53 protein-coding genes and 1 pseudogene (1 of these 54 running past the window's edge) are annotated in these 57,671 nt (G+C 34.2%); 48 read left to right on the forward strand and 6 right to left on the reverse strand.

Going from position 1 to position 57,671, the window contains the following annotated elements; all coding sequences use genetic code 11:
* Positions 1-185 precede the first annotated feature (185 nt).
* The 6 genes from ylxM (at position 186) to rplS (ending at position 4,083) form a co-directional block, all read left to right on the forward strand.
* Positions 186-527 carry a YlxM family DNA-binding protein gene (gene ylxM / locus FD18_RS02495; protein ID WP_057718395.1) on the forward strand — a complete coding sequence of 114 codons (342 nt, stop codon included), beginning with the start codon at positions 186-188 and terminating at the stop codon, positions 525-527.
* Position 528: 1 nt separating this feature from the next.
* Positions 529-1,959, forward strand: a complete 1,431-nt coding sequence (gene ffh / locus FD18_RS02500) for a signal recognition particle protein (RefSeq protein ID WP_057718396.1) — start codon at positions 529-531, stop codon at positions 1,957-1,959.
* A gap of 85 nt (positions 1,960-2,044) precedes the next feature.
* Positions 2,045-2,317 carry a 30S ribosomal protein S16 gene (gene rpsP / locus FD18_RS02505; RefSeq protein ID WP_003647505.1) on the forward strand — a complete coding sequence of 91 codons (273 nt, stop codon included), beginning with the start codon at positions 2,045-2,047 and terminating at the stop codon, positions 2,315-2,317.
* 68 nt (positions 2,318-2,385) lie between these two features.
* Positions 2,386-2,907, forward strand: coding sequence for a ribosome maturation factor RimM (rimM, locus tag FD18_RS02510; protein WP_057718397.1), 522 nt, complete (start codon positions 2,386-2,388; stop codon positions 2,905-2,907).
* The gene (gene trmD / locus FD18_RS02515; protein WP_057718398.1) at positions 2,897-3,619 is read left to right on the forward strand and encodes a tRNA (guanosine(37)-N1)-methyltransferase TrmD; all 723 of its coding nucleotides are present in this window, start codon (positions 2,897-2,899) and stop codon (positions 3,617-3,619) included. The genes rimM and trmD overlap by 11 nt, the downstream gene beginning before the upstream one ends.
* A gap of 113 nt (positions 3,620-3,732) precedes the next feature.
* The gene (rplS, locus tag FD18_RS02520; protein ID WP_057718399.1) at positions 3,733-4,083 is read left to right on the forward strand and encodes a 50S ribosomal protein L19; all 351 of its coding nucleotides are present in this window, start codon (positions 3,733-3,735) and stop codon (positions 4,081-4,083) included.
* Between the two features lie 95 nt (positions 4,084-4,178).
* On the opposite strand, the gene lepB is transcribed toward rplS, so the two are convergent.
* Positions 4,179-4,820 (reverse strand): signal peptidase I, encoded by a 642-nt coding sequence (gene lepB, locus FD18_RS02525; protein WP_057718400.1) that lies wholly within the window; start codon positions 4,818-4,820, stop codon positions 4,179-4,181.
* A gap of 179 nt (positions 4,821-4,999) precedes the next feature.
* Here lepB and FD18_RS02530 point away from each other — a divergent pair, with 179 nt between their 5' ends.
* The gene (locus tag FD18_RS02530; RefSeq protein ID WP_057718459.1) at positions 5,000-5,431 is read left to right on the forward strand and encodes a bis(5'-nucleosyl)-tetraphosphatase; all 432 of its coding nucleotides are present in this window, start codon (positions 5,000-5,002) and stop codon (positions 5,429-5,431) included.
* The gene (locus FD18_RS02535) at positions 5,415-6,062 is read left to right on the forward strand and encodes a uracil-DNA glycosylase (RefSeq protein ID WP_057718460.1); all 648 of its coding nucleotides are present in this window, start codon (positions 5,415-5,417) and stop codon (positions 6,060-6,062) included. Before FD18_RS02530 ends, FD18_RS02535 begins: the two co-directional genes overlap by 17 nt.
* A gap of 31 nt (positions 6,063-6,093) precedes the next feature.
* Here the strand turns inward: FD18_RS02535 and lexA are convergent, their stop codons facing one another.
* Positions 6,094-6,717: a transcriptional repressor LexA gene (gene lexA / locus FD18_RS02540; RefSeq protein WP_057718401.1), complete on the reverse strand. Its 624-nt coding sequence runs from the start codon at positions 6,715-6,717 to the stop codon at positions 6,094-6,096.
* A 137-nt stretch (positions 6,718-6,854) separates the two neighbouring features.
* Between lexA and FD18_RS02545 the strand changes: the two genes are divergently transcribed.
* The 4 genes from FD18_RS02545 (at position 6,855) to FD18_RS02560 (ending at position 11,022) form a co-directional block, all read left to right on the forward strand.
* Entirely contained in the window at positions 6,855-7,103 is a 249-nt protein-coding gene (locus tag FD18_RS02545) for a DUF896 domain-containing protein (RefSeq protein WP_004897112.1), read from the forward strand.
* Positions 7,104-7,175: 72 nt separating this feature from the next.
* Positions 7,176-7,397 carry a YneF family protein gene (locus tag FD18_RS02550; protein WP_057718402.1) on the forward strand — a complete coding sequence of 74 codons (222 nt, stop codon included), beginning with the start codon at positions 7,176-7,178 and terminating at the stop codon, positions 7,395-7,397.
* Between the two features lie 75 nt (positions 7,398-7,472).
* Positions 7,473-9,236, forward strand: coding sequence for an ABC transporter ATP-binding protein (locus FD18_RS02555; RefSeq protein WP_057718403.1), 1,764 nt, complete (start codon positions 7,473-7,475; stop codon positions 9,234-9,236).
* On the forward strand, positions 9,229-11,022 hold the full coding sequence (locus tag FD18_RS02560) for an ABC transporter ATP-binding protein (protein WP_057718404.1): 1,794 nt from the start codon (positions 9,229-9,231) through the stop codon (positions 11,020-11,022). The genes FD18_RS02555 and FD18_RS02560 overlap by 8 nt, the downstream gene beginning before the upstream one ends.
* A 54-nt stretch (positions 11,023-11,076) precedes the next feature.
* Here FD18_RS02560 and FD18_RS02565 read toward each other — a convergent pair whose 3' ends face one another.
* Entirely contained in the window at positions 11,077-12,258 is a 1,182-nt protein-coding gene (locus tag FD18_RS02565) for an SAM-dependent methyltransferase (RefSeq protein WP_057718405.1), read from the reverse strand.
* Between the two features lie 67 nt (positions 12,259-12,325).
* A complete protein-coding gene (locus tag FD18_RS02570) occupies positions 12,326-12,940 on the reverse strand; it encodes a lysophospholipid acyltransferase family protein (protein ID WP_057718406.1) in 615 nt (204 codons plus the stop codon).
* A gap of 68 nt (positions 12,941-13,008) precedes the next feature.
* Between FD18_RS02570 and FD18_RS02575 the strand changes: the two genes are divergently transcribed.
* From FD18_RS02575 to yjeM, 28 genes are all read left to right on the forward strand, one after another.
* On the forward strand, positions 13,009-14,031 hold the full coding sequence (locus tag FD18_RS02575; protein ID WP_057718407.1) for a GIY-YIG nuclease family protein: 1,023 nt from the start codon (positions 13,009-13,011) through the stop codon (positions 14,029-14,031).
* A 153-nt stretch (positions 14,032-14,184) separates the two neighbouring features.
* The gene (gene rpsB, locus FD18_RS02580; RefSeq protein ID WP_057718408.1) at positions 14,185-14,967 is read left to right on the forward strand and encodes a 30S ribosomal protein S2; all 783 of its coding nucleotides are present in this window, start codon (positions 14,185-14,187) and stop codon (positions 14,965-14,967) included.
* Between the two features lie 37 nt (positions 14,968-15,004).
* Positions 15,005-16,030, forward strand: a complete 1,026-nt coding sequence (tsf, locus tag FD18_RS02585; RefSeq protein WP_057718409.1) for a translation elongation factor Ts — start codon at positions 15,005-15,007, stop codon at positions 16,028-16,030.
* A 109-nt stretch (positions 16,031-16,139) separates the two neighbouring features.
* A complete protein-coding gene (pyrH, locus tag FD18_RS02590; RefSeq protein WP_057718410.1) occupies positions 16,140-16,865 on the forward strand; it encodes a UMP kinase in 726 nt (241 codons plus the stop codon).
* Complete coding sequence (frr, locus tag FD18_RS02595; protein WP_057718411.1) at positions 16,865-17,422, forward strand: ribosome recycling factor; 558 nt, start codon at positions 16,865-16,867, stop codon at positions 17,420-17,422. The genes pyrH and frr overlap by 1 nt, the downstream gene beginning before the upstream one ends.
* A gap of 19 nt (positions 17,423-17,441) precedes the next feature.
* The gene (locus FD18_RS02600; RefSeq protein ID WP_057718412.1) at positions 17,442-18,161 is read left to right on the forward strand and encodes an isoprenyl transferase; all 720 of its coding nucleotides are present in this window, start codon (positions 17,442-17,444) and stop codon (positions 18,159-18,161) included.
* A gap of 26 nt (positions 18,162-18,187) precedes the next feature.
* Entirely contained in the window at positions 18,188-18,979 is a 792-nt protein-coding gene (locus tag FD18_RS02605) for a phosphatidate cytidylyltransferase (RefSeq protein WP_057718413.1), read from the forward strand.
* A gap of 12 nt (positions 18,980-18,991) precedes the next feature.
* Positions 18,992-20,248 carry an RIP metalloprotease RseP gene (gene rseP / locus FD18_RS02610; RefSeq protein WP_057718414.1) on the forward strand — a complete coding sequence of 419 codons (1,257 nt, stop codon included), beginning with the start codon at positions 18,992-18,994 and terminating at the stop codon, positions 20,246-20,248.
* A gap of 15 nt (positions 20,249-20,263) precedes the next feature.
* On the forward strand, positions 20,264-21,961 hold the full coding sequence (locus tag FD18_RS02615; RefSeq protein ID WP_057718415.1) for a proline--tRNA ligase: 1,698 nt from the start codon (positions 20,264-20,266) through the stop codon (positions 21,959-21,961).
* Between the two features lie 5 nt (positions 21,962-21,966).
* Positions 21,967-26,265, forward strand: a complete 4,299-nt coding sequence (locus FD18_RS02620) for a PolC-type DNA polymerase III (protein WP_057718416.1) — start codon at positions 21,967-21,969, stop codon at positions 26,263-26,265.
* A 107-nt stretch (positions 26,266-26,372) separates the two neighbouring features.
* Positions 26,373-26,849 (forward strand): ribosome maturation factor RimP, encoded by a 477-nt coding sequence (gene rimP / locus FD18_RS02625; protein ID WP_057718417.1) that lies wholly within the window; start codon positions 26,373-26,375, stop codon positions 26,847-26,849.
* Between the two features lie 19 nt (positions 26,850-26,868).
* The gene (nusA, locus tag FD18_RS02630) at positions 26,869-28,089 is read left to right on the forward strand and encodes a transcription termination factor NusA (protein WP_057718462.1); all 1,221 of its coding nucleotides are present in this window, start codon (positions 26,869-26,871) and stop codon (positions 28,087-28,089) included.
* Between the two features lie 10 nt (positions 28,090-28,099).
* The gene (rnpM, locus tag FD18_RS02635; protein WP_057718418.1) at positions 28,100-28,396 is read left to right on the forward strand and encodes an RNase P modulator RnpM; all 297 of its coding nucleotides are present in this window, start codon (positions 28,100-28,102) and stop codon (positions 28,394-28,396) included.
* Positions 28,397-28,398: 2 nt separating this feature from the next.
* A complete protein-coding gene (locus FD18_RS02640; protein ID WP_057718419.1) occupies positions 28,399-28,710 on the forward strand; it encodes a L7Ae/L30e/S12e/Gadd45 family ribosomal protein in 312 nt (103 codons plus the stop codon).
* A 4-nt stretch (positions 28,711-28,714) separates the two neighbouring features.
* The gene (gene infB, locus FD18_RS02645) at positions 28,715-31,360 is read left to right on the forward strand and encodes a translation initiation factor IF-2 (protein WP_057718420.1); all 2,646 of its coding nucleotides are present in this window, start codon (positions 28,715-28,717) and stop codon (positions 31,358-31,360) included.
* Positions 31,361-31,390: 30 nt separating this feature from the next.
* Positions 31,391-31,762: a ribosome-binding factor A gene (locus tag FD18_RS02650; protein ID WP_057718421.1), complete on the forward strand. Its 372-nt coding sequence runs from the start codon at positions 31,391-31,393 to the stop codon at positions 31,760-31,762.
* Between the two features lie 41 nt (positions 31,763-31,803).
* Entirely contained in the window at positions 31,804-32,697 is an 894-nt protein-coding gene (truB, locus tag FD18_RS02655; RefSeq protein ID WP_057718422.1) for a tRNA pseudouridine(55) synthase TruB, read from the forward strand.
* A gap of 12 nt (positions 32,698-32,709) precedes the next feature.
* Positions 32,710-33,648 (forward strand): riboflavin biosynthesis protein RibF, encoded by a 939-nt coding sequence (gene ribF, locus FD18_RS02660; RefSeq protein WP_057718423.1) that lies wholly within the window; start codon positions 32,710-32,712, stop codon positions 33,646-33,648.
* A 254-nt stretch (positions 33,649-33,902) separates the two neighbouring features.
* Positions 33,903-35,420 (forward strand): ribosomal protection-like ABC-F family protein, encoded by a 1,518-nt coding sequence (gene abc-f / locus FD18_RS02665; RefSeq protein ID WP_057718424.1) that lies wholly within the window; start codon positions 33,903-33,905, stop codon positions 35,418-35,420.
* 373 nt (positions 35,421-35,793) lie between these two features.
* Positions 35,794-36,852: a heat-inducible transcriptional repressor HrcA gene (gene hrcA, locus FD18_RS02670; protein ID WP_057718425.1), complete on the forward strand. Its 1,059-nt coding sequence runs from the start codon at positions 35,794-35,796 to the stop codon at positions 36,850-36,852.
* Positions 36,853-36,863: 11 nt separating this feature from the next.
* Positions 36,864-37,442 (forward strand): nucleotide exchange factor GrpE, encoded by a 579-nt coding sequence (gene grpE, locus FD18_RS02675; protein WP_057718426.1) that lies wholly within the window; start codon positions 36,864-36,866, stop codon positions 37,440-37,442.
* A gap of 17 nt (positions 37,443-37,459) precedes the next feature.
* Positions 37,460-39,331, forward strand: coding sequence for a molecular chaperone DnaK (gene dnaK, locus FD18_RS02680; protein ID WP_057718427.1), 1,872 nt, complete (start codon positions 37,460-37,462; stop codon positions 39,329-39,331).
* A gap of 79 nt (positions 39,332-39,410) precedes the next feature.
* A complete protein-coding gene (gene dnaJ, locus FD18_RS02685; RefSeq protein ID WP_057718428.1) occupies positions 39,411-40,577 on the forward strand; it encodes a molecular chaperone DnaJ in 1,167 nt (388 codons plus the stop codon).
* 139 nt (positions 40,578-40,716) lie between these two features.
* Positions 40,717-42,555 (forward strand): translation elongation factor 4, encoded by a 1,839-nt coding sequence (lepA, locus tag FD18_RS02690; RefSeq protein ID WP_057718429.1) that lies wholly within the window; start codon positions 40,717-40,719, stop codon positions 42,553-42,555.
* A 147-nt stretch (positions 42,556-42,702) separates the two neighbouring features.
* Positions 42,703-43,392 (forward strand): class A sortase, encoded by a 690-nt coding sequence (locus FD18_RS02695; RefSeq protein ID WP_057718430.1) that lies wholly within the window; start codon positions 42,703-42,705, stop codon positions 43,390-43,392.
* Positions 43,393-43,490: 98 nt separating this feature from the next.
* On the forward strand, positions 43,491-45,761 hold the full coding sequence (recJ, locus tag FD18_RS02700; protein ID WP_057718431.1) for a single-stranded-DNA-specific exonuclease RecJ: 2,271 nt from the start codon (positions 43,491-43,493) through the stop codon (positions 45,759-45,761).
* A 134-nt stretch (positions 45,762-45,895) separates the two neighbouring features.
* Positions 45,896-46,423 (forward strand): adenine phosphoribosyltransferase, encoded by a 528-nt coding sequence (locus FD18_RS02705; RefSeq protein ID WP_057718432.1) that lies wholly within the window; start codon positions 45,896-45,898, stop codon positions 46,421-46,423.
* A gap of 124 nt (positions 46,424-46,547) precedes the next feature.
* Entirely contained in the window at positions 46,548-48,056 is a 1,509-nt protein-coding gene (gene yjeM / locus FD18_RS02710; RefSeq protein ID WP_057718433.1) for a glutamate/gamma-aminobutyrate family transporter YjeM, read from the forward strand.
* A gap of 53 nt (positions 48,057-48,109) precedes the next feature.
* Here the strand turns inward: yjeM and cls are convergent, their stop codons facing one another.
* The gene (cls, locus tag FD18_RS02715; protein WP_057718434.1) at positions 48,110-49,597 is read right to left on the reverse strand and encodes a cardiolipin synthase; all 1,488 of its coding nucleotides are present in this window, start codon (positions 49,595-49,597) and stop codon (positions 48,110-48,112) included.
* 135 nt (positions 49,598-49,732) lie between these two features.
* Here cls and FD18_RS02720 point away from each other — a divergent pair, with 135 nt between their 5' ends.
* The 8 genes and pseudogenes from FD18_RS02720 to FD18_RS09605 form a co-directional block, all read left to right on the forward strand.
* Positions 49,733-50,689: a thymidylate synthase gene (locus FD18_RS02720; protein WP_057718435.1), complete on the forward strand. Its 957-nt coding sequence runs from the start codon at positions 49,733-49,735 to the stop codon at positions 50,687-50,689.
* A gap of 16 nt (positions 50,690-50,705) precedes the next feature.
* Positions 50,706-51,215, forward strand: coding sequence for a dihydrofolate reductase (locus tag FD18_RS02725; RefSeq protein ID WP_057718436.1), 510 nt, complete (start codon positions 50,706-50,708; stop codon positions 51,213-51,215).
* A 163-nt stretch (positions 51,216-51,378) separates the two neighbouring features.
* A complete protein-coding gene (locus FD18_RS02730) occupies positions 51,379-52,722 on the forward strand; it encodes an SLC45 family MFS transporter (protein WP_057718437.1) in 1,344 nt (447 codons plus the stop codon).
* A 97-nt stretch (positions 52,723-52,819) separates the two neighbouring features.
* Positions 52,820-54,230, forward strand: a protein-coding gene (locus FD18_RS09600; protein ID WP_143464328.1) for an IS3 family transposase whose coding sequence is annotated in 2 segments (ribosomal slippage) — positions 52,820-53,319 and positions 53,318-54,230 — 1,413 coding nt in all. Because the reading frame shifts where the segments join, the coding sequence is not laid out codon by codon here.
* Between the two features lie 449 nt (positions 54,231-54,679).
* Positions 54,680-55,393, forward strand: coding sequence for a hypothetical protein (locus FD18_RS02745; RefSeq protein ID WP_057718439.1), 714 nt, complete (start codon positions 54,680-54,682; stop codon positions 55,391-55,393).
* A 90-nt stretch (positions 55,394-55,483) separates the two neighbouring features.
* Positions 55,484-56,020, forward strand: a complete 537-nt coding sequence (locus tag FD18_RS10025) for an ABC transporter transmembrane domain-containing protein (protein ID WP_235499860.1) — start codon at positions 55,484-55,486, stop codon at positions 56,018-56,020.
* A 91-nt stretch (positions 56,021-56,111) separates the two neighbouring features.
* Positions 56,112-57,077 carry an ATP-binding cassette domain-containing protein gene (locus FD18_RS10030; RefSeq protein ID WP_235499861.1) on the forward strand — a complete coding sequence of 322 codons (966 nt, stop codon included), beginning with the start codon at positions 56,112-56,114 and terminating at the stop codon, positions 57,075-57,077.
* 229 nt (positions 57,078-57,306) lie between these two features.
* Positions 57,307-57,432: pseudogene (locus tag FD18_RS09605) on the forward strand (dihydroorotate dehydrogenase catalytic subunit); the annotation flags it as partial.
* Positions 57,433-57,568: 136 nt separating this feature from the next.
* Here FD18_RS09605 and FD18_RS02755 read toward each other — a convergent pair.
* A protein-coding gene (locus FD18_RS02755) for an HAD-IC family P-type ATPase (protein ID WP_057718440.1) crosses the window boundary here: on the reverse strand, positions 57,569-57,671 show its 3' portion. Its footprint extends 2,165 nt past the window's final position; the window shows 103 of its 2,268 coding nt (coding positions 2,166-2,268); its start codon lies off the right edge, out of view; it ends in the stop codon at positions 57,569-57,571.

The raw sequence follows: 57,671 nt of genomic DNA on the forward strand, positions 1-57,671 counted from the left end.
CCTGTCGATAGAATATCATAGATATCCATCAACAGGATTTATTATAGAGCCAAAAAGAGAAGGTTAGGCGACTTGTTTGCCTAACCTTCTTTTTATAAAAAATTAACTCTAAAAGATAATTAAGTACAGACCTATCATTTTAGAAATGCGATTTTTTTGCTATACTTGTTCAAGGTGAGACAAAAATGGATGAACTTGAAAGAAACGAAAGATTAGGCGATTTATTTGCCTATTATGGTTCTTTGTTGACTAAGGGACAACAAGATTATTTTGAAGATTATTATTATAATGATCTTTCTTTAGGTGAAATTGCTGATAATCACCATGTCTCTCGTCAGGCTGTTTACGACAACTTAAAACGTAGCAGCAAGGCTTTAGAAAAATATGAAAATAAACTTCATATGAAGCGTGATTATTCTAGAATAGAAGAAAAAATTACTGAAGCTGTATATGCCCTTGAAAATGGCAAAATTAATCGAGCTCAGATTGAACTTTTGAAATTATTAAGACAAATGGGAGTAGAATAGTATGGCTTTTGAAAATTTAAGTGAAAGACTTCAAAAAGCATTAAAAAATTTAACTGGTAAAGGTAAGATCTCAGAAGCGGATATTAATGATGCTAGTCGTGAGATTCGATTAGCTTTATTAGAGGCAGATGTTAACTTTAAAGTTGTAAAAGACTTTATTAAAAAGATTAAAAAAGAAGCTCTGGGTAAGGAAGTTCAAGATAGCTTAAATCCCGGACAACAAATCATTAAAATTGTTGATGATGAATTAACAAAAATGATGGGAGAAGAAGCCGTTTCTCTTAATAAGTCCCGACATATTCCAACAATTATTATGATGGTAGGTTTACAAGGTACTGGTAAAACTACTACTGTTGGTAAACTTGCAAATTACTTAATGAAGAACGAAAAAGCTCGTCCATTGTTAATTGCAGGTGATATTTACCGTCCAGCTGCTATTGAGCAATTAAAGCAAATTGGTCAACAACTAGACGTACCGGTTTATAGTGAAGATAACCAAGATGTAGCCGAAATTGTAAAGCATGGTCTTGAAAAAGCTGATAAAAATAAAAATGACTATGTTTTGATTGATACGGCTGGTCGTCTTGAAATTGATGAACAATTGATGGATGAGTTGAAACGTGTAACTGAAGTTGCTCATCCTGATAATACTTTATTAGTTGTTGATGCAATGACGGGTCAAGCAGCTACACAAGTAGCAGAAGGATTTAATAATGACTTAGATCTAACTGGAATTGTTTTAACTAAGCTTGATGGTGATACTCGTGGGGGTGCGGCGCTTTCTATTCGTGCCGTCACTGGCCTTCCAATTATCTTTACGGGTCAAGGTGAAAAATTAACTGATCTTTCTACTTTCCACCCTGATCGAATGGCTTCACGTATCTTAGGTATGGGTGATATGTTGACCTTAATTGAAAAGGCTCAGCAAGATTACGATGCTAAAGAAGCCGAAAAGATGGCTGAAAAGATGCGGGAGAATACTTTTGATTTTAATGACTTTATTGATCAAATGGAACAAGTTCAAAAAATGGGTCCTCTAGATCAAATTATTAAAATGATCCCTGGATTGGGTAATAATCCTGCTCTTAAAAATATTCAGATTCCGGAAAAACAAATCGATCATATTAAGGCGATTGTTTACTCAATGACACCAGAAGAGCGTGAAAATCCTGATATTCTTAATCCATCAAGAAGACGTAGAATTGCTGCCGGTTCTGGTAGATCGATCGCTGAAGTTAATCGTATGATTAAGCAATTTAAGCAATCAAAAGAAATGATGCAAAAGATGACTAAGGGAGATATGGGGGAATTGGCTAACTTACCAGGGATGAATTCACCAATGGGTAAAATGGCTATGCGTTCAATGAATAAACGCTTTAAGAGGAATAAAAAGAAGCGCATGAAAAATATCAAACGCTATCGTTCAAAATAATTTTTAGCTGTTAAGGAAAAACACTTTACACATATTTTTCTTTATGCTATATTATTTAAGTCAAGAAATTTAGGAGGAATTATTAATGTCTGTAAAGATTCGTATGCGCCGTATGGGCTCAAAGAGAAAACCTTTTTACCGTATCGTAGTTGCTGATTCACGTATGCCACGTGATGGTCGTTTTATCGAAGAAGTTGGTTACTACAACCCACTTACTAACCCTGATGAAGTTAAGCTTGAAGAAGACAAGATTTTTGAATGGCTTGAAAAGGGTGCTCAACCATCAGATACTGTAAGAAGCTTACTTTCAAAAGCTGGTTTGATGACTAGATACCACGACGCAAAGTACGGTAAGTAATTTACTATTGCAATTAGAAGTTTGGGAAGGCTCTTCCCAAACTTTTTTATTTAGAAAGAATAAATTCTATGACTGAGTATTTTGAAGTTGGAAAAATATTATCTCCTCATGGTTTAAAGGGAGAGGTTAAGGTAAATGCCACAACTGATTTTCCAGAGGAAAGATTAGCTGCAGAGAGTAGATTGTTTATTAAAAACAATGACGAGTATCAAGCAATGGTTGTTGAAGTTGCTCGACGCCATAAGCAATTTTATTTGGTTAAGTTTGAAAAAGTTGATGATATTGATCAAGCAGAAAAAATTTGTGGCAAAGAGCTATATGTTGCAGAAACTGATCAACAAGAATTACCTGAAGGTAGTTATTACTTTAAAGATATTTTGAATTGTCCTGTATATGATGCTGAAACTGGTGAAAAATTAGGTATTTTAGAGAATATTGAAACTCCTGGAGCAAATGATATTTGGGAGATAAAGCCAGAACAGGGGAAGAGTTTTTGGATTCCAAATATTAAATCAGTTGTTAAGAAAGTTGATTTACCTAATAAACGAATAGAAGTAACTTTACTTGAGGGATTGCGAGATGAAAATTAATGTTTTAACTCTTTTTCCAGATATGTTTACTCCTTTGCAGGTATCCATGCTGGGAAGAGGACTAGAAGACAAAAAGTGGGAGTTAAATTTAGTTAATTTCCGTGATTTTACAACTGATGTTCACCATCATGTTGACGATACTCCTTATGGAGGAGGCGCCGGCATGGTTTTACAAATTATGCCGATAAAAAAAGCACTTGATTCTTTAACTAACAAAGGTAAAGTTATTATTACTGCTCCTCAGGGAAAGACCTTTAATGAAAAAATGGCTCAAAATTGGTCAAAGGAAGAAAATCTGACTTTTATTTGTGGTCATTACGAAGGTTTTGATCAAAGAGTGTATGACTTAGCGGATGAGACAGTCTCAATTGGGGATTACGTTTTAACTGGCGGTGAATTGCCGACAATGAATATGATTGATGCTACTGTAAGACTATTACCGGGAATTTTAGGAAATGCAGCTTCTCCAGTTGAAGAAAGTTTTTCTCATGGACTTTTAGAGTATCCACAATATACCCGTCCTGCAGATTTTGAGGGACAAAAAGTACCAGAAGTACTGACATCTGGTAATCATCAAAAAATTGCTGAATGGCGTCATAGGGAAGCTTTACGTGCAACATATCTTCATCGTCCAGATATGTTATCAGAACGCAATTTAACTAATGAGGAAAAGAAAATGCTAGAAGAAATTAAACTTGAAAAAGATAATTAGTATTTACAAGCTTTTTTCTATTTGATAAACTAATCGTTGTGGCATAAGCCACTGATTTATGGGTATTCCGCTGGCACTGAGTGTTGATGAATGCCGTAGAAGGAGAGACAATAATGGATCCATTAATTCAAGAATTAACTAAAGACCAATTACGTGATGATATGCCTGACTTCCGTGCAGGTGATACTGTTCGTGTTCACGTACGTGTTGTAGAAGGTACTCACGAACGTATTCAGATGTTCGAAGGTGTTGTAATTAAGCGTAAAGGTGCAGGCATCAGCGCAACTTACACTGTACGTAAGATGTCATCTGGTATTGGTGTTGAACGTACTTTCCCAGTAAACGATCCACGTGTTGCTAAGGTTGAAGTTCTTCGTCATGGTCGTGTACGTCGTGCTAAGCTTTACTACTTACGTGAACGTCATGGTAAGGCAGCTAGAATTGCTGAAAAGCGTCGCGGTTAATTCAATAATTAAGCAAGACAGGATTAAAAGCTATCTCAAACGAGATAGCTTTTTTTCATACCAAAAAAGAGTTTCAAAAATGAAACTCTTTTTAATTAATAAAATGTAATGTGACTTAGTGGCCAATAGCGTAATTTTACTACACCAACTATTTTACTTCGAGGAATTGTTCCAATGTATCGACTGTCTTTTGAAACACTTCGATGATCTCCCATTACAAAGTATGTATTAGCAGGAACCTTGTTAGTTTTTTGCATTTCTTTTAATTGCTTAGAAGTGTAGAATTGGCGATAATTTTGTGTTTTTGCAAGTGAGCTCAGAGTGAAGTTCTGAGTATTAGTATATTTGGTTCCAGAAACACCATCTTCACCATTATCAATTAGTTTTTGACCTGCTTTTAACCAAGGCTGATTTAACTTTTTACCATTGATATAAATTTGATTATTTTTACTTACAATCTTATCACCAGGTAATCCAATAACTCGTTTAATATATAGGGCACCTGGTTCATCTGGTGCGTCAACAATTACAATATCGCCTTGCTTAATTTGAGCATGACGAAGAGCAATTACACGATCGTTATTTTCAAAAGTTGGCTGCATTGAAATCCCAGATACGGTTAAATTAGCAAATACAAATCTATTTAGTACAAAGAAAATACCAAAAAAGATAGCTACTAAAATTAGTACCTGGAGAATCCATTGACCCCAGCTTTCAGCTTGTTCTTGTTTTTTCAATTTTTCCACCTTAATTTTTTCTATTTCAACATAAAGTTTAACCTTAAATAGAGATTTTGTCGATTAAACAAAAATAGAAGTAATAATTTCTACCTTATTTTTCAAGTTAGAAAGTAGATGTAAAAAGAGCTATAAAATCAAATTTAGCTTATAATAAAAAAGTAGGAGTGTGAATGGTTATGAAAGACATCCATGAATATTCAGCTGGAAGCATTATATACAGACTTAATAATGGAAAAATAGAATTTTTGCTAGCTCAGAGTAAGCTTAATAAAACTTGGGGATTTCCTAAAGGACATCTTGAAGAAGGTGAGAATGAAATACAGGCTGCTCAAAGAGAAGTATATGAAGAAGTAGGTTTAAAACCAGACTTTGATTTTAATTTCAAAGAAAGTATTACTTATAAAATTGCAAAAGATCGCGTAAAGACGGTTACGTTTTTTTTGAGTAAATTTAATTCGAATCAAAAGATTAAATTACAAGAGAGCGAAATTGGTGCTTCTAAGTGGTCAAGTTTGGAGGAAGCCAGTACTTGTTTACATTATGAGGAATTAAATGAACTCTTGAAAAAGGCACAGGAATATATTGAAAAAAATGAGATATCCAGATAAGTTATTAGAAGAAGTTAAAGATCGAGCAAAAGGAATGAAACTGGAAGGAATTAATTTTGGAGCTGGACCTGTTCATCCAAAATTGATGATTGTAGGAGAAGCCCCAGGAAGAGAAGAAATAGAGTCTTTGATTCCTTTTCATGGTGCTTCTGGTAAAGAACTAATGAAGTCTCTGGCTTCGATTGGACTTAAACGAGAAGACGTTTATATTACAAGTGCAGTAAGAAGTCGTCCATATAGTGTTAAGAAAGTTTTCAGTAAAAAAGAAAATAAAGAAGTAACAAAGTATCCAAATCGGAAACCAACGAAGAAAGAAATTCTAGCTCATGCACCCCTGTTAGATTATGAAATTAATTATGCTCAGCCAAAGATAATTGTTACAGTTGGGACGACGGCTTTAAATAGGTTGTTAGGAAATAAATATGAAATTAGCAAGGTGCATGGAAAGATTATAAAAAATACCCCAATTTTAAAGTTAAATGATGCAAAAGATGGTTATGTTTGGTCAAAAGAAAAATATACTATTATTCCACAATATCATCCAGCTGCAGTATTTTATAATCGAAAACTGGCTGAAACTATTACTCAGGATTGGTTAAATATAAAGCCCTTATTAAAAAGAGAGAATTAAAAAAGCTGGTAGGAAAATCCATACCAGTTTTTTAGTCGATATTATTACGATATAAACCTACAACCTTACCCAAAATCTGAACCACAGGTAAAATAATTGGATCCATTGTATCATTTTCTGGTTGTAATCGATAATAGCCGTCTTCCTTGAAAAATCTCTTGACAGTTGCTTCATTATCTTCGGTCATTGCAACAACAATTTCACCATTATTTGCACTAGATTGTTTCCGAACAATAACGTGGTCACCGTTAAGAATACCAGCATTAATCATAGATTCTCCATGAATACGTAACATAAAGAGCTCTCCAGCATCATTTTCGAGATCAGGTGGGAGAGGGAAGTACTCATTAATGTCTTGAATCGCTAGAATTGGTTGACCAGCAGTTACTACACCAACTATTGGGATATCCTTGGGCTTAATTCCTAGAACTTCACGGCCCTTTTCTGTAACTTCGATTGCTCTAGGTTTAGTAGCGTCTTTTAAGATATAACCTTTCTTTTCTAGGCGGGCTAAATGGCCATGTACTGTTGAAGTAGAAGAAAGATCAACAGCACTACAAATTTCTCTAACTGTAGGCGGAAAAGCACGCTCTTCAACAGTGTCGTAAATAAAACGTAAAATTTCTAATTGTTTATTTGCATGTGGTTCAGTCATAATTTTTTCTCCATTTAGTTACTTACTAATATTTTAACAAAAAAAGATTTGTTCGACAAACAGGCGTTCTTAACAGTTGAGTCTTTTTTTATTGGTATAATTAAGGTAAACTAACATTGTTTAGTGAGGTGTTTATTATGGATAAAAAAGAAGAAGAAAAATTAATTAAGCGGATTAATGAATTAACTAAGATTAGTAGAGAACGTGAACTAACTCCGGACGAATTAGAGGAACGTAAGAAGTTAAGAGCTGCTTTTCTTGAAAACTTCCGTGCAGGATTTAGACAACAACTTGAAGATACGGTTGTGATTGATAAAGATGGTAAAGAAGTTACATCAGAAAAGGCAAAAGAAGCTCAACGTCGCAAAGGATTAAGAAAAGATTAATTTTCCACTTTAAAAAAGACTATTTTTTTGGTATGCTGAAAAAGTACATTAATTTTCGGAGGTTTTTGGGAAATGAATTTAGGATTAGCAATTTTTCTTATTATTATCGCACTATTGATCGGTCTTGTTGGCGGATTTTATGGTGCTCGTGCATATATGAAGAAGTATTTCCAAGACAATCCTCCTATTAGTGAAGATATGATCGCAGCTATGATGGCGCAAATGGGTCAAAAACCATCCGCTAAGAAGCTCAATCAAGTTATGAACATGATGAAGCATCAACAAAAAAAATAGTAGCTTACTTTACTAATATTTGGTTTAGACAGAGGAATTACTCCTCTGTCTTTTTGTATATATGTGAGGTGAAATATGAACATTTTTAGTAAATTAGGATGGTTTTTTAAGCAAGAAAAAAAGCGCTATATTATTGGAATAACTTTTTTAGCATTAACTTCAATTGCTAATTTAGTACCACCTAGGATTCTAGGGTTAATGGCAGATCAACTTGATAAGGGATCAATTAGTTGGACTGAATATGGCGCACTAATTTTAGCTGTGATTGCTGCAGCAATTGTTTTGTATCTTTTGCGTTATTTCTGGCGTAAGCAAATTTGGGGCGGAGCAGCTGAACTAGAAAGACAGATGCGATCGCGTTTATTTAGCCATTTTATGATAATGGATCGAACTTTTTATCAAAGACACCGAACTGGTGACTTAATGGCACATGCTACTAATGATATTAATTCAATTCAAAATGTTGCGGGGGACGGTGTCTTAACTTTAGTTGATTCTTTAGTAACTGGTGGGACAACAATGATTGCTATGATTATTTTTACTGATTTTCGTTTGACAATTGTCGCTCTCTTGCCACTTCCATTTTTAGCTTTAGGTGCCTGGAAATTAGGCGATAAGCTTCACTATAGTTTTGATAAGTCCCAAGCGGCCTTTTCTCGGCTTAATAATAAGACGCAAGAATCAGTTTCTGGAATTAAAGTATTAAAGGCATTTGGTGAAAGTAAACAAGATTCTGCTGCTTTCAATAAGATGGTAGATGAAACAATTCAAATCAATAAGAAAGTTTTTAAGTGGGACTCAATGTTTGATCCACTTGGAACCTTAATTATTGGAGCAACATATGTAATTACTATTATTTATGGTGGTCTTTTAGTAACCAATCATACTTTATCTGTTGGCCAACTAGTATCTTTTATTGCTTATATTTCAAATATGGTTTGGCCAATGTTTGCAATTGGTTACTTATTTAATATCTTAGAGCGTGGATCTGCATCTTATGATCGTGTTGAGCGGCTATTATATGAAAGACCACAAATTACCGATGAGAATGCTGATCGCAATTTAACTGCTAGGGACATTCAAGGCGACTTAAATTATGATGTAAAGTCTTTTGCTTATCCCGATGAAAAAGAGATTCCAGTCTTACAAAACATTAATTTTAATCTAAAACCGGGACAAACTTTAGGTTTGGTTGGAAAAGTTGGTGCCGGGAAAACAACAATTATTGAACTTTTATTAAGGGAATTTGATAAGTACCAAGGAAAAATAACTTTAGGTGGTCATGATATTAGAAATATTCCACTAGAGTTACTTTTAAATGAAATCTCCTATGTGCCTCAAAATAACTTTTTATTTTCGACATCAATTGAGAATAATATCGCTTTTTCTGATCAAGCTGCAGGTGAAGAAAAAATTCAATCTGCTGCGCAAAAGAGTGATTTGCATGATGACATTATGCAGATGCCGGCTGGCTATAAGACTCTAGTTGGTGAGAACGGAGTGTCTTTATCTGGTGGTCAAAAGCAACGTTTATCTATTGCTCGTGCACTATTAAAAGAAAGTCCAATTTTGATTTTAGATGATGCTCTTTCTGCAGTAGATGCAAAAACTGAGACGGCGATTTTAGATTCACTTAAGTCTGAAAGAAAAGATAAAAAGACTTTGATTGCAGCTCATCGATTAACTTCGGTAATGGATGCAGACTTAATTTTAGTATTAAAAAATGGAAAAATTGTTGAAAGAGGTAAGCATCAAGATCTTCTTGACCAAGATGGTTGGTATGCTGAAATGTGGCGTAAACAAGAATTACAGGCAAAGGTGGGTGAACTAGATGGATAACAAGGAAGAATCAAAATCTGTTTGGTCAAAGGCGATTCCTTTTAAAGAACAAGTTCAGATTTTTAAACGTGTCTTAAAATATGTAAAGCCTTTTAAAGTAGAAATGGGAGTTGCAATTTTTGGTGCTTTCTTAGTAAGCGTAATTAATATGCTTTTGCCTAGGGGACTACAATTCTTTTTAGATAACTATTTGATTAAGCAAAAGGCTACTGTTCAAATTATTGTTTGGGCTGGTCTATTATACGGAATTGGAACGATTATTAAGGCAGTTCTGCAATTTATTTATCAATATTTGTATGCCTTGGGAGCCGAAAAGACACTTGAGAATGTTAGAAAGGATTTGTATCAAAAACTTCATAGTTTGGGGATGAGGTATTTTGATCAAACGCCTGCGGGGTCAATTGTTTCAAGAGTTACTAACGATACAATGACATTAAGCGATTTCTTAGGCGTGCTCTGTCAGGTGGTAATTGGAGTATTTTCACTAGTAACTGCTTTTGTAGCGATGTATGTCACTAATAAAGTAGCAGCATTAATTGTTTTATTATTTTTACCAATTTTAGGATTTGTTTTTTGGATTTATACTCAAAAAAGTTCGAAACTATATCGTGGATTTCGTGAGCGGTTAAGTAGAATTAATACCAATTTGAATGAATCTATTGAAGGTGTTTCTTTAATTCAACAATTTAAACAAGAAAAGAGAATGACTCACAATTTTGAAAATGAAAATGGGACTTTAATGAAAACTCGTTTTAACATGATTAGAGTTAATTCACTTCTTTTATCTCCAATGACTAGTTTGCTTTATTCATTAGCTTTGGCGTTAGTTTTAATGTATTTTGGCTTTCCACTACAAAAAATATTTGTACCCGCTGGAATTGTATATGCATTTTCTCAATATGTGCAACAATTTTTTAATCCAATCTCTACGATGATGGATCGAATGACGTTCTTTCAGGATGGAATAGTTGCGGGTAAACGTATTTTTAAAATTATGGATGAGCAAGAATATGAACCAGAGCAAGAAAACGATCAGAATGCTGTAATTTCTAAAGGAAAAATTGAATTTAAAAATGTGAGTTTTTCTTATGATGGTAAAAATGAGATTTTGCATAATGTTTCATTTGTAGTTAAGCCAGGAGAAACTTTGGGAATTGTTGGTCACACTGGATCAGGAAAGAGTTCAATCATTAATGTTATGATGAGATTTTATGAATTCGGTAGCGGTCAAGTTCTGATTGATGATATTGATATTAGAAAATTTTCTAAAAGGGAATTACGTAAAAAATTGGGGTTAGTTTTACAAGAACCATTTATGTTTTATGGTGATATTTCTTCAAATATTCGCTTGTATAATGATCAAATTACTGATCAACAAATTAAAAAAGCTGCACAAGCAGTTCAAGCGAATTCCTTTATTGAAAAAATGCCAGGTAAATATCATGCAAAAGTAATTGAGGGTGGCACAGAACTTAGTCAGGGACAAAGACAACTGATTTCTTTTGCAAGGACTCTGGTAACTGATCCGAAAATACTAGTCTTAGATGAAGCTACGGCTAATGTGGACACTGAAACTGAAAATTTGATTCAAGAAGGACTTAAAAAGCTTCGGCAGGGTAGAACGACATTAGCAATTGCCCACCGACTTTCAACGATTGCGGATGCTGATCAAATTATTGTTTTAGACAAAGGGAGAATTGTTGAACGTGGTACGCATCAAGAATTATTAGATAAAAAAAGATATTACTATAATCTTTATAAACTACAACAAACCAGTGATAAGTAAAAAGGTTTGGTCTCATGACCAAACCTTTTTTAATAGATATTCTACTATTTGTTGCTACTTATCATTTAACATATATTGACGGGTCATTGGTAAGTTCTTACCGGATGGACCTTTAGTTAATAAGTATTGGATAACATCAATGTTTCCTGATTCAAATGAAGCGGCACAAGCTTGTAAATACATATCCCACATTCTTGCAAAACGTTCACCCATCATACCTTCAACTTCAGAACGGTGATCGTTAAAGTTTTTGTCCCAAATTTCAAGAGTTCTTTGGTAATGGCGACGAAGCATTTCCATATCAGCAATTTGCAAGTTTGATTCTTCAATTCTTGAAACAATTTCAACTAAGCCTGGGATGTAACCGCCTGGGAAGATGTATTTATTAATCCAAGCGTTGGTTGCTCCACCTTGTTGACGAGTGATTCCATGAATTAATGCAACACCGTGTGGTTTTAAGTACTTAGCGACATCTTTAAAGTATTCCCCCAAGTTTTCCGAACCAACGTGTTCAAACATCCCTACAGAAGTTACATAGTCAAAATCACGGTTACCTAATTCACGATAGTCTTTAAGTAAAACTTCTGCTTGATCTTCAAGGCCCATATCCTTAATTTTTTTGTTTACAAGATCGAATTGTTCTTGACTCAAAGTAACACCAGTAACTTTAAGTCCATATTCTTTAGCTGCAGTTAACATTAAGGTTCCCCAACCACAACCAATATCTAACAAGGTCTTGCCAGGTTTAGGATCTAATTTTTGAAGAATGTGATGAACTTTTGCAATTTGAGCTGCCTCCAGATCATCAGTGTTGTCATTAGTGAAGTAAGCACATGAATAAGTCATAGTAGGGTCAAGCCATAGCTTATAGAAGTCATTTCCAATATCATAGTGACTTTGAATATCTTCTTGGCTTTGCTTTTCAGTATGCTTTTGCTTTGGTAAGAATTTTCTGAATTTTGAAGCACGCATGAAAGATTCACTACTTCCATAAGCTGCTTCTATTAATTGTTGAATGCTTCCTTTAATTTCAAGATCCTTGTTCATGTAAGCTTCCCCTAAAGCTAAGGAAGCATTACTTGTTATATCTTTAAAAGGAATCTTTTTGTTAAAAATAACCTCCACTTCTGGTGTACCATTTCCATAAACTTCTGATTTTCCATCCCAGTAGGTGACTTTTACTGGAATATTAAATGAATGACTAAGCATCATTTTATATAAAGGTTTTTCTAACATTACTGATTCTCCTTTTCTACATTAGACTATGTTATTTTAACACTAAAAAGGTTAAATAATAAAAAATTTATTTTGCAACATAATGAAAATCAGGATTCTGTTCTTTATCTAGTTTATCCCAGGCGTCTTCTAATTGTTTGTAGAGAGTGGGCGTAGTATCTTGGTTGATCTTTTCTCTACGAGGAATATAAATAGGATCACCAAAACAGATATCTAATGGCTTTCTTTTAAGCAGATCTTTAAAAGAAAGAGGTCCTTGGTAAACAACTGGGACCAATGGTTTATTAGCCATTTTAGCAATCACAAATGCTCCACTTTTGAGTTTCTCCGAGTGTCGAGTTCCAGATGGAAAAATGATTAGTGACAGCTCACCTTTGCGTAGGCCTTTTACTGGAATTTTAATTGCAGAGGGGCCTGGATTATCACGATTAACTGAGAATGCATGAGCATGTATTAAAATAAATCGTAGAATAGGATTTTTAAATAACTCTTTTTTTGCCATGAACATGAATTCCATTGGACTAGCAGCAAGTGCAAAAAGAATTGGTTCCCACCAAGTTCTGTGGGGAGCAACTAAAATGTAGTTTCCTTTAGGAAGGCGATCTTTATGATGAACATGTAAATGGCCATTTAAGACCCACACAATAAAGCGAGCAATAGGTCGAATAATTTTATAAAACATAATGTTTCCTCCAATTTTATCTATAGTATTATACAATACAGCTAAGAATTTTTAGAAGGGTATAGAAAATGGATCTATTAAAACCTAATGAACGAATTGATTATATGTACAATGATGATTTACGCATAATTCAAGAAAAAGATGCTTTTTCTTTTTCTTTAGATACTTTATTACTAGGATATTTTGCACAAGAGAAAATACATGATAATTACAAAGTAGTAGATTTATGTAGCGGGAATGCGGCTGCTAGTATTTATATGTCATATTTTAATCGCGCTCATTATGATGCCGTTGAGATTCAAAAAGAGATGGCTGATCAAGCAAGACGTAGTGTACAACTAAATAAATTAGAAAACCGCATTGAAGTACATTGTTTGAATGCTCTGGATGCACCAAAAAAGCTAGGGAAGGATAAATACGATATGGTTGTGGTTAATCCGCCTTACTTTAAAGTGCCTAAGGGACATGTTATTAATCCTGATGAGAAAAAGGCATTAGCTAGACATGAATTAGCAATTAATCTTGAACAAATCATAAAAGTTGCAAGCAATATGTTAAAGATGAAAGGAAAAATGTTTATGGTGCACCGGCCTGAAAGATTAGGTGAAATTATACACTATTGCTTAGAAAATCAGTTGAGTGTGAAATGGGTACAGCCTTTTGTTTCAAAAAGAAATGTGGATGCAAATTTAGTAGTTGTTGAAGCAATTAGAAATACCGCTAGTGATGGATTAGTCTTAAAAGATGCAATTGTAGTTCACAATGAAGATGGTTCGTTTACTCCAAAAGTTAGAGAAATAATCTCTGAAAACAAAAATAAAAAGCCTAAAAAAGAAAAATATTACTTTTATTGTTTATTGTGTAATGATGAAAGTTTTTATGGTGGCTTTACTAATGATTTGGAGAATCGTTTAAAAATGCACAATGAGGGAAAAGGTGCAAAATATACTAAGGCGCGTCGACCAGTTAAAATGATTTATCATGAAGAATTTGATGATAAAAAATTGGCTTTAAAAAGAGAATACTGGTTCAAGCATCATTCAAGAAAATGGAAAGAGAATTTTTTGCGCGAACATAATGTAAAATTTTAATTGCATTTGTAAGCTTAATTAGTTACAATGTTCAAGTATGCATTTTGCATATTTGAATTTATATCACATCAAGAGCGATTAAATTCCTAGGTGCCGATTTTGGTCAGAATTTAATACGACCTCTTGAGAGGAATTAACCAGGAGGAATTTTTTATGACAGTTGTTACTATGAAGCAATTGCTTGAAGCAGGTGTCCACTTTGGTCACCAAACTAGAAGATGGGATCCAAAGATGGCTCCTTACATTTTCACTCAAAGAAACGGAATCTACATCATTGACTTACAAAAGACTATTAAGATGTTAGATGATGCTTACAACTACGTTAAGGCAGTTGCTCAAGATGGCGGCGTATTTTTGTTTGTTGGTACTAAGAAACAAGCACAAGAAGCTGTTAAAGAAGAAGCTACACGTGCAGGTCAATACTACGTTAACCAACGTTGGTTAGGTGGTACTTTGACTAACTGGACTACTATCCAAAGCCGTGTTAAGAGATTAAAAGAATTAAAACAAATGTCAGAAGATGGCACTTTCGATGTATTACCAAAGAAGGAAGTTGCACTTTTGACTAAAGAAATGGAAAAACTTGAAAGATTCTTAGGTGGTATCGAAGATATGCCTAGAATTCCAGATGTTATGTTCGTTGTTGATCCTAAGAAAGAAAAGATCGCTGTTCACGAAGCAAACATTTTAGGTATCCCTGTAGTAGCTATGGTTGATACCAACACTGATCCAGATCCAATTGACGTCGTTATCCCAGCAAATGATGATGCAATTCGCGCAATTCGTTTAATTTCTGGTGCTATGGCTGATGCAATTATCGAAGGTAAGCAAGGCCAAGATGATAGTGAAGACGTTGAAAAGGAAATGGCAGATGCAGCAGCTGAAAACGGTGAGGAAGAATCAATCGAAGAAGTTGTTGAAAAGTCAGAAGACTAATTTGTTTTTACTGTTAGTTCTGTAGGAGGACATATTAATGGCAAAAATTACTGCTCAATTAGTTAAGGAATTACGTGAACGTACTGGTGCTGGTGTTATGGATGCCAAGAAAGCATTAGTAGAAGTTGACGGTGACATGGATAAGGCAGTTCAATACCTTCGTGATAAGGGTATGGCTAAGGCTGCTAAAAAGGCTGACCGTGTTGCAGCTGAAGGTTTAACTGGCGTTTACGTTGATGGTAATGTTGCAGCTATTACTGAAGTTAACTCAGAAACTGACTTCGTTTCATCAAACGATAAGTTTGTTAAATTAGTAAATGCAGCTACTAAGACTATTGCTGAAGGTAAGCCTGCTGATATGGCAGCTGCTGAAGAATTAAAGATGGATGATGGAACTACTTTAGCTCAATCATTTGTTGATGCAACTGCAACTATTGGTGAAAAGATTGTTTTACGTCGTTTTGCTTTAGAAGAAAAGACTGACGATCAAGAATTCGGTGCTTACCAACACAATGGTGGTCAAATTGGTGTTATCACCGTTTTAGAAGGTGCTGATGCAGCTACTGCTAAGCACTTGGCAATGCACATTGCAGCTATGAGTCCTAAGGTTATCTCACCTGATGAATTAGATGATGAATTTATTACTGATCAATTGGCTGTAATGAACCACAAGATTGATCAAGATAACGAAAGTCGTGCATTGGTTAACAAGAAACCATTACCACACCTTGTTTATGGTTCAGAAAAGCAATTAACTGATGATATCTTGGCTAAGGCTAAAGAAGATATCAAGGCTGAGCTTAAAGAAGAAGGTAAGCCAGAGAAGATTTGGGATAAAATCATTCCTGGTAAGATGCAACGTTTTATTGATGATAATACTCAAGTTGATAAGCAATTTGCAGTTTTGTCACAAAACTACATTATGGACGACAGCAAGACTGTTGGCGAATTCTTAAAGGAAAAGGGAGCTAAGTTAGTTGCTTTCCAACGTTACGAAGTTGGCGAAGGTATTGAAAAGAAGCAAGAAGACTTTGCTGCTGAAGTACGTGAACAAATGAAGTAATTATTTACTTAAGAAAGGAGTAACGCTTAGGCGCTACTCCTTTTTTTCGGTATAATATATTGCAGTGATTTTATGGTAAAATGGTAAAAGCAAATGAGGAGGTAAATTTATGAGTCAAGTTAAGTACAAATGTATCATTTTAAAAGTTTCAGGTGAAGCACTTGCTGGTGAAAAAGGTACAGGTATTAATCCTGAAGTTATTAAGCATTTAGCTGAAGAAATTAAATCTGTTCACGACATGGGCGTTGAAATTGGTATTGTCTGTGGTGGCGGAAATATGTGGCGTGGTGAAACCGGTGCTAACCTAGGTATGGAAAGAGCACAAGCAGATTACATGGGAATGCTAGCTACAATTATGAATGGTTTAGCATTACAAGATGGGCTCGAAAACTTAGGTGTTCCTACACGTGTTCAAACATCAATTGAGATGCGTCAAATTGCAGAACCTTATATTCGTCGTAAGGCTGTTCGTCACTTAGAAAAGGGCCGTGTAGTTATCTTTGGTGGTGGTACTGGTAATCCTTACTTCTCAACTGATACTACTGCTGCATTACGAGCTGCTGAAATTAATGCTGATGTAATTTTGATGGCTAAAAATGGTGTTGATGGAGTTTACTCAGCTGATCCTAAGGTTGATCCAAATGCTAAGAAATATTCTGAATTAACTCAACTTGATTTAATTTCAAAAAACTTAAAGGTAATGGATAGTACTGCAAGTTCACTATCGATGGATAATAATATTCCTCTAGTTGTCTTTAACGTAAACAAGCCTGGTAACATTAAGAAAGTTGTTATGGGCGATAATATTGGTACTGTAATTAAGGGTGATAAATAATGGCTAACGAAGTAATCGAAAAAGCAAAAGAAAATATGAATAAGTCTATTGCCGTATTCCAAAAGGAATTAGGCGGTATTCGTGCAGGTGTTGCGAATGCAAGCTTATTAGATGGTATTAAAGTTGATTATTATGGCGTTCCTACTCCTCTTACGCAAATGTCTAGTGTAAGCATTCCTGAAGCTCGTGTTTTAATGGTAACTCCATATGACAAGTCAAGTTTAGATGATATTGAACATGCAATTTTAGCTTCTGATCTTGGTATTACGCCAGCTAATGATGGTACTGTAATTAGAATTGTGATTCCTCAATTGACTGGTGAACGTCGTCAAGAAATCGCTAAGCAAGTGGGCAAACTTGCTGAAAAAGGAAAAATTGCAGTTCGTAATGTTCGTCGTGATGCTATGGATACTTTAAAACGTCAAGAAAAAGATGGTGACATCACTGAAGATGAACAACGTAGTTTAGAAAAGCAAGTTCAGAAAGTAACTGATGATGCGACTAAAGAGATTGATAAATTAGCCGACCAAAAGAGTCAAGAAATTACTCAAGGTTAGTCTAGGATTTGATAAACTTATGTCAGAATCGAAAAAACCACTTAATCATTTAGCCATAATTATGGATGGAAATGGCCGCTGGGCTAAAAAAAGACATATGCCTCGTTTTGTAGGTCATCGCCATGGAATGGATAATATCCGTAATATTGCTCTTGCCGCCAATGATTTAGGCATAAAGGTTTTAACGCTTTATGCCTTTTCAACTGAAAACTGGGCTCGTCCTACTGATGAAGTAAATTATTTAATGCGTTTACCAATTGATTTTTTTGATAAATTTATGCCTGAGTTAATGGATAATAATGTTCGTGTGAATATTATGGGTTTTGTTGATGAATTACCTGAAAAGACATATTTGGTAACGCAGAAGGCAATGAAAGAAACTGCTCATAATACAGGCATGATATTAAATTTTGCTTTTAATTATGGATCACAGCGTGAAATAACTGCTGGAGTTCAAAAAATTGCGCGCAAAGTAAAAGAGGGAATAATTGATCCCAATAATATTGATGAAAAGATGGTTTCAGATCATTTATTAACTCATTCTTTGGCTCCATATGAAGATCCTGATTTGTTGATTAGAACATCAGGTGAAGAGCGGTTATCCAATTTCTTATTATGGCAAATGGCCTATACTGAATTTAGTTTTTCGGATAAATTATGGCCAGATTTTAATAAGGATGATTTAGAAGAATTAGTTAAAGATTATCAAGGACGTAATCGTCGATTTGGAAAATTGTAAAATTTATTAGAACTGTAGAATTTTAAATGAAACAACGTGTAATAACAGCTATTGTAGCTTTAATTTTATTTATTCCGATTGTTTTAATGGGTGGCATTTGGATTGATGTCTTGGTCTGCGCATTTGCAGCAGTTGGAATTAGCGAAATCTTTATTATGAAGAAACAAATTATTGTTTCTTGGGACTTTATTTTAGCCTTATTAGCCACTTTAACTATGGCAGTACCTGATTCATTCTTTAAGTTCTTGCCGGCATTTTTAAACAAATATGATGTTTTTTATATTTTTGTAATGTTAATGCTAGTTAGAACAGTTCTGTCAAAAAACAAAGTGACATTTGATGATGCGGGAGTTTATACGCTGGCTGCTTTATATATTGGAACAGGTTTTCACTTTATGGCAGCAATTAGAAATGCACATCTCGGTTTAGCTATTTTAGGTTATGTATTTGCAGTAGTATGGTCAACTGACATTGCCGCATATATGGTAGGGCGCAAAATAGGTAAGCACAAATTGTGGCCTGTAATTAGTCCTAATAAAACTTGGGAAGGTTCTATTGGAGCGGTAATTTGTGCTGTGATTATTGCAGCAATTTATGTTACCTTAGTACCTACTGGCAGGAATAATGCTTTAATGATCATTTTAGCTTTCTTCCTATCAATTGTTGGTCAAATAGGAGATTTAGTCGAATCAGCCTATAAACGCTTTTATGGTGTGAAAGATTCAGGGAAGATGTTACCAGGTCATGGTGGAATATTGGATCGGTTTGATAGTATGCTTTTCGTTTTACCTGTTGTTGCATTTATGGGTATTTTATAGGAGAACTGCTTAATGAAAGGTATTTTAATCTTTCTAGTTGTTTTTGGGATACTTGTCTTTGTCCATGAATTTGGACATTTTATTGTTGCAAAAAAATGTGGGATTTTAGTTCGAGAATTTTCAATTGGTATGGGGCCAAAGCTATTTCAAAAAATGCGAGCTAAAACAACATATACTATTCGTTGGTTGCCATTAGGGGGATATGTTCGCTTAGCTGGTCCAGACGATGCAGCTAAAATTGATCCTGGTACTACCGTAGTTTTACAGTTAGATAAACACAATAAGGTAAAACGAATTGATGCTTCTGGGTCTCAAATGCCAATTGAAGGTGTTCCAGTGCAAGTAAATTCAGCTGATTTAGTTGATGATCTAGTCATTCAAGGCTATGAAAATGGTGATGAAGATCAACTGAAGACGTACCATGTTGACCATGACGCTACAATTATTGAACAAAATGGTACTGAATTGTTAATTGCACCAAGAAATACGCAATTTCAAGAAGCAAGTGTTGGTAAAAAATTAGCAACAAACTTTGCTGGTCCTTTTATGAATATTGTTCTTGGCTTTGTTGTCTTCATTATTTGGTCTTTAGTGGCACCAGGAGCTCCAACTACTACAGTAGGAAGCACAATTGCTAATCAACCTGCACAAGTGGCTGGTATTAAAGCTAATGATCAAATCATTGCAATTAATAATAAAAAAATTAATAATTTCAATCAGATTGCAGTTGAACTTGCTAAAAGCAACGGTAAGAAAGTTGAAGTAATTGTAAAGAGAAATAATAAAACAAAAGATTTCTCTGTAAAACCAAAAGCAAAGAAAATAGATGGTCAGAAAATCTACCAGTTAGGTTTTTATGGTAAACCGGATAATAGTTTAGGGGCTAAACTACAACGTGGGTGGACTACAAGCGTTAATACAACTGCCTTAATATTTAATGCTGTGGGAAACTTGTTTAAACACTTTAGTTTGAATAAACTTTCTGGACCTGTTGGAATTTATTCTCAAACAGTTCAAGTGTCAAATATGGGATTCACATACTTATTAGCATTTTTAGCAATGATCTCTATTAATTTAGGTATTGTGAATTTGATTCCGATTCCTGGACTAGACGGCGGAAAGCTTTTGCTTAATTTGGTTCAATTAATTATAGGAAGACCAATTCCGGAAGATAAGGAAGCTATTGTAGATGTAATTGGTGTTGTCATTCTACTCGCATTGATTATTGCAGTAACTGGCAATGATATTTATCGATATTTTATTAAATAATTTTTGGAGGAATAAATGCGTCAATCAAAATTTTTTATGCCAACATTAAAAGAGGCACCTTCTGATGCTGTAGCAAAAAGTCACCAACTAATGCTTAGAGGTGGTTATATTCGTCAGGTAACTGCAGGTGTTTATGCTTATTTGCCTTTAGGTTATCGAGTATTGCGCAAGGCAGAAAATATTATTGAGGAAGAAATGGACAATATTAATGTGCCAGAAATGATTATGCCTCATCTTTTGCCAGCTACTTTATGGCAAGAATCTGGTCGTTATAAAAAATATGGCGCAGAAATGTTTAAGCTACAAGATCGTCATGGACGTGAAAGTTTATTAGGTCCAACTCATGAAGAAACTTTTACAGAAATTGTTGCTAAAAATTTGAAGAGTTATAAGCAAATGCCACTTGCTTTATACCAAATCCAAACTAAATTCCGCGATGAAAATCGTCCACGTTTTGGTTTGCTTCGTGGAAGAGAGTTTGTAATGCTTGATGGCTACAGCTTTGCTGCAACTCGCGAACAATTAGATGAGCAATTTGATGATCAAAAGAGTGCTTACTTAAAGATCTTTAATCGTGCAGGCGTTACTGTACACCCAGTTATTGCTGACTCAGGAACAATGGGTGGTAAGAATTCAACTGAATTTCAAGCACCTGCAGCAATTGGTGAAGATACAATTGCTACTAATGAAAAAGGTACTTATGCTGCAAACCTTGAAATGGCAAAGAGTATTGATACCTTCAAGCAAGATCCAGAAGAAGCAAAAGAGTTAACTAAAGTTGCTACACCGGATTGCGATACAATTGAAAAATTGGCTAAATTTTTGAATGTTCCAGCAACTAGAATTGTGAAGAGCATTTTGTATATTGCTGATGATCAAAAGGTATTAGTTTTAATTCGTGGTGATAAAGAAATCAACGAAGTTAAATTAGGTCATGTTTTAGATGCTGATGATGTTCATGTAGCAAATAAGGTTGAGCTTGAAGATATCACTGGCAGTGCTAAGGGTGGGGTTGGTCCCGTTAACGCTGATTGGGCTGATAAGATTGTCGCAGATGAAACAGTTAAAGGTTTGTACAATGTAGTGGTTGGTGCAAACGAAACTGATTATCAATATCAAAATGCTAATTTAGATCGTGATTTCAAAGTCGATGAATTTGCTGATCTACGTGTTGCAAATGAAGGAGAACCAGATCCTGTAGATCATTTACCATTGAAGTTTACGACCAGTATTGAAGTGGGGCATATCTTCAAACTTGGTACTTACTATACCAAAACTATGGGAGCTGATTTCTTAGATAATAATGGTAAAGCTAAGCCTGTTATTATGGGTTCTTATGGAATTGGTGTAACTAGAATGCTTTCAGCAGCTGTAGAACAACACTTAACAGAAAACGGAATTGCTTGGCCAAAGGAAATTGCTCCATTCGCTATTCATCTAATTCAGATGAAGATGAAAGATGAAACTCAAACTGAATTAGCTGAAAAACTTGAAAAAGAGCTCTCAGCTAAGTATGATGTTTTATACGATGATCGAAATGAGCGTCCAGGCGTTAAATTTAATGATGCAGATTTAGTTGGTGCGCCATTAAGAATTACGATTGGCCGTAAAGCAAAAGATGGTATTATAGAAATTAAGCGTCCAACTGACGAAAAAGCTGTTGAAGTTAATATTTCTGATTTGGATGCAGTGATTACAAAAGAGTTAGGATAATTTTTGTGACAAAAAAGAACGAACTTTTCAAAAAACTATTAGATCAAATTAAGTTTCCTGATAAGTTTGAAGATAATGATATTGTCCAAAATGGTGAAATTGAAAACGTGGATGTATACGCTAATGAAAGAAAGTGGAAAATCCACGTTTTTTTTGATACACCCTTAGATTTTGAAACATATCGTTCCCTTAATGAACTTATTCATCAAACTTTTGAGCCTTTTGTTGATGTGGAATTGTTAGTCCAAACAAAGGATGGTAACAGTCAAAAATTACCAGATTATTGGACTTATGCTATTCAAAATTCAAATAATTTAAAGCCTGCTGTTCGAGAATTTTTGCAGGGACAGGCACCTCATTTAGAAAAAGAAAAATGGCTTATTCCGACTCAAAATGAAGTAGTTAATGGTTTGCTTTCAGAACAAGTCTTAGCAGAACTAAATAGCGAATTTAGACGATATGGATTTTTTAATATTAAATTTACAACGAAAGTTGACGAAAGAAATATTGATGAAAATCTAAGAAGTCTAGAAGAGCAACAAGCTCAACATGAATCTGCAATGCAGGAATTTTATGAGAAAAACCCTGCTGAACCCAAAAAGAAAATGCCTGTTAAAAGTACAAGAATGGGTACCAAAAAAATTGATAGAAAAGCTCAATTTATTCAGATTCAAGACTTGGAAGATGGTAGTGGAAATGTTGTCATTGAAGGACATATTTTTAATACAGATATTCGAGAATTAAAGTCCGGAAGTGTAATCTTTACGGGTGAAATTACTGACTATACTGATTCAATCAGCTTTAAGAAATTTGTTTCTGATCAAGATCAAATTGATTATCTTAAAGGAATTAAGCCTGGAGTTTGGGCACGCATGCAGGGGTATGCAGCTGATGATCAATATCAACATGATGTTGTATTTAATATTCGAAATTTAGAATTAATTGAACATAAAGGCCGAGAAGAAAAGTATGAAGGTGAAAAAAAGAGAGTCGAATTGCATCTTCATACCAACATGAGTCAACTTGATGCTACAAGTACAGCTAGTGATTTCATTAAAACTGCTAAAAAGTTTGGACAGAATGCAATTGCAATCACGGACCATGCTGATGTGCAAGCCTTTCCTGAAGCTTATCACACTGGGGCAAGTGAAAAGATGAAAGTTTTGTATGGTTATGAGGCTAATATGATTGATGATCATGCTCTATTAGTTCTTAACCCTACTGAAATGGATTATCGTGATCGCGAATATGTCATCTTTGACGTTGAAACAACAGGTCTTTCCTCTGTTTATGACACCATTATTGAAATTGGTGCAGTAAAAATGAAAAATGGCGAAGTACTTGAGCGATTTGATGAATTTATTAATCCTCATCATCCTTTGAGTGATACTACCATTAATTTGACTTCTATTACTGATGAAATGGTTGGAGCAGCTGATGATGAAAAGGACGTAATTAAGAAATTTAAAGATTTTTATGGCGACCGACCTTTGTGTGGACATAATGTACAATTCGATGTTGGTTTTGTAAATGCTGCATTACGTCGTGCGGGTCTAGAGGAAATTTCTCAACCTGTTGTAGATACACTTGAAGTTTCAAGACTCCTTCATCCTGAACAAACTCGTCATACACTAGATTCTTTGGCTAAAAAATATAATGTAGTTTTGGAACATCACCACCGGGCAAACCAGGATGCCGAAGCTACTGGATATTTAATGTTTAAATTACTTGATGCGTTTAATGCACGCTTTCATGAAGCTGATTTGGGCAAAATGAACGATTATGCTAAATATGGTCAGGTATATAAACGTGCTAAACCAAGTCATATGAGCGTCCTTGCTTTAAATCAAGAAGGACTAAAGAATATGTACAAACTTGTATCCTTAGCAAGCACTAAATACTTTTATCGTATTCCTCGTACACCTAAGTCTGAGTTAAGAAAATATCATAAAGGTTTATTATTTGGTAGTGGTTGCTGGCAAGGCGATGTATTTATTTCGATGATGCAAAAAGGATACGATGAAGCACGTGAAAAAGCTAAGTTTTATGACTATCTTGAAGTTCAGCCACCAGCTGCTTATCAAACTTTAATCGAAGATGATTTAATTAAAGATGAATATGAGTTGCATGAAATTATTCAGAATATTTATAAACTGGGTAAAGAATTAAATAAGCCAGTGGTAGCAACCGGAGATTCACATTATGTTGAGCCTCATGAAGCAATTTATCGTAAGATTTTATTGGCAGCTCAAAAAGGAAATCCTAATCGCAATAAAAATTTACCTGATTTACATTTCTATTCAACTCAAGAGATGTTAGATGCATTTAGTTTTTTAGGAGAAGATATAGCAAAAGAAATTGTTATTGAAAATACTAATAAGTTAGCAGATCAGATTGAAGAAATCGCTCCAATTAAGAGTGGATTGTATCCTCCTCATATTGAAAATGCGGATCAAGAAATGAAGGACCTGACTTATAACAAGGCGTATGAGTTGTATGGAAAACCTTTACCTAAAATAGTTAAAGATAGAATTGAGCTTGAATTAAACTCAATCATTTCTAATGGATATGCCGTAATTTATTTAATATCTCAACGTTTGGTTGCTAAATCGAATAAAGATGGATACTTAGTTGGTTCTCGTGGGTCTGTGGGATCTAGTTTAGTAGCTACAATGTCAGGAATTACAGAAGTAAATCCGCTAGCTCCTCATTATCGTTGTCCTAAATGTAAATATTCTAAGTTTTTTGAAAATGGAGAATATGGTTCTGGTTATGACCTTCCAGATAAAGATTGCCCTAAATGTGGAGCTCCATTAGTAAAGGATGGACAGGATATTCCATTTGCGACTTTCTTAGGATTTCACGGGGATAAAGTTCCTGATATTGATTTGAACTTTTCTGGGGACTATCAACCAGTAGCTCATAATTATATTAGGGTTATGTTTGGTCCTGATAATTCATTTAGAGCTGGAACAATTGCGACAGTTGCTGATAAGACAGCTTATGGTTATGTTAAACATTATGAAGATGAAAATGAATTACATTTAAGAAATGCGGAACTTGATCGTTTGGCAGCAGGTGCATCTGGAGTAAAAAGAACAACTGGTCAGCACCCTGCTGGTATTGTTGTTGTTCCTGATGATATGGATATCTATGATTTCACACCAGTACAATATCCGGCGGATGATTTAAGTGCAGCTTGGCTTACAACACACTTTGATTTCCACTCTATTCACGATAATATTTTGAAGTTTGATATTTTGGGACATGATGATCCGACGATGATCAGAATGTTACAAGATTTATCAGGAATTGATCCTTTGACTATTCCACCGGACGATCCAGGAGTAATGTCACTATTTTCAAGTCCAGAGATTTTAGGTGTAACGCCCGAACAGATTCAATCAAAGACGGGGACTTTGGGAGTTCCAGAATTTGGTACTAAGTTTGTTAGAGGGATGCTCGAAGAGACTAAGCCAACAACTTTTTCAGAATTATTACAGATTTCAGGATTGTCTCATGGAACTGACGTATGGTTAGGAAATGCGGAAGATCTTATCAATAACGGAACTTGTAAGTTAAAGAATGTAATTGGTTGTCGTGACAACATTATGATGGACTTGATTCACTGGGGCGTGAAACCAGAGGTAGCTTTCTTTACAATGGAATCAGTTCGTCATGGTAAAGGTATTAGCGATGAAAACATGGAAATCTTGAAGAAGAACGATAAGATTCCAGATTGGTATATTCCATCTTGTTTAAAGATTAAATATATGTTTCCTAAAGCCCACGCGACAGCTTATATTTTAATGGCACTTAGAATTGCTTGGTTTAAGGTATATTATCCAGTTATTTACTATGCTTCCTATTTCTCTGTACGTGCTGATCTATTTGATTTAGTTGCCATGAGTCATGGTAAGAATACGGTTAAAGCAGCAATGAAAGAAATTCAGGATAAGGGAATGGATGTTTCCGCTAAGGATAAATCATTACTTACTGTTCTTGAAATTGCTAATGAATGTTTGGAACGTGGAATAAAAATTAAGATGGTTGATGTAAATGAATCAGAAGCAACTGATTTTAAAATTATTGATGATCATACTATTTTGGCTCCATTTAATGCTGTTCCAGGATTAGGTGACAATGCTGCTAAGCAAATTGTTGCTGCACGCGCAGAACAAAAGTTTCTTTCGAAAGAGGATCTTTCTACACGTGGGAAAGTATCTCAAACAATCATGGAGTATTTTGAAAACAATGGTGTTCTTGAAGGGATGCCAGATCAAAATCAATTATCGCTATTTTAGTGTTAGAATTTACAAATAGCAGTAAATATGCTATTCTAAAAACGAAGTTCGAATAGCAAATTCGAGTGAGCAGTAATGCTCACTCTTTTTATTACGGAGGAAGAGATTTGACAAAAGTTACCGAATTGGTGGCAGACGTAGTTACGCCTTTAGCTGAGACACGAGGCGATGAACTGGTCGATGTTGAATATGTAAAGGAAAAGAAGCAATATTATCTTCGCATTTATGTTGATCGTCGCCCAGGCGGAATTGATATTGAAGAGATCGCAAATTTAAGTGAATTGGTATCAGAAAAACTAGATGAATTAGATCCTGATCCTTTTCCTGAGCCGTATATTTTAGAGCTTTCATCTCCTGGCCTAGAGCGTCCAATTAAAAATGAAAAAGATTGGGAGCGTGCCAAAGGTTCATACATTCATGTTAGTCTTTATCAAAAAATTGATGGAGAAAAGACTTTTGAAGGTACTTTAAAAGATCTCAATCAAGATCGGATCGTCTTAGAAGTAAAGATCAAAACACGACGCAAAGAAATAACAATCCCTAGAAAAGTAATTGCTTCTAGTCGCTTTGCGGTTGAATTTTAGAAAGGATGATCAAAAACTTATGTCTAAAGAAATGGTCGAGGCCTTTGCAACCTTAGAAAAAGAAAAAGGCATTAAGCAAGAAGTCATTGTTGATGCAATTAAGGCTGCTTTAGTAGCTGCATACAAAAAGAATTATAATCAAGCTCAAAATGTAGAAGTTGTTTTTGATGAAAAAAAAGGCAATTTCAAAGTTAATGCAATTAAGACAGTTGTTGATGAAGTTCAAGATAGTCGTCTTGAAGTAAGTCTTAAAGATGCTCTTGAAATCAATCGTGCTTATGAAGTTGGCGACGAAATTCGTTTCGAAGTAACTCCAAAGGACTTTGGACGCTTGGCTGCACAAACTGCTAAGCAAGTTATTATGCAGCGTTTACGCGAAGCTGAAAGAGAACACATTATTAGTGAATATTCTCAATATAAGGATGAAATTGTAACGGGTACAGTTGAAAGAAGAGACAATCGCTTTGTTTACGTAAAGATTGGTAATGTTGAAGCTGTAATGCCTCACAATGATCAATTACCAGGTGAAAATTATAATCCTCAAGACAAAGTGCGTGTATTAGTAACTAGAGTTGGTTCTGATTCAAAGGGTGCACAAATTACTGTTTCAAGAACTGCACCTGATTTAGTAAAACGTCTTTTTGAACAAGAAGTACCTGAAGTTTATGATGGAACTGTTGAAATTGTTTCAATTGCTCGTGAAGCAGGTGATAGGACTAAGATTGCTGTTAAGAGCAATGATCCAGATATTGACCCAGTTGGTACTTTAGTTGGCCCTAAAGGTTCTCGGGTTCAAAATATTGTTAATGAATTGGGTGGAGAAAACATTGATGTTGTAAAATATGAAGACAATCCATCCGATTTCATTGCTAATGCTTTAAACCCAGCAGAAGTAATTGCTGTTCAATTTAGCGGAGATGAAGATGACAAAAATGCTTTGGTAATTGTTCCTGATTATCAATTATCTCTAGCTATTGGAAAACGTGGTCAAAATGTTCGACTTGCAGCTCGTTTAACTGGTTATAAGATTGACATTAAGCCTGAGTCTCAAGTTGAATTTGTTGAGTCTGATAATGACGAAACTGAATCTAGTCAAGATGATACTTCTAGTGAAGCGTCAAACGAAGAAACGCCAGAATCTATTGCTGAACAAATTGAAGATGATCCAAGTCAAGATTTCCCAAATGGAGAAGATGTTGATTCAGCACTAGATGATGATGCAGATAAAGATGAGGAATAGGTGACCTTCTTTGAAAAAAAGAAAAATTCCAATGCGTAAAGATTTATTAACTAATACTATGCAGCCGAAAAAAGAATTGGTGCGTGTTGTAGTTGATAAGGATAAAAATATTTCAGTTGATCCCACAGGCAAGAAGTCTGGTCGGGGAGCTTATGTATCTTTAGAGCCTGATAAAATTGCTCAAGCGCAAAAAAATCAAGTTTTAGAAAAGAGTTTAGGTGTTAAAGTTTCAGCTGATTTCTATGATGATCTTTATGCATATGTTGATCATCAAAAAGCAAGAAAAGAATTGTTTGGTGATAAATAGTTTTGCAAAACAAACAAAAAACTTTAAATTTACTTGGATTGGCTCAAAGAGCCGGAAAGTTGGCAACTGGTTTTGATGCAGTGAAATTAGCTTTGAATAAAAATCAAGTAAAGCTGATTTTTATCGGTAGCGATGTTAGTCAGAATACTAAAGATAAACTTGCATTTCTTCTTAGAAAAAAGAAAATAGAAACTATTGAAATTTTTTCTAGTCAAGAAATAACGCAAGCTCTTGGAAAAGAGAGAAAATTAGTTGCTGTGACAGATTCTGGATTCAGTAAAGCAATAAAAAAGAACTTAAACGAAGGAGTGTGATTTGATGGCTAAAAAGCGTATTTATGAAGTAGCGAAAGAATTAGGCATTGAAAACAAAATTGTTGTAAAAAAGGCACAAGATTTGGGTTTTGATGTAAAGAGCCACATGTCCTCCCTAGATGATAAGCAAGTTTCTAAGTTAGTAGATAGTTTTAAGTCTGCTAATGAGACTAAGCCATCTACTGAAAAGGATTCTAAAAAGCCCAATCGTAATGAAAAGACAAAAATAAAAGTTTCTGTTGGTGCAATTCGTCGCCGTGATAATAAAAATGACCATGAAAATCATCATGGAAATAATAAACGCAGAAACAATAAATTTAAGAAACAACAAAACGATCATCATGCTGGTGAAGATAGAAAACAAAATTCATCTAAGCCAGCAGCACGTGACTTGTTAAGCAAGTTTAAAAAGAAGCAAAGAGCTGAAGCAAGTGAACTAAATGCTCAGACTGAAGCTTCCCGCCGTAAGTGGCATCAAGAACAAAATCCTAAAAGATCAAAGGTTAAAAAAGTGGAAAATACTCGTAAGCCAAAAGAAGAAAAACTCGAAGGAGCTGCAGCTGTTAAAGCTCGTGTACAAGCTTCACAAAAACCAGTTGGTCCTAAGATTATCAAACCATCGCCGGCAAGAAACAAGGCTAAAAGACCTACTGTAAAGAAAGTAGAACCGATTTCTCCAGTTGTACCTGCTCCTCAAAAAGAAGAAGCAAAACCAACTCGTAAGAAAGACTTTACTCGTAAAAAGCGTGAAGTGCCGGATTATGAACGCGAAAGAAGCGAACATTCTGATAAGGCACGTCGTCGTAGAAATAAAAAGAATAAACGCATCAATCAAAGTAAAGAAGTAAAGAAGCAACCAACCCAAAGAAAGGAACGTCCATTGCCAGAAACATTAGTTTATGAAGAAGGCATGAATGCTCAAGATTTAGGAAAACTTCTCCATAGAGAACCTGCAGAAATCGTTAAAAAACTATTTATGCTTGGTGTCATGACAAACCAAAACCAATCTTTAGATAAAGATACTATTGAACTCTTAGCAGCTGAATATGGTATTGAAGCTAAAGAAAAAGTGCATGAAGATATTTCTGACATTGATACTTTATACACTAAGGAAATGGAAGAATCTAAGGCTTCTAAGCATCAAGAAAAACGCCCACCAGTTGTTACAATTATGGGACACGTTGACCATGGTAAGACTACTTTGCTTGACAGATTACGTCATACTAACGTATCTGAACATGAAGCTGGTGGTATTACTCAAGAAATTGGTGCTTATCAAGTAAGAATTGATGATCGTTTAATTACATTCTTAGATACTCCAGGACATGCTGCTTTTTCTAACATGCGTGCTCGTGGTGCTGAAATTACTGATATTGTTATCTTGGTAGTTGCAGCAGATGATGGTGTAATGCCACAAACTATTGAAGCTATTGACCATGCTAAAAGTGCTGGAGTACCAATTATTGTTGCTGTCAATAAGATTGATAAACCAGGTGCAAACCCTGATCATGTAATGGAACAACTTATGAAATATGGTTTAGTTCCTGAAGATTGGGGTGGAGACACAATCTTTGTTAAGATTTCCGCTAAGACTGGTAAGAATGTTGAAGAACTCTTACAAATGATTCTACTTCAAGCTGATGTTATGGAGCTTAAGGCAGATCCTGATCAAAAAGCTATTGGTACTGTAATTGAAGCTCGTCTTGATAAAGGACGCGGTTCAGTAGCCGATATTTTGGTTCAACAAGGTACCCTGAAAGTTGGAGATCCAATTGTTGTAGGTGATACTTTTGGACGCGTACGTGTTATGACTAACGATAAGGGCCGTCGCGTTAAGAAAGCTACACCATCTACACCAGTTGAAATTACTGGTTTGAACGATGTGCCTGAAGCAGCTGACAAGTTAGTTGTCTTTGAAGATGAAAAGACTGCTAGAAGTGTCGGTGAGCAACGTGCAAAGAACGCTCTAGAGAAACAACGGGAAAATGTACAACATGTTACTTTGGACAACTTGTTTGATACAATGAAGAAAGAGAACATGAAGGAAGTTGACATTGTTCTTAAGGCTGACGTTCAAGGTTCAGCAGAAGCATTACAACAATCTCTTGAAAAGATTGAAGTTGAAGGCGTACGAGTTAATATCATTCACTCTGGTGTTGGTGCCATCAATGAATCTGATGTTACTTTAGCTGGCGCATCAAATGCATTTATTGTTGGATTTAACGTTAGACCGACTAATACTGCCAAGAGTCAAGCTGATACTGAAGGTGTAGATATCCGTCTCTATAATATTATTTATAAAGTTATGGATGATGTTGAAGCTGCTATGAAGGGTATGCTTGAGCCTACATACGAAGAAAAGGTTACTGGAAACTTAACTGTTCGTGAAACTTGGAAAGTATCTAAGATTGGTACAATTGCTGGTGCCTTTGTAGATAACGGATATGTTACTAGAGACTCCGGTATTAGAGTTATTCGTGACGGTATTGTTAAATATGATGGAAAAGTTGCATCTCTTAAGCGTTTCAAGGATGATGTCAAGGAAGTTAAGCAAGGATTTGATTGTGGTATCACAATTGAAAACTTCAACGATATTAAGGTTGACGATCAACTTGAAGCTTACGAAATGCAAGAGGTACCTGTTAAATAGGCATCTTTTTTCACAAAAAGGAGCTTAATTATGAAACATAGAATTGGTCGTGTAGAAGGCGAAATTTTACGTGAGTTAACTAAGATTTTACGTAAGGATATTCGTGATCCACGTTTGAGTGATGTTACTATTACAGCTGTAGAATGTACAAATGATTTGTCATATGCAACTATTTATTACAGCTTGTTGACAGATGATTCAGCAAAGGAAAAGGAGGTAGCTGAAGGACTTGATAAAGCAAAAGGAATGATGCGTCACTTGCTTGGTCAAACTCTAACAGTCTATAAAGTTCCTGAACTGATTTTTAAACGTGATACTTCTGTTGCTTATGGTTCTAAAATTGACAGTTTAATCAACCAAGTTAAAAAGCAAGATCAAGAACGTGAAAATAAGAATAAATAAAAAGGACGCCGTAAGGCGTCTTTTATTTTGGAGATAATGATATGTTAAATGGAATTGTAGTTGTAAATAAACCACGTGGAGTAACAAGTAGTGATTGTGTCTATAAGTTGAGAAAAATTTTACATATTAGAAAAATTGGTCATGCTGGTACTCTTGACCCGGAAGTAAATGGTGTATTGCCCATTGCCGTTGGACAGGCGACAAAATTAATTGAATTAATGCATGAAAAGCCGAAGTCATATATTGGTAGCGGAATGTTTGGCCGAGCAACTGATAGTTATGATTTGGATGGGAAAACAACTGCAGAAGAGGAAATAGTTACACCTTTTACTAGTAATGAAATTATTGTTGGTATGAAAGAATTAACAGGAAAACTTGAGCAGGTACCACCAATTTATTCAGCAGTAAGAGTTAACGGAAAGAGACTCTATGAATATGCAAGAGAACATATTCCAGTTGAACGACCGAAAAGAAAAGTAAATGTTTATAGTTATGAATTAACTCAAGATCCAGAATATGATCCTTTAGAAAAAACAGAAAGTTTTAACTTTGCAATTCGTTGTTCTAAAGGTACTTATGTGAGATCTTTAGTTAATGATTTGGGAGAAAAGCTGGGTGTGCCAGCCGTAATGACTAGCCTTACCCGAACTAGTAGCTCTGGTTTTGATATTAGCCAGGCTGTAGATTTAGAAACAATTGAGGCAGAAATAGATACTCCAGAAAAGTGGTTACAACCGATTGATAGCTTTTTTGTCGACTTACCTAAAATAAAACTTTCTCCAGATCAATTTAAACGTGTTTCAAATGGAGCCGGTATTGATTTAAATACTAATTATGCCAAGGTCGCGTTGGTTTATAATGGATATATAAAAGCTATTTATCAACGGAAAGGGAAAATTTATTGTCCTGAGATGATGCTTTTAAAAAATGAATAGCGAGAGTAGAACATGAAAATAATAACCTTGGATTATCCTATTACAGCACCTATTACGAATGAAAAGGTAGTTTTAAGTTTAGGTTTTTTTGATGGGGTGCATATTGGACATCAGAAATTAATTAAAGATGCTAAATTAATAGCAGAAAAGAAAAATTTACCATTAATGGTAATGACTTTTGATAAACATCCTAAAGAAATATATAAAAATGATCATAAGTTTGTCTATTTAGAAACTGAGCGAGAAAAAGAGCATAAAATGGAGAAGTTGGGAGTAGATTATTTAGTCATTATTAAATTTACTAAAGAATTTAGCCAGCTTTCACCTCAAGATTTTGTTGATCAGGTGGTAATGAAACTCAAGGCTGATACAGTAGTAGTGGGTTTTGACTATACTTATGGTCCCAAAGATATTGCTAATGTAGAAAATTTTCCTAAGTTTGCTAAAGATAGATTTAAAATTGTAGTGGAGCCAAAACAAGCAATAGATAAGATAAAAGTTGGGTCAACTTTTATTAGAAAGGTTATTCAACGTGGAAACGTGGAATTGGCAGCCGCTTTGTTAGGGCAGCCATATGAAACTTCCGGAATTATTGTGCATGGATTTAGAAGAGGTCATAAAATCGGTTTTCCAACTGCAAATCTTGAAATTGAAGGGTCAAAGGTTCTACCAGCTGAAGGTGTATATGCAACGCGAGCTAAAATAAATGGAAAGTGGCATGATGCGATGACTAGCGTTGGTTATAATGAAACCTTTAAAACGAATCATGGATTAACTATTGAGACTAATATTTTTGATTTTGATGAGGAAGCATATGGTAAGCAATTAACTTTAGCTTGGTATAAGTTTATGCGCAAGAATGAAAAATTTTCTGGGATAGAGGATTTATCTCGTCAATTAGATCAAGATAAGCGAAATATTAAGCAATATTTTTATGAATTAGAAAAATAAAATATGAGCTATCTATTTATTTAAAATGTGGTAAAATAGTTTTATCAATTGAAATTTAATATTTGAAAGAAGGTTACGCCGTTGCGTTTTTAATCTTGCAAAATAGCATAGTTGAGTTTTAATAATTATTTTTTTATAAGGACAACTGTGCACTTTTGACAAGATTGAACGTAGATGGGAATCTTCTTTTTTGCTTAACTAGGAGAAAGTCTACACTTGTCAAAAGTGTAGGCTTTTTTCGTGAGGTGATTAATATGAGTAATATTAATATTTCAAATCTTTCTTTTAGATATCCAGATAGCTCAGATAATATATTTAATAATTTAAATTTAGATTTAGATAGTAGTTGGAAATTAGGTTTAGTAGGAAGAAACGGGAGGGGAAAGACAACCTTCTTGAATCTTTTACGAGGTAATTTAAGGGGAATAGGAAAGATACAAGCTAAACTTGAATTTAACTATTTTCCGCTTACTGTTAAGAATCAGGAACAATTAACTTTATATGCGCTGCAAGAACATGTTTCATTTGAACAGTGGGAACTTGAACGCGAATTAAATTTAATGAAAGTTGATCCTGAACTTATTTGGCAGCCTTTTAATTCTTTAAGTGGTGGAGAACAGACTAAGATTTTGTTGGCCCTATCCTTTATTAATAAGAACGGTTTTCCTTTAATCGATGAGCCAACTAATCATTTAGATGAAGACTCTAGAAGACAGGTTGTAGCTTATTTACAACAACATTCTAATGGCTACATTGTGGTGAGCCACGATCGTGCTTTCTTAAATCAAGTAACAAATCATATCTTAGCCATTGAAAATACCGAAATTCATTTGTATCAGGGCAATTTTGCCAGTTATGAAGATACAAAGACAAAGCGAGATAAATTTAATCAAGATAAGAATGAAAAACTTCAAGGTCAAATTAGAAGTTTGAACGAAAGTAGAAAGCGAGTAAAAGGATATTCTCTTCAATCAGAAAACAATAAAAAAGCCAGCGCTCATAAAAATGAAATCCATGCATTCATTAATAAAGGTTTCTTTAGTCATAAAGCGGCTAAAATAATGAAAAGATCGAAGAATCTTGAAAGAAGAATGGATAAAAGCATTCAAGATAAAAAAGGCTTAATGACAAATATTGAGTCTATTCCTGAATTAGAAATGAACTTTCATCCCAACTATCATGGAATCCTATTAGAAGCACAGCATTTAGATCTTACAGTCCAAAATAAGAAATTGTTTGAAGATTTAAATTTAACTATTAAAAATCATGGGATTGTAGCTCTAGAAGGAAAAAATGGATCTGGAAAGTCTACATTTTTGAAAAATATTTTAAAACCAGATAAAAATGTGATTTCTCAAGGAAAGCTTGATATTGTTAATGGCTTAAAGATATCATATTTACCACAAAATTTTATTGAATATTCTGGTACTTTATCTCAGTTTGCAGAAAAAGAAAAAATATCTTATGAAAATCTATTAAATATTCTTAGAAAAATGGGTTTTCCGAGAGAAAGTTTTGCCACAAAAATTGAAGAAATGAGTATGGGACAGCAAAAAAGGGTGGCAATTGCCAAATCATTAGTGGAAGAAGCAGATATATATTTATGGGATGAGCCAGCTAATTATTTAGACGTATTTAATCAGGATCAGTTAATTAACATGTTAAGAAAAGAACAACCGGCAATGCTCTTAATTGAACATGATAAGTATTTTATTAGTCAGATTACAGATAAACGAATAAAATTAAAGGGGGTGGAGAAGCTAAATAATTAAAGGAGAGAAAAATTAGTATTTGATTATAAAAAAGAATATAAAGATTTATATTTTCTAAAAAAAGAAACCTGAATTAATAACTGTTCCTGAAATGAACTATCTCGCAGTTTCAGGAAGTGGTGATCCAATTGATATAAAAAATCCACGCTATCATCATGAAATATATTTAAGTGATCCGCGAGGAACTAGAGTGGAGAGATTAAAGACTGTAATTAAACTACCAATTAAATAAACTTACGCAAGTACTCTGTACTTGCTTTTTTTGTGAAAAATTAAATTGATTTAGCACTCTGCTTGCACAATTGCTAATATATGGTATTATATAAATTGTTAGCACAAAGGAAAGAAGAGTGCTAATGATGGGGGCGAGAAAATGTTGACTGAACGGCAAGAACTTATTTTGAAGACTATTATTATGGACTTTACTCAGACGCATGAGCCGGTAGGTTCTAAGACCGTGACGAATCAACTGCCTGTCAAGGTCTCAAGTGCAACTATTCGAAACGAGATGGCTGCCTTAGAAGAGCAAGGTTTAATTGAAAAAACTCACTCTTCTAGTGGAAGGATTCCATCTAGTGCTGGTTATAGGTATTATTTGGATCATTTAATTAATCCAGTAAAGATACCAGCATCTGTTTATAATCAGATTGTTTATCAATTAGACCAACCTTTTCAGCAAGTTAATGAAATCGTGCAAGAAGCTGCAAAGATATTGTCCGATTTAACTAACTATACTGCTTTTGCGGCAGGTCCTGAAACCCATTCTGTTAAAGTTACTGGTTTTAGGATTGTTCCTCTTTCTAGTCATCAAGTGATGGCTATCTTAGTTACTGATGATAGTAATGTTAAGAATCAAATCTATACTTTACCTCATCATACTAGTGGAGAAGAGATTGAAAAAGCGGTAAGATTGATCAATGACCACCTAGTTGGTAAGCCTCTTAGTTCAATTAATGAAGTGCTGCTTAAAAGAATTGCAGATCATTTGGTAGCTGGCGGATCGGCACCTGAAATTTTAGATTTGCTCCAAGATGTTATTAAGGACGCTGCGAGTGAACAAATGTATGTTGATGGTCAAATTAATCTTTTAAGTAATTACGAAAACGATGATTTAACGAAAGTTAAGTCATTATATAAGTTAATTGATCAAAACGATGCTATTTCAAGTTTGATTGGCTTTAATCCAGAAGATGAAATTAAAGATGGTACTAATTCGAAAGTTCAAGTTAAGTTGGGCTCAGAATTACCATCAGATTTGTTAGAAGATTATAGCTTGCTTACTGCACAATATAGTGTTGGTAAATATGGTAAAGGAACAATTGCACTGCTAGGGCCAACTAACATGCCATACTCGCAGATGATCGGACTACTCGAGTATTTTAGAAATGAACTAGCAAAGAAATTGTTGGATTATTATGGTAGATTTAAGTAAGGAGGTTAGCTGTGAGTAAAGAAGAGTTTCCGCATGAAAAGGATTTAAAAGACGAGGTGACCCCAGATAAGGCACCAAAAAAAGATCCCCAATCAGCTCCGAAAGAGGAAGTTAAGGAAAATCCAGCAAAAGATTATGAAAAGGAAATTGCTGAACTAACTGCTAAAAATACGGATCTTGAAGATAGATACTTACGTAGCGAAGCAGAGATTCAAAATATGCAAGCCCGTTATGCAAAAGAACGTGCTCAATTAATTAAGTATGAATCTCAAAGCTTAGCTAAAGAAGTTTTGCCTGCAATGGATAATTTAGAGCGTGCATTAGCTGTTGAAGCTGATGATGAAGCTGCTAAACAACTTCAAAAAGGTGTTCAGATGACTCTTGATTCATTAGTTAAATCAATGAAAGATCAAGGAATTACTGAAATTAAAGCTGAAGGCGAACCTTTCGATCCATCTCTTCATCAAGCTGTACAAACTGTCGCAGCGGAAAATGATAATCAAAAGGATCACGTAGTTAAAGTTTTACAAAAAGGATATCAATATAAAGATAGAACATTAAGACCAGCAATGGTTGTAGTGGCTCAATAAGAAAGGAAGTTATATTTATGTCAAAAGTTATTGGTATTGACTTAGGTACGACTAACTCAGCAGTTGCCGTGCTTGAAGGAAAAGAACCTAAGATTATTACTAACCCAGAAGGTAACCGTACTACTCCTTCTGTAGTTGCATTTAAGAATGGTGAAATTCAAGTTGGTGAAGTTGCAAAGCGTCAAGCTATAACTAACCCTAACACTATTGTTTCAATCAAGAGTCATATGGGTGAAGAAGGCTACAAGGTTAAAGTTGGCGATAAGGAATATACACCACAAGAAATTTCAGCTTTCATTTTGCAATACATCAAGAAGTTTTCTGAAGACTACTTAGGTGAAAAGGTAACTGATGCAGTTATTACTGTTCCTGCTTACTTTAATGATGCGCAACGTCAAGCCACTAAAGATGCTGGTAAAATTGCTGGCTTAAATGTTCAAAGAATTATCAATGAACCAACTGCTTCAGCTTTAGCATATGGTCTTGATAAAGATGAAAATGATGAAAAAGTCTTAGTATACGACCTTGGTGGTGGTACTTTCGATGTTTCTATCTTGCAATTAGGTGATGGAGTTTTCCAAGTATTGTCAACTAATGGTGATACTCACCTTGGTGGTGATGACTTTGATAAAAGAATTATGGATTGGTTAATCCAAAACTTTAAAGAAGAAAATGGTGTTGACTTATCTAACGATAAGATGGCTTTACAACGTTTAAAGGATGCTGCTGAGAAAGCTAAGAAAGACTTATCTGGCGTTTCATCAACTCATATTTCACTTCCATTTATTTCTGCGGGGGAAGCTGGTCCTCTTCACCTTGAAGCAGATTTGACTCGTGCCAAGTTTGATGAATTAACTGATGACTTAGTCCAAAAGACTAAGATTGCTTTTGATAATGCATTAAGCGATGCTGGTTTAACTGTTAACGATATTGATAAAGTTATTTTAAACGGTGGTTCAACTCGTATTCCTGCAGTTCAAAAGGCAGTTAAAGAATGGGCTGGTAAAGAACCTGACCACTCAATCAACCCTGATGAAGCTGTTGCTCTTGGTGCCGCAATTCAAGGCGGTGTTATTTCCGGTGATGTTAAGGATATCGTTTTACTTGATGTTACTCCATTATCACTTGGTATCGAAACTATGGGTGGTGTATTTACTAAGTTAATTGATAGAAATACCACTATTCCTACTTCAAAGAGTCAAATCTTCTCAACTGCAGCTGATAATCAACCAGCCGTAGATGTTCACGTATTACAAGGTGAACGTCCAATGGCAGCTGACGATAAAACCTTAGGACGCTTTGAATTGACTGATATTCCACCAGCACCACGTGGTGTTCCACAGATTCAAGTTACTTTTGATATCGATAAGAATGGTATCGTAAATGTATCTGCTAAAGATATGGGTACTGGTAAGGAACAAAAGATTACCATTAAGAGTTCCTCTGGTTTGTCAGATGAAGAAATCAAGAAGATGCAAAAAGATGCTGAAGAGCATGCAGAAGAAGACAAGAAGCGTAAGGAAGAAGTCGATTTACGTAACGAAGTAGATCAATTAATCTTCACTACTGAAAAGACTTTGAAGGAAACTAAAGGCAAAGTTCCAGAAACTGAAACTAAGAACGTTCAAGATGCTTTAGATGCTTTGAAGAAGGCACAAAAGGATAACAACTTGGATGAAATGAAGGAAAAGAAAGAAGCTTTGTCAAAGGCTGCTCAAGATTTAGCTGTCAAGCTTTACCAACAAAATGGTGGTGCTCAAGGTGCAGCTGGTCAAGCAGGCCCACAAGGTACGCAAGGCGGTCAACCAAATAATGATAATGGCTCTGACAACGGTCAAGGTGGTTCAACTGTTGATGGAGACTTTCACAAGGTAGACCCTGATAAGTAAAAAGATTTATAATTGAATCAAACAAGAAAAGAACTGCGTGATTGTAGTTCTTTTCTTTTATGAATAAAGGAGTTTTCAGATGGCACAACGTGATTATTATGATGTGCTGGGTGTTGATAAAAATGCTAGTGAAAGTGACATTAATAAAGCTTACCGTAAACTAGCAAAGAAGTATCACCCAGACTTGAACCATGAACCTGGCGCTGAAGAGAAATATAAAGAAGTCAATGAAGCATATGAGGTTCTGCATGATAAGCAAAAAAGAGCTCAATATGATCAATTTGGTCAAGCCGGTGTAAATGGTCAGGGCGGCTTTGGCGGCCAAGGCTTCGGCGGTTTTGGTAACCAAGGAGGATATTCTTCTCAAGGCTTTAGTGATTTTGGTGATATTTTTGGTGATATCTTTGGCTCAGCATTTGGCGGAGGTAGAAGTCGAGTAGATCCAACTGCTCCTCAAAAAGGTCAAGATTTAGATTACACTATGACTATTGACTTTATGGATGCAATTAAAGGCAAGAAAACTGACATCACTTATACAAGGAGTGAAGTATGTCCAACTTGTGATGGCTCTGGTGCTGAAAAAGGTACACATCCAATTACTTGTGAAAAATGTCATGGGACTGGTGTAATGACTGTAACTCGTCAGACTCCGCTTGGTGTTATTCAACAACAAACTACCTGTGACAAGTGTGGCGGACGTGGTACTATCATTAAACATCCGTGCCAAACTTGTCATGGACAAGGTACTATTGATAAGAAGCAAACTCTTGAAGTTAAGGTACCAGCTGGTATTGATAATGGTCAACAAATTCGCTTGAGCGGTCAAGGTGAAGCCGGTAAAAATGGTGGTCCTTACGGGGATCTATATATTGTCTTTAGAGTTAAACCAAGTAAAGAATTTAGAAGAAATGGCACAACTATTTATAGTGAAGCACCGATTTCTTTTGCTCAAGCAGCTTTAGGAGATAAAATTCGCGTAAATACTGTTCATGGACCAGTTGATTTGACTATTCCAGCCGGTACTCAACCTAACACTACCTTCAAATTACGCGGTCAAGGTGTTCCTAAGATTAATGGTACTGGTAATGGAGACCAAGAAGTAACGGTTAAGGTTGTCATTCCAAAGAAGATTAATGATAAGCAAAAAGAAGCTTTAGTTGATTATGTTAAAGCTGGTGGTGGTAATATTTCTCCTCAAGAAAAGAATTTTTTTGAACGTTTAAAAGACAAATTAAACGGAGAATAAATAAAGAACGTATATCTCTAAAAGACTGAGATATACGTTCTATTTTTATATTGGACAATCATTTATCAAAATATTGCATTAAGAATTTTATCTAGTAGGCTGCCTTTGATATAATTAATAAAGCGAAAAAGGTGAGAACATGGATATAAAGAAATTACAAGATTATCAAAAACATATTCGAAATTTTTCAATCGTTGCTCATATTGATCATGGTAAATCAACGATTGCAGATCGTATTTTAGAGTTAACAGATACTGTTTCTGAACGTCAAATGAAAAATCAATTGCTTGACGATATGCCGCTAGAACGTCAACGTGGTATTACTATTAAGTTGAACTCTGTTGAAGTAAAATATCATGCTGAAGATGGAGAAACTTATATTTTTCACTTAATTGATACACCAGGACATGTGGACTTTTCTTATGAAGTATCAAGATCACTGGCTGCTTGTGAAGGAGCTCTTTTAGTAGTAGATGCTACTCAGGGTGTTCAAGCACAAACTTTAGCTAATACTTATTTAGCAATTGATGATGACTTAGAAATTTTACCAGTCATTAACAAGATCGATTTACCATCAGCGGATCCGGACATGTGTAAAAATGAAATTGAAGAAATGATTGGGCTTGATGCGTCAGATGCAGTTGAAGTTTCTGGTAAAACTGGACAAGGTATCCCTGAATTACTTGAAGAGATTGTTAAAAAAGTACCAGCTCCTGATGGTAATTTAAATGCTCCGTTGAAAGCTTTGATTTTTGATTCGAAGTATGACGATTATCGCGGAGTAGTTTTATCAGTTCGAATTGAAGAAGGTACTGTTAAACCTGGAGATAAAATTCGAATTATGAATACTGGTAAAGAATTTGAAGTAACAGAAGTTGGTGTTTCCAGTCCTCATCCTGTTAAAAAAGATATGTTAATTGCTGGGGATGTTGGATATTTAACTGCAAATATTAAGTCTGTTCGTGAAACTCGTGTCGGTGATACGATCACTAGCGCTGAAAATCCTACTGAAAAACCACTTCCTGGTTATCGTCAAATTCCACCGATGGTTTATTCTGGTATGTATCCAGTTGATAATCAAAAATATGATGATTTAAAAGAAGCTTTACAAAAACTACAATTAAATGATGCGGCTTTAGAATTTGAGCCTGAAACTTCTCAAGCACTTGGTTTTGGATTTCGTTGCGGCTTTTTAGGATTACTTCATATGGATGTTGTACAAGAAAGACTTGAGCAAGAATTTGGTATGGATTTAATCATGACTGCGCCAAGTGTAGATTATCATGCGATTATGAATGATGGCTCAACTAAATTAATCGATAACCCAGCAGATTTACCGGATGCTGGTGAATATAGAGAAGTTCAAGAACCTTATGTTAAGGCAGAAGTTATGGTACCAAATGATTTTGTTGGTCCGGTAATGGAGTTATGTCAACGAAAACGTGGCGAATTTGTAACAATGGACTATCTTGACAAGTATCGAGTAAATGTTATTTACAATATGCCACTGGCTGAAATTATTTATGACTTTTTTGATGAGTTGAAGTCTTCAACTAAAGGATATGCTTCTCTTGATTATGAAATAACTGGTTATCGTGCAACGGACTTAGTTAAGATTGATATGTTACTTAATAAAGAGCCAATCGATGCTCTTAGTTTTATTGCACACCGTGAAGAAGCGCAAAACCGTGCTCGTCAAATGACTACAATGCTTAAGAAATTAATTCCACGTCAAAACTTTGAAGTTGATATTCAAGGTGCAATTGGTGCTAAAATTATTTCTCGTGCGACAATTAAACCTTATCGTAAAGACGTTACTTGGAAAATCCATACTGGTGACCCAGATAGACGTGCTAAATTACTTGAAAAGCAACGTCGTGGTAAAAAGAGAATGAAGGCAGTTGGAAAAGTGGAAGTACCTCAAGATGCATTCATGGCTGTCTTAAAAATGAATGATGATGATATCAAAGGTAAATAATAATTGCTAACTTTATAGGTGTATCAAGGATACTTGGTATGCCTTTTTCCGTTTCTTTTAGAAATTTACGTATATTTAGATCAGTATTATTTTTTGTAAATTGTGTTAGAATTTATAACAGCATTAATAAATTAAGGATAAAAACAAATGACAAAACATACAAAAAATACTACTAAAAAAACATGGATAATTCGAATTGTTGCAATCATTCTTTTAATTGTTGGATTAGGGATGATTTTTAATAGTCAAATTCGGGATATAATGGTTAGGCAGAATCAAATAACTGCTCTAAAAAAGTTGAATAAAGAAACTGTTAAGAAAAATCAGAAGAAAGAGGGAATGTTTGATTTTTCTAAAGTAGAAGAAATTGATTTTGGACAGGTAACAAAATCTCGGGTGAAAAATACTGCTGATGCAATTGGTGCAATTGCTGTTCCAAGTGTGAATATGTATTTACCAATTATGAAAGGTCTAAGTAATGATGCCATGTCAACTGGAGGAGGCACTATGCGTCCTGACCAGGTAATGGGAAAGGGAAACTATCCTTTAGCAGGTCACTATATGACTGCTAAGGGTGTTCTGTTTTCACCACTTGAAAATACTAAAATAGGTGAAAAAGTATATTTAACAAATCTTGATAAAATTTATGTTTATCGCATATATATGAAAAAAATTGTTGATCCAACAGCGGTATGGTTAGTAGATAACACGAAACAAAATATTGTTACTTTAATTACCTGTGCTGATGGTGGAGTTAATCGTTGGGCAATCAGAGGAAAGTTAATTACTGAGAAGCCCGCGACTGATAAAAATTTACAAGTCTTTAAACTTAAATAAGAGGGTTTACTTCTGGGATGAGGAAAGTAAATCCTTTTTAATTTTTGCTATAATAGAAAATTAGATGTTTATAAATGATTTAGGTGAACTAGAAAATAATGAAATGGCAACAAAGACAAGCAACTAATTTAGATCAACAATTGATAGAAGATTATGGCTTAACAGATATCCAGGCAAAGCTTTTTGCACTTAGAGGTATCGATACTACAGAAAAGTTGGATTTCTGGTTAAATGCAACTGAAGAAGATCTAGCAGATCCATTTTTAATGCATGATATGGAAAAAACTATTAATCGAATTAATCAGGCAATTGATAATGGTGAGAAAATCACTATTTATGGCGATTATGATGCTGACGGAATTACTGCGACGAGTATTATGATGGATACTTTGGAAATTTTAGGAGCTGATGTTCACTTTTTCATTCCAGATCGCTTTAAAGATGGCTATGGACCAAGTATGGATCGTTATCAAGATATTGTAAACGATGGTACAAAGCTTATTATTACAGTCGATAATGGTGTAACGGGTGTTGAAGAGATTAAATATGCTCAAGAACATGGTGTAGATGTAATTTTAAGTGACCACCATACTTTCCAAGATGAAAAGCCAGCTGCTTTTAGTACTGTTCATTGTAATTATCCGGGTCAAAAATATCCTTTTGATGATTATTGCGGGGCAGGAGTTGCATATACAATTTGCCGAGCTTTAATGCAAGATACGATGCCAGAACTACTTGATTTAGCGATGATTGGGACTATCGGTGATATGGTCAAAGTGACAGGAGAAGGTCATATCATTGTTAAACGTGGTTTAGATATTTTAAACCAAACAGAAAGACCGGGTCTGCGAGCTCTAATTAAGCAAGCTGGCTTAACAATGGGACAAATTAATGCAACTGACGTTGGTTTTAATATTGCTCCACGATTAAATGCCGTAGGTCGCCTTGCGGATGCTAGTTTGGCTGTTGAGTTACTTTTAAGTGATGATGAAGAACAAGCAGAAGAAATAGCTGCTAAAATTGAAGAATTAAACAACGAGCGAAAAGAACTTACAACTGAAGTTTATGAGAATTGTTTAGCTCAAGTAAAGGATAATGGTTGGCAACATCGAGATACTCTAGTTTTATATAATCCAAACTTTCATGAAGGAGTGTTAGGGTTAGTAGCAAATAAAATTGTAGAGAAATTACATAAGCCAACTCTTGTTCTTACAAAAGATGATGAAGGAGAGTTAAAGGGATCAGGTCGCTCAAGTGAGGGCTTTAATTTATTTGATGCTTTAGAGCCAATGAAAGAAGATTTATTAGATAAATTTGGTGGTCATGATTTTGCCTGCGGATTATCTTTGAGATCAGATAAGTTAGAGGAATTACGGGAACGTTTTGAAAAAAGTTTAAAGCCAACTACTAGTCTTGAAGTTAAAGATTTTGATTTTGAATTAAATTTAAGAGAGGTCTCACCAGAAACTCTAAACGAAATTGATTTGGTTGGTCCGTTTGGTACTGGTAATCCAGAGCCTATTTTCAGCATTACTGAGCCTCATATTAAGAGTTTGTTTAAAATGGGGAAGGAAAAAAATCATGTTAAATTCACTGCTGAAAAGAATAAAGGAAAACTAACAGTAGTTGGTTTTAATAAAGGATTTTTAAATCAGAATTTACTTCCGTTTGTTAAGGAACTTTATGTAACTTTATCAATTAATACTTGGAAGAATGTATCTACAGTTCAAGGAATGCTTGCTGGGATTGAATATGGCGCACCTAAATTAGCCGTTTTTGATCAAGTAATTGATATGCGTAAAGAGGATTATGTGATGGGATTTGCCGATAAGTATCTAATTTTTGATAAAGATACTGTTTCTTGGGCTAGAAACGGATTAGGAATTCCAGAAGAAAAGATAAGTTTAGCTAAAGACTATCATGGTAGTTCTGAAGTGGTGGCGTTATTAGATACACCACGTAATCAAATTGAATTAAATAAAGCTTTAGAAAATAACTATCAGCAACTATATTTGCGTTTTTTATTTGATAAATTACCTATTAATGATTTGCCAAGTAGGGATGCTTTCGGAAAAACTTTAAAATATATTTATGCCCATCCTGATTTGACTATTGATGATTATCGGACTGTATCGCCATATTTAGGGTTAGATTATCAGACAGTTCTGTTTATCTTAAGAGTTTTCTTTGAATTAAAATTTGTATCATTTACTGATGGAAAAATCATTGGAAATAAAAATCCTGAAAGTAAAAAATTAACCGCCTCTAGATATTTTAATAGTATTGCATCCCAGATAAAATTCACTAATCAATTAAAAAATATACCGACTGATCAATTAATTAATTATGTCATGCAATATTTGAAGTGATCATTACTAGTTATAAATTGTTAAAAAGTTCGTCTTAAGCCTGATTTTGAAGGGAAAATTTGGTAAAATATACAAGTCAAAGACCGCTGAGTCTAATTTTTCAATGAGAGTCTAAAATGGAGGTTTCTCTTTAAATGGCAATTGATTTTAAAGAACATATTGCAAGTGTACAGGATTTTCCAAATAAGGGGATTGTTTTTCGTGATATTACCCCAATCTTGCAAGATGGCAAGTTATATCGCGCTGCTACCCATGAATTGGCTGAATATGCTAAGAGTCGTGGAGCAGAAGTGATTGTTGGACCAGAAGCACGTGGATTTATTGTTGGCTGTCCTGTTGCAACAGAGTTGGGAGTTGGTTTCATACCAGCTCGTAAACCTCATAAGTTGCCACGCGAAGTAGAAAGTGCTTCTTACGATTTAGAATATGGTTCTAATGTCTTAGAAATGCATAAAGATGCAATTAAGCCAGGTCAAAAAGTAGTAATTTGCGATGACTTAATGGCTACTGCAGGTACTCTTCACGCAACTAAAGAATTAATTGAAAACTTGGGTGGAGAAGTAGTTGGAGCAGCATTTTATATTGAATTGACGGATTTAAAGGGAAGAGAACAATTCCCAGACTTAGATATTTATTCTTTAGTTAAATATAGCGGTGCTTAATGCCTGAAAGGAACTCGATCGAGTTCCTTTTTATTTTGTTTATTTTTAATCTCTTTTGTATTAGTTTAACAAAAAGCGCATAATAGTTAATGTTTGTATGAAAGAGGGAGTGTTTTAGTTTTTTATGAAAAAAGACAAATCCGTCAAGATTGGGCTAAAAAGTCTTGTTTTGATGATCTTTTCAGCCATTTTTGGTTTTAGCAATTCATTAACTGCTTATTACCAAATGGGTTACGCTAGTATCGTATGGTATATAATTACTGCGGTTTTATTCTTTTTACCATCTGCTTTGATTTTTGCGGAATATGGTGCAGCTTTTAAAGGTGTTAAAGGTGGTATTTTTTCTTGGCTTAAAGGCTCAGTCAGTGAAAAAATGGCATTTATTGGTACTTTTATTTGGCTAGCAGCTTGGGTAGTGTGGTTGGTATCATCCACCCAATTTTTCTTAGTGTCAGTATCAACTGCAATTTCAGGACATGATACTACTCAAAGTTGGCATTTTTTAAATCTATCGTCGACGCAGTTCCTAGGAGTTTTAGAAGTTATCTTTTTAGTAGTGGTAACTTTCTTCGCTGCTAAAGGTGTTGACAAGATTGCAGCCGTAAGTAATGTTGGTGGTTTTTTTACTTTAGCTATTACTATTGGCTTTACTTTGGTATCAATTTTGGTATTCTTTTTGAATCATGGACACTTAGCGGAACCATTAACTGCTCAGTCATTAGTTCATTCGCCTAATCCGGCTTTTCAATCACCAATTGCTGTGGTTTCATTTATTGTTTATGCTTTATTTGCTTATGGTGGTTTGGAAACATCTGCGGGAGTTATCGATTCGGTTGATAAGCCTGAAAAGACTTTTCCTAAGGCTTTAATTACTGCAATGATTTGGATGACTGCTTTATATGTTTTGAACATTTTAATGTGTGGTGTCGCTGCAAATTGGAGTAATGAATTAAGCGGAAAAAATGTTGACTTGGCTAATGTTGAGTATGTTCTGATCAATAACTTAGGAGTTGAAACTGGTAAAGCCTTCGGCCTTTCTCATTCGGCTTCTTTGACTCTGGGAGCAGCATTTTCGCGTTTTGCTGGATTAGCTGATGTATTAGCGGGAATTTCAGCAGCTTTCTTGATGGTTTATTCACCAGTTAAATCATTTATTGAAGGCTGTGATCCAAAGCTTTTACCTAAGAGTTTAGTTAAATTAAATAAGCATGGGATGCCAGAGCGTTCAATGTGGGTTCAAGCTGCGATCGTTAGTGTCATTATCTTGTTTATTTCATTTGGTGGTAATGCAGCTGGTCAATTCTACACCATTTTAATGGATATGATGAATGTTTCATCATCTGCGCCATATTTATTCTTAATAGGTGCATATCCTTTCTTTAAGATGAAGAAGGGTATTGATCGTCCATTTGTATTTATTGAAGGTAAAAAACGTGTTTGGGCAGTAACAATCGTTGTTTGGCTAGTAGTAGCAATCGGAATTGTCTTTACTTGTATCGAACCATTATTCACTGGAGATTATGCAACATCCTTCTGGACAGCAATCGGTCCTGTAGCATTTGGAATTATTGCTTGGGTATATTATTCTTATCAAGAAAGAAAAAGTGTTGCTGTAGTTGATGAAGAAGAATAAGTAAGAAAAAACGAGGAATACTTAGATAAATAATCTGAGTTTTCCTCGTTTTTTTATAAAATTGGTGATAATAATCGTGAGAAGTATTGTTTAAATTTACGCCAGTTAGATTGATTGTCAAAATATTCTTTTGTTAGTAAAGTAGAGTCTTTTAAATCTTTTTCAAAAATCTCTTTGAGTTCTTTAGTCAGCTTAGAACTATAAGTAAATGCATTTACTTCAAAATTTAATTGATAACTGCGGAAGTCTTGATTAGCTGATCCAACAGAAGCAATATTAGATCCGCTGACAATAGTTTTTGCATGAATGAACCCATTATCATATTTATAAACTTTGACACCATTATTAACTAGATATTTTGCATAATATTCAGTTGCGCGATAGACAAAAGGATGATCTGGCATTGAAGGAATCATAATTCTTACATCAACACCACTTTTTGCTGCGATTATTAAAGCTTCTAAAATTGAGTCTCCAGGAATTAGATAGGGAGTTTGGATGTAGACGTAATTTTGCGCCTGGGCAATTATTTCTTCATATGCGCGACGAATACCAAAATCACTATTATCAGGTCCTGAAGAAACGATTTGCATTGGAACTAAGTTATCGGATTGAACAACTTTTAATTTAAAATTTTCAATCAAACTATCAACATTATATTTAGGTAGATGAGATTTGCGACAACTTGTATTCCAATCCATAGCAAAACGAATTTCCATCAGTAAGGCTGATTGCCCAACAACACGTAAATGAGTATCTCGCCAGTGTCCAAACTTTGGACTTCGATCTACATATTGGTCACCAATGTTAAAGCCACCGATATAGCCAACTTCATTATCAATTATTACTAACTTGCGATGTAAATGATAATTGGCACGTGGAGTAGTAAAGAAACGATTCCCAGCTGTTGAAATAAAGGGTTGAGCCTGTCCACCTAATTGACGCAATTTCTTAAAAAATGAAGGGTGTGTACCACGTGAACCACTTGCATCGTATAGGATTCTAATTTTAACTCCACGACTAGCAGCCTCTTCTAAAGCATGTAAGACTTGATTTCCCAATTGATCGTCATAAAAAGTATAGAATTCAATATTAATGCTATTTTTTGCTTGATCAATATTTTTTAGAATGTTTTTAAATAGAACTTGCCCATCTACGAAAGTTTCTACTTTATTATTGAAGGTTAAAAGGGCATCATCATTATTTAAGTTTAATTCTACTAATCGCCTACTACGTGGACTTTGGTCTTTACTTGGAAGTAAATCATGAATTCTTAGTAATTTATTTTGCTCATTAAGAAAGCGATCGCGAAATTTCTTTTGTTCAGTTTTAATTGAAAAAATATCGTCATGAGATAATTGACGTCCGGTAAATAAATATAATATAAAACCAACATATGGCAAGATCGATAAAATTAAAAGCCATGCCCATGTAGAAGATATGTCACGATGACTACGAAAAACAGTCCAAATAGCTAAACCTACATTAATTAACCAAAGAACTTCAATAGTTCGTCGAATTATATCCCACGTTAAAATCATTAAAATTCCTCCAAAATATATAATATCTAATTCTACCACATCTAAGCACATACAAAATATAGTATATGTATTTACCAAGACACTAAATATATGGTATTTTAATGAAGAATATGCGCAATAGAAAGAAGAAAGAAAATGGCAACTTTAGAGCAACCATATTTAGACTTATTAAACAAAATTATGTCTGAGGGACATGATAAGGAAGATAGAACAGGAACAGGTACCAGAAGTTTATTTGGTGCGCAAATGAGATTTGATCTAAGCCAGGGCTTTCCTATTCTAACTACTAAAAGAATTCCGTTTGGGCTTATTAAAAGCGAATTATTATGGTTTCTACGGGGAGATACCAATATTCGATTTTTATTGGAACATAATAATCATATTTGGGATGAGTGGGCTTTTAAAAATTGGATAGAAAGTTCTGATTATAATGGCCCTGATATGACTGATTTCGGACTTAGAAGTCAAAAAGATCCTGAATTTAAGAAGATTTATCAAGAAGAAATGCAAAAGTTTGATCAAAAAATATTAAAAGATCAAGCTTTTGCAGAAACATATGGAAATTTAGGAGACGTATATGGCGCCCAATGGCGACACTGGAAAAAACGTGAAGGTGGCTTCATTGATCAAATTCAAAATGTAATTGATCAAATAAAGAAGACACCATATTCTAGGCGTTTAATTGTCAGTGCTTGGAATCCAGAAGATGTTCCAACTTCTGCGTTGCCACCATGTCACGTTTTATTTCAATTTTATGTTAATGATGGAAAATTAAGTTTACAGCTGTATCAAAGATCAGGGGATATGTTTTTAGGAGTGCCGTTTAATATTGCAAGTTACTCTTTGCTCGTTAATCTAATTGCACGAGAAACAGCTTTAAAACCAGGTGAATTTATTCATACTTTGGGAGATGCTCATATTTATAAAAATCATTTTAATCAAGTGAAGGATTTATTGAGTAGAAAGCCTTATAATTCTCCTCAACTTTGGTTAAATCCTGATAAAAAAATGGTTCAAGATTTTGAAATGTCAGATATCAAGTTAATTGATTATCGACATCATGGCACAATTAAGGCAGCAGTAGCCGTTTAAGAATAAGGAGATATCAATGCTAAGATTTATTTGGGCAGAAGATGAAGCCAGTTATATTGGTTACCAAGGTAGGTTACCCTGGCATTTACCAGCTGATATGAAACATTTTAAAGAATTAACTTCTGATCATGTAATTGTTATGGGAAGAAAAACTTTTGAAAGTTTTCCTGGGCTCCTTCCTAAAAGAGAGCATGTTATTCTTTCGACTAGCCCAATCTTGCAGCGTGAATATCAAGATAATCCACGCGTTAAGATCTTTTCACAGATTGAACAATTAAGAAATTGGCTAGGAAATCATTCTAATGAAATAATTGATATTATTGGTGGAGCGAGACTTTTTGAGGAATTTGAAAATGATGTTGATGTTCTTCAAAAAACCAAGATCCATCATCTATTTGTTGGTGATACGAAAATGTCGGATATAAATTATGACGATTTTAAGTTGTTTAATATTGAAAAACATTCAGCAGATAACAAAAATGAATTTGATTATGATTTTTTAGAATATAAGAGAATTAAAAAATAAAATCTCCCTTAGACTGTTAATCCTTCGTTTATAAAGAAAGATTGGCAGTCCTTTTTTATAATTTTAGTTACCGGTAACAGTTTATTTAATATTGAAAGCATTTTCATCCTTGCTTAATATAAAATTATGAAAGCGCTTAGGCGTAATAGTGAGGGAGAAAATTATGGATAAAAATAATGAAGTATCTGGTTTGCCAAAACTTGCTAAAAGTATAATTTGGATGATTAATTTTGGATATTTAGGTATCCAAATTGCCTTTACACTTGAAACATCACAAATGAGTCGTATTTTTCAAACTTTAGGTGCTGACCCAACGAAATTAGGTTGGTTCTTCATTTTGCCTCCTTTAGCTGGTCTAGTGGTTCAACCAGCTATTGGATCATTATCTGATAAAACATGGGCTCCAAAACTTGGCGGAAGAAGATTACCGTATTTATTAATTGGGATGATCTTCGCGGTAGTTATGATGTTACTTTTGCCAAATATTGGTAATTTTGGTTTGGGATATGGATCTATTGAAGCTTTAGTATTTGGTGCTATTGCAATTGCCATTTTAGATGTGGCGGCCAATATGGCGATGCAACCATTTAAAATGATGATTGGGGATATGGTTAATGATGAACAAAAATCATATGCTTACGGTATTCAGAGTATGCTTTCAAACTCTGGTGCAGTAATTGCAGCATTTTTCCCATTCTTATTAACAGTTTTAGGTGTGGCCAATACTGCTGAAAAGGGCGTAGTGCCTCAATCGGTTGTAATTTCATTTTATGTAGGTGCTGTAATCCTTGTTATTACTAGCTTGTTAACCGTAACAAAGGTCCATGAATATGATCCTAAAACTTATGCACGTTATCATGGTATTAAAGAAGAAGATAATAAAAAGGATGGTAACTGGTTTGTATTACTAAAACATGCACCTAAAGTTTTTTGGGAAGTTTCCTTAGTACAATTGTTTTGTTGGTTTTCATTTCAATATTTGTCCACTTACGCTACAGGAGCTATTGCCAAAAATGTATGGAGAGCAGTTGATCCCGCTTCTTCAGGTTACCAATTAGCAGGTAACTGGTTTGGTGTTTTAACGGCTGTACAATCTATTGCAGCAGTAATTTGGTCATATGTTTTAGCAAAAGTACCAAATGATCATCATAAGTTAGGTTATGGAATTAGTTTGTTGTTGGGAGCTGTAGGATATGGATCAATCTTTTTTGTTCACTCACAGAATTTACTTATTTTATCATTTGTTTTAATCGGAATGTCTTGGGCTGCGATGAATACTTATCCTTTAACTATGGTTTCTAATGCCTTATCTGGCAAACACATGGGGACTTATTTAGGATTATTTAACTGTTCAATTTGTTTACCACAAATTATTGCGTCATTACTAAGCTTTGTATTATTCCCACTGATGAAATATTCAATGCCCGCAATGATGTTAACAGCAGGTGTTTCAGGAATATTAGCAGCAGTTTGCGTTTTGTTTATCAAGGAAACTTATCAAAATTAATTCATTTTATTGTGTTATATCTAAAAAGCAGATTACTATTTTTTGAAGTGCCTCATAATTGTTAGACATAAATCTAATGATTGTGAGGCACTTTTTTATGACCAAATATTCAACTGAATTAAAAATAGAAGTTGTTTCTAAATATTTAAATCATGTTAATTCATTATTAGGATTAGAAAAAGAATATGATATTCTTCCTAATTATCAAATTTTTAGATGGGTTAAATTGGCACAAAAACAAGGATTAGAGGCTCTTAGAGTTAAGCATACTAAGAAAGAATATTCTTTTGAATTTAAACTCGATGTGGTACGCTACTATCTAACTAATAATCAAGAACGAACAGAGGCAGCAGCTAGGTTTAATATCAACCCTTCTCAAGTGTATTCTTGGACACATAAATTTAATGAAGAAGGTATTGCTGGGCTGAAACCTAATCAGAAAGGATGCCCACGTAAAATACCTAAAAAGACGAAGTATATCAAAAAAAGAGCTCAGAAAATTGAGCTTAGCGAGAAGGAAAAGTACGAAGAGAAAATCTTACAACAAGAAGCTGAATTAGAAAGATTACGTATAGAGAACTTAATCTTAAAAAAGTGGCTGCCCGATATCCACGTTATCCAATAGACGAAAATCACAAATAATCCTGGATATTCGGGCTGAAGAACCTCAAGTTAAGCTTAAGACCTTATTTAAGCTGCTTAATTTAAATCGCAAAACTTACTACGATAATATCAAAAATCGTCTTGACAAGACTGATAAATACGCTGAAGTTAAGGAAAAGATCAAAGAAATATATTATGGTGAAGCTGATGAAACATATGGTTATCGTCCAATGTGGGCTGCTTTAAGAGATGAAGGTATTAAGCTTGCGATGGAAACAGTGCGAAAAATAATGCGAGGTATTGGCATTAAAACCACACTGTATCATAAGAATACAGCTAAATATGGCTCTTATAAGGGGAATGTTGGCAAGAAGGCACTAAATATTCTTAACCAAACCTTTGATGAAACCAGACCTTATCATGTTCTACATACTGATGTGACAGAATATAAGCTAACTAATGGCAGAAAAGTTTATATATCTCCAGTAGTGGATGAAGCTTCTTTAGAAATCTTAGCTTGTTCAGTTAGCCACTCCCCTGAGATGAAAACTATTTATAAAATGCTTGATGAGTTAGAGAAACATTTGCCTAAAGAGGCTAATCCTATCCTGCATTCAGATCAAGAATTTCAGTATCAAAATCCTGGTTATCAAGCTAGATTAAAAGAGATGAATATTATTCAAAGCATGTCACGCAAAGGTAACTGTCATGATAATGCACCTGGAGAAACAATAATTAATCTAATGAAAAGAGAAAAACTAAATCGCTTGAAGATTGGTTCATTGGAAGAAATGGAAAAAGTACTTCAAGAATATATCTACCGGTTCAATAACATCAGACGTTCCAATAAACTAAAATACACGCCCCCTGTTAAATACAGAAGTCGTGTATTATCAAATATTTAAAAATTTATAAAATGTCTAACTTTTGTATGGCACTTCACATAAATATTGGTTTTTTAATAATATTTTTATGAAGTAATGCATGTAAACAAATTATTTAGCGAGTTATATTAAAATATAAGATTAAAAATGTTGACATGATTAAAAAAGCATATTATTATTAGTTTCAAATAAGAATGCTTTTAGCGTTTTAAAGTTAGGTGTTGATTTAAATGAAAGAAGTATCAACAGAAGAAGTTATTGATTTGACTACTTTAGATGTAACTTTAAGTTACACTCAAAAGAGAAACAGCTGGCAACTTTGGAATTAGTCTGAGGATTATCAAAAAGGCACATGAATCAAAGAAATCCTACTAAATCATGGTAATAATACGCCTTGATTTAATAGGATTTTTATTTTAATAAAAATTCTAATTAATTTAGAAGTATTTTTAATATTTTTAAGGTGAAAGATGTTTATATTACAAGATGGTATTTTTTTATTTAAGTCACTTGATGATAAGAAACTAATAATTAGAAATTATCTAAATGGTTTAGTTATAAAAATAAATTATCAAGATTCTTTAAAAGATTTATTATGCTATTTAAAAAAACCACGAAGTAAAGGAGAAATTATCACAAAATTTTCTGATATAAAAAAGGATAATTTATATAGACAGAATTATGTGAAAAGTGATTTGAATAAAAAGAAAGTAGAAGTTCTTTTTGAAAGAGGTGGGCGCCCTTCGATTATTCTAATCGATATTATGTGTAATAATTCAGCCAAAATTGTTGATTTATGTAAGGAATATAAGATAGATATAGTGATTCAAGCTGGAGATTATCCATCTACAAGAGAATTGGCTAAATTAACAGAAATTGCCGCGAACGAATTAAATATCTCCTATGTTATTAATGCGGGATACATAAGCAATGTTGTTTCGCTAGCAGAATTCTATTATCCCAACAATGTATATGATTTTTTATATAAACATGAAATTTATAAAGAGAAACGAATATTTACTAATGCAAATAATAAGGCACAGTCATCTATAGTAGCTAATGTGGGACATATAGTAGCACGACAAATAAGCGACTATTGTGCTGGTAAAAAACCTTTTAAGTATCGGGAACGAGTTTTTTTCGATATTGGAGCTTTAGAATGGAGGACAGAAAAAATTGAATAAAAATTTAAATCTAAACTTTAGTAATGGTCTCTGGTTTCAAGGATTTAGAGAAAATGAGGATATCCAACAATATACTTTAGGAGTAGTTAAATGAAGTATGTAATTCGAACCTATCCCAAACAAATATTACTGTTTAGTGTTTTATCAGTCATTTTAGCTATCTTAAATGTATCCAATGCTTTAGTTCTACAATTAATGATGAATGTAGCTACCAAAAAATCAAGTTTAAGCTACTCCTTTTTAGTCCTTATTGTCATCAGTTATATCATCATAAATGCAATTTTTTATTATTTTCAACAATATAATTCAGAATATTTAGCTAAAAAATCAATTAGCTTATATCGAAATATTATTTTTGAAAGAATCTCTGCTCAGAGAATTTCTTCTTTTACTAAAAAAGATAGTGGAGAGTATATTTCTTTAATGACTTCTCAAATGGATACGTTAGAACAAAATTACTTTACTGCTATTTTTTGGGGAAGTTACTTATTAATTCAGTTTATTACGGCATGTATTGTTGCGTTCTTTATTAATCCTGTAATGGCTCTTGTAGCTATTATATTAAGTATTCCAAATATGTTTTTACCGTTGTTATTTAGAAAAGTTCTTGAAAAAACAACTATTTAAAACTGTTAAGGCTACCGACACCTATATTTCTAAAATTTCAGATTATTTGAAAGGATTCGTAGACTGGAAAATAAATGGTGGAAGTAGTTTTGTGAAAAAGCAAGAAAAGTCGGCTAATAAAACTTTGCTTGCTAACCAAAAGAATGAAGTTAGAGCTATGAATCTATCTACTGTTTTTAATAATACTTTTTCCAATATCTTGTACTTAGGAACATGGCTGATAGGATCTTTTTTGATTTTAAATAAAAGTATGACTGTGGGAGCAATTGTTGCATTTTCACAATTGGTTACAAATATTTCATTTCCAATTTATAGCTTTTCTGATATGTTTTCTCAGATAGTTAGTGGGAAAAAATTATTCAAGGAAATTGAGTCAAGTTTTGTTAACGTTAAGAAAAATAATCCAGAAATACAAACTATTTCTGATTTCAAAAATATTAAATTTGATAATGTAAGCGTAGTTTATAATTCTGAACGTGTAGTTAAAATCGGAAATCTTGAAATATCCAATGATAAGAAATATGTGATCCATGGTCCAAGTGGAAGTGGAAAAACTACACTATTTAAACTTTTAACTAAACAAATATTAGATTATCAGGGAAGTATTCTATTCAATAATATCAATATTAAAAAGATTAAAGATAATAGTATCTTTTCACAAGTTAGTTACTTACCTCAATCAGGTCACATATTTTCAACGACATTAATCAATAATCTCACTTTGTTTAACACAGAGAAATACCCAAAAGAAGACTTATTCAAAGTTTTAAGATTTGTAGAGCTTAGGAAATGGGCTAATGAAGAAGAATTGTATAGAAAGATTGATCCTCAAAAAATATCTGGAGGAGAAGCTAAGAGAATAGAACTAGCACGCTTATTATTAGATAAAAAGAATATTTTGATTCTAGATGAGTTTTCCTCTGGCTTAGACGAAGTTACTCGTCATAAAATTGAAAGTAAACTATTTAATTTAGAAAGTACAATTTTGTACATTACCCATAATTTGGATGATGAGCTTAGAGAAAAAGCTGATAAAATTATTGAAATTAAAAAATAAAAGTCAAGATTTATACCATTTGATACATTTCTCGCCAAGTAGATAGTAGAAATACATAAAGCTTTTACTCCTCAGTTGATTAATTTCGGCTGAGGAATTTTTTGCTTTCTTAATCTTCAATCTTCTTTTCCTTTATCTTTTGCCAGTATTTCTTAATTCGATGATTTGGAGTAATGGTACAATTTTTAATATTGCCATTCATTGCCTCTTTGCGCATTTCACCAGCAGTTTTGATGTAAATGCGTTAGAAGCAATGGTTTTAAAAACAACCACACCTAATGCAACAACAGGGAATCCGCAACCACAAATTTCAATTTTACCAGATGGAATATTAAATTCAGTTGGCTTAGCTAATACATCAGACGTTCTAATAAACTAAAATACACGACCCCTGTCAAATACAGAAATCGTGTATTATCAAATATTTAAAAATTTATAAAATGTCTAACTTTTATATGGCACTTCATTTTTAAGTAATCTGCTTTTTTCAATTATTTGTTTTTCATAATTGGTTGATAGAATAGGTCAATTACAACTGCTGCAAGTAGGGCAACAATAATAGTTAAGCCTAGATTTGCAAAACTAATTTGGGTC

This window comes from Lactobacillus taiwanensis DSM 21401 (assembly GCF_001436695.1).
GTDB lineage: Bacteria > Bacillota > Bacilli > Lactobacillales > Lactobacillaceae > Lactobacillus > Lactobacillus taiwanensis.

Bases quoted from the DNA above. Each gene is read 5' to 3' on its own strand.
- ylxM (WP_057718395.1), top strand. From the start codon at position 186: ATGGATGAACTTGAAAGAAACGAAAGATTAGGCGATTTATTTGCCTAT.
- ffh (WP_057718396.1), top strand. From the start codon at position 529: ATGGCTTTTGAAAATTTAAGTGAAAGACTTCAAAAAGCATTAAAAAAT.
- rpsP (WP_003647505.1), top strand. From the start codon at position 2,045: ATGTCTGTAAAGATTCGTATGCGCCGTATGGGCTCAAAGAGAAAACCT.
- rimM (WP_057718397.1), top strand. From the start codon at position 2,386: ATGACTGAGTATTTTGAAGTTGGAAAAATATTATCTCCTCATGGTTTA.
- trmD (WP_057718398.1), top strand. From the start codon at position 2,897: ATGAAAATTAATGTTTTAACTCTTTTTCCAGATATGTTTACTCCTTTG.
- rplS (WP_057718399.1), top strand. From the start codon at position 3,733: ATGGATCCATTAATTCAAGAATTAACTAAAGACCAATTACGTGATGAT.
- FD18_RS02530 (WP_057718459.1), top strand. From the start codon at position 5,000: ATGAAAGACATCCATGAATATTCAGCTGGAAGCATTATATACAGACTT.
- FD18_RS02535 (WP_057718460.1), top strand. From the start codon at position 5,415: ATGAGATATCCAGATAAGTTATTAGAAGAAGTTAAAGATCGAGCAAAA.
- lexA (WP_057718401.1), bottom strand. From the start codon at position 6,717: ATGACTGAACCACATGCAAATAAACAATTAGAAATTTTACGTTTTATT.
- FD18_RS02545 (WP_004897112.1), top strand. From the start codon at position 6,855: ATGGATAAAAAAGAAGAAGAAAAATTAATTAAGCGGATTAATGAATTA.
- FD18_RS02550 (WP_057718402.1), top strand. From the start codon at position 7,176: ATGAATTTAGGATTAGCAATTTTTCTTATTATTATCGCACTATTGATC.
- FD18_RS02555 (WP_057718403.1), top strand. From the start codon at position 7,473: ATGAACATTTTTAGTAAATTAGGATGGTTTTTTAAGCAAGAAAAAAAG.
- FD18_RS02560 (WP_057718404.1), top strand. From the start codon at position 9,229: ATGGATAACAAGGAAGAATCAAAATCTGTTTGGTCAAAGGCGATTCCT.
- FD18_RS02565 (WP_057718405.1), bottom strand. From the start codon at position 12,258: ATGTTAGAAAAACCTTTATATAAAATGATGCTTAGTCATTCATTTAAT.
- FD18_RS02570 (WP_057718406.1), bottom strand. From the start codon at position 12,940: ATGTTTTATAAAATTATTCGACCTATTGCTCGCTTTATTGTGTGGGTC.
- FD18_RS02575 (WP_057718407.1), top strand. From the start codon at position 13,009: ATGGATCTATTAAAACCTAATGAACGAATTGATTATATGTACAATGAT.
- rpsB (WP_057718408.1), top strand. From the start codon at position 14,185: ATGACAGTTGTTACTATGAAGCAATTGCTTGAAGCAGGTGTCCACTTT.
- tsf (WP_057718409.1), top strand. From the start codon at position 15,005: ATGGCAAAAATTACTGCTCAATTAGTTAAGGAATTACGTGAACGTACT.
- pyrH (WP_057718410.1), top strand. From the start codon at position 16,140: ATGAGTCAAGTTAAGTACAAATGTATCATTTTAAAAGTTTCAGGTGAA.
- frr (WP_057718411.1), top strand. From the start codon at position 16,865: ATGGCTAACGAAGTAATCGAAAAAGCAAAAGAAAATATGAATAAGTCT.
- FD18_RS02600 (WP_057718412.1), top strand. From the start codon at position 17,442: ATGTCAGAATCGAAAAAACCACTTAATCATTTAGCCATAATTATGGAT.
- FD18_RS02605 (WP_057718413.1), top strand. From the start codon at position 18,188: ATGAAACAACGTGTAATAACAGCTATTGTAGCTTTAATTTTATTTATT.
- rseP (WP_057718414.1), top strand. From the start codon at position 18,992: ATGAAAGGTATTTTAATCTTTCTAGTTGTTTTTGGGATACTTGTCTTT.
- FD18_RS02615 (WP_057718415.1), top strand. From the start codon at position 20,264: ATGCGTCAATCAAAATTTTTTATGCCAACATTAAAAGAGGCACCTTCT.
- nusA (WP_057718462.1), top strand. From the start codon at position 26,869: ATGTCTAAAGAAATGGTCGAGGCCTTTGCAACCTTAGAAAAAGAAAAA.
- infB (WP_057718420.1), top strand. From the start codon at position 28,715: ATGGCTAAAAAGCGTATTTATGAAGTAGCGAAAGAATTAGGCATTGAA.
- FD18_RS02650 (WP_057718421.1), top strand. From the start codon at position 31,391: ATGAAACATAGAATTGGTCGTGTAGAAGGCGAAATTTTACGTGAGTTA.
- truB (WP_057718422.1), top strand. From the start codon at position 31,804: ATGTTAAATGGAATTGTAGTTGTAAATAAACCACGTGGAGTAACAAGT.
- ribF (WP_057718423.1), top strand. From the start codon at position 32,710: ATGAAAATAATAACCTTGGATTATCCTATTACAGCACCTATTACGAAT.
- abc-f (WP_057718424.1), top strand. From the start codon at position 33,903: ATGAGTAATATTAATATTTCAAATCTTTCTTTTAGATATCCAGATAGC.
- hrcA (WP_057718425.1), top strand. From the start codon at position 35,794: ATGTTGACTGAACGGCAAGAACTTATTTTGAAGACTATTATTATGGAC.
- dnaK (WP_057718427.1), top strand. From the start codon at position 37,460: ATGTCAAAAGTTATTGGTATTGACTTAGGTACGACTAACTCAGCAGTT.
- dnaJ (WP_057718428.1), top strand. From the start codon at position 39,411: ATGGCACAACGTGATTATTATGATGTGCTGGGTGTTGATAAAAATGCT.
- lepA (WP_057718429.1), top strand. From the start codon at position 40,717: ATGGATATAAAGAAATTACAAGATTATCAAAAACATATTCGAAATTTT.
- FD18_RS02695 (WP_057718430.1), top strand. From the start codon at position 42,703: ATGACAAAACATACAAAAAATACTACTAAAAAAACATGGATAATTCGA.
- recJ (WP_057718431.1), top strand. From the start codon at position 43,491: ATGAAATGGCAACAAAGACAAGCAACTAATTTAGATCAACAATTGATA.
- FD18_RS02705 (WP_057718432.1), top strand. From the start codon at position 45,896: ATGGCAATTGATTTTAAAGAACATATTGCAAGTGTACAGGATTTTCCA.
- yjeM (WP_057718433.1), top strand. From the start codon at position 46,548: ATGAAAAAAGACAAATCCGTCAAGATTGGGCTAAAAAGTCTTGTTTTG.
- cls (WP_057718434.1), bottom strand. From the start codon at position 49,597: ATGATTTTAACGTGGGATATAATTCGACGAACTATTGAAGTTCTTTGG.
- FD18_RS02720 (WP_057718435.1), top strand. From the start codon at position 49,733: ATGGCAACTTTAGAGCAACCATATTTAGACTTATTAAACAAAATTATG.
- FD18_RS02725 (WP_057718436.1), top strand. From the start codon at position 50,706: ATGCTAAGATTTATTTGGGCAGAAGATGAAGCCAGTTATATTGGTTAC.
- FD18_RS02730 (WP_057718437.1), top strand. From the start codon at position 51,379: ATGGATAAAAATAATGAAGTATCTGGTTTGCCAAAACTTGCTAAAAGT.
- FD18_RS02745 (WP_057718439.1), top strand. From the start codon at position 54,680: ATGTTTATATTACAAGATGGTATTTTTTTATTTAAGTCACTTGATGAT.
- FD18_RS10025 (WP_235499860.1), top strand. From the start codon at position 55,484: ATGAAGTATGTAATTCGAACCTATCCCAAACAAATATTACTGTTTAGT.